This is a genomic window from Saccharopolyspora taberi, assembly GCF_039534165.1.
In the GTDB taxonomy this organism is placed as follows: domain Bacteria; phylum Actinomycetota; class Actinomycetes; order Mycobacteriales; family Pseudonocardiaceae; genus Saccharopolyspora_D; species Saccharopolyspora_D taberi.
In genome coordinates this window covers 73,930-130,852 of sequence record NZ_BAAAUX010000011.1, presented here as the reverse complement: position 1 = coordinate 130,852, position 56,923 = coordinate 73,930, and the positions used below count along the sequence as shown (strand labels likewise).

At 72.3% G+C, this 56,923-nt stretch carries 50 protein-coding genes (1 of these 50 cut by a window edge); 30 read left to right on the top strand and 20 right to left on the bottom strand.

Annotation, left to right across the window (positions count from 1 at the left end; all coding sequences use genetic code 11):
* The 3 genes from ABD691_RS09770 to ABD691_RS09760 form a co-directional block, all read right to left on the bottom strand.
* Positions 1-577, bottom strand: partial view of a DUF1015 family protein gene (locus tag ABD691_RS09770; RefSeq protein WP_344679209.1) — the 5' portion only. It extends 398 nt beyond the left edge of the window; the window shows 577 of its 975 coding nt (coding positions 1-577); the start codon lies at positions 575-577; the stop codon falls past the left edge of the window.
* A complete protein-coding gene (locus ABD691_RS09765) occupies positions 574-1,575 on the bottom strand; it encodes an NAD(P)-dependent oxidoreductase (RefSeq protein WP_344679208.1) in 1,002 nt (333 codons plus the stop codon). Before ABD691_RS09765 ends, ABD691_RS09770 begins: the two co-directional genes overlap by 4 nt.
* 502 nt (positions 1,576-2,077) lie before the next feature.
* The gene (locus ABD691_RS09760; protein WP_344679207.1) at positions 2,078-2,617 is read right to left on the bottom strand and encodes a DUF1707 SHOCT-like domain-containing protein; all 540 of its coding nucleotides are present in this window, start codon (positions 2,615-2,617) and stop codon (positions 2,078-2,080) included.
* 150 nt (positions 2,618-2,767) lie between these two features.
* Here ABD691_RS09760 and ABD691_RS09755 point away from each other — a divergent pair, with 150 nt between their 5' ends.
* A complete protein-coding gene (locus ABD691_RS09755; protein WP_344679206.1) occupies positions 2,768-3,073 on the top strand; it encodes a hypothetical protein in 306 nt (101 codons plus the stop codon).
* Between the two features lie 6 nt (positions 3,074-3,079).
* Here ABD691_RS09755 and ABD691_RS09750 read toward each other — a convergent pair whose 3' ends face one another.
* Positions 3,080-3,781 (bottom strand): TetR/AcrR family transcriptional regulator, encoded by a 702-nt coding sequence (locus ABD691_RS09750; protein WP_344679205.1) that lies wholly within the window; start codon positions 3,779-3,781, stop codon positions 3,080-3,082.
* Positions 3,782-3,885: 104 nt separating this feature from the next.
* On the opposite strand from ABD691_RS09750, the gene ABD691_RS09745 reads away from it, so the two are divergent.
* Positions 3,886-4,782 (top strand): AurF N-oxygenase family protein, encoded by an 897-nt coding sequence (locus ABD691_RS09745; RefSeq protein WP_344679204.1) that lies wholly within the window; start codon positions 3,886-3,888, stop codon positions 4,780-4,782.
* An 11-nt stretch (positions 4,783-4,793) separates the two neighbouring features.
* Positions 4,794-6,389 carry a 4Fe-4S binding protein gene (locus ABD691_RS09740; RefSeq protein WP_344679203.1) on the top strand — a complete coding sequence of 532 codons (1,596 nt, stop codon included), beginning with the start codon at positions 4,794-4,796 and terminating at the stop codon, positions 6,387-6,389.
* A gap of 302 nt (positions 6,390-6,691) precedes the next feature.
* Here the strand turns inward: ABD691_RS09740 and ABD691_RS33700 are convergent, their stop codons facing one another.
* Complete coding sequence (locus ABD691_RS33700; RefSeq protein ID WP_425565032.1) at positions 6,692-6,817, bottom strand: hypothetical protein; 126 nt, start codon at positions 6,815-6,817, stop codon at positions 6,692-6,694.
* Between ABD691_RS33700 and ABD691_RS09735 the strand changes: the two genes are divergently transcribed.
* Complete coding sequence (locus ABD691_RS09735; protein WP_425565052.1) at positions 6,756-6,947, top strand: mycothiol transferase; 192 nt, start codon at positions 6,756-6,758, stop codon at positions 6,945-6,947. The genes ABD691_RS33700 and ABD691_RS09735 overlap by 62 nt on opposite strands.
* 31 nt (positions 6,948-6,978) lie before the next feature.
* Positions 6,979-7,896: a ribonuclease Z gene (locus ABD691_RS09730; RefSeq protein WP_344679201.1), complete on the top strand. Its 918-nt coding sequence runs from the start codon at positions 6,979-6,981 to the stop codon at positions 7,894-7,896.
* A 367-nt stretch (positions 7,897-8,263) separates the two neighbouring features.
* Here the strand turns inward: ABD691_RS09730 and ABD691_RS09725 are convergent, their stop codons facing one another.
* Positions 8,264-8,962 (bottom strand): gamma-glutamylcyclotransferase, encoded by a 699-nt coding sequence (locus ABD691_RS09725; protein ID WP_344679200.1) that lies wholly within the window; start codon positions 8,960-8,962, stop codon positions 8,264-8,266.
* Between the two features lie 122 nt (positions 8,963-9,084).
* On the opposite strand from ABD691_RS09725, the gene ABD691_RS09720 reads away from it, so the two are divergent.
* The 5 genes from ABD691_RS09720 (at position 9,085) to ABD691_RS09700 (ending at position 13,552) form a co-directional block, all read left to right on the top strand.
* Positions 9,085-9,891, top strand: a complete 807-nt coding sequence (locus ABD691_RS09720; RefSeq protein ID WP_344679199.1) for a thioesterase family protein — start codon at positions 9,085-9,087, stop codon at positions 9,889-9,891.
* Positions 9,892-9,934: 43 nt separating this feature from the next.
* Complete coding sequence (locus ABD691_RS09715; RefSeq protein ID WP_344679770.1) at positions 9,935-10,810, top strand: DUF72 domain-containing protein; 876 nt, start codon at positions 9,935-9,937, stop codon at positions 10,808-10,810.
* A 57-nt stretch (positions 10,811-10,867) separates the two neighbouring features.
* Positions 10,868-11,362: a toxin-antitoxin system HicB family antitoxin gene (locus ABD691_RS09710; RefSeq protein WP_344679198.1), complete on the top strand. Its 495-nt coding sequence runs from the start codon at positions 10,868-10,870 to the stop codon at positions 11,360-11,362.
* Positions 11,363-11,432: 70 nt separating this feature from the next.
* Entirely contained in the window at positions 11,433-12,278 is an 846-nt protein-coding gene (locus tag ABD691_RS09705; RefSeq protein WP_344679197.1) for a DUF4097 family beta strand repeat-containing protein, read from the top strand.
* Positions 12,279-12,304: 26 nt separating this feature from the next.
* On the top strand, positions 12,305-13,552 hold the full coding sequence (locus ABD691_RS09700) for a cytochrome P450 (RefSeq protein ID WP_344679196.1): 1,248 nt from the start codon (positions 12,305-12,307) through the stop codon (positions 13,550-13,552).
* A gap of 80 nt (positions 13,553-13,632) precedes the next feature.
* Here ABD691_RS09700 and asnB read toward each other — a convergent pair whose 3' ends face one another.
* The gene (gene asnB / locus ABD691_RS09695) at positions 13,633-15,567 is read right to left on the bottom strand and encodes an asparagine synthase (glutamine-hydrolyzing) (protein ID WP_344679195.1); all 1,935 of its coding nucleotides are present in this window, start codon (positions 15,565-15,567) and stop codon (positions 13,633-13,635) included.
* Positions 15,568-15,733: 166 nt separating this feature from the next.
* Here asnB and ABD691_RS09690 point away from each other — a divergent pair, with 166 nt between their 5' ends.
* The 3 genes from ABD691_RS09690 to ABD691_RS09680 are packed head-to-tail and all read left to right on the top strand — an operon-like array spanning position 15,734 to position 19,274.
* A complete protein-coding gene (locus ABD691_RS09690) occupies positions 15,734-16,216 on the top strand; it encodes a (2Fe-2S)-binding protein (protein WP_344679194.1) in 483 nt (160 codons plus the stop codon).
* Entirely contained in the window at positions 16,213-17,196 is a 984-nt protein-coding gene (locus ABD691_RS09685) for an FAD binding domain-containing protein (RefSeq protein WP_344679193.1), read from the top strand. Before ABD691_RS09690 ends, ABD691_RS09685 begins: the two co-directional genes overlap by 4 nt.
* Positions 17,193-19,274, top strand: a complete 2,082-nt coding sequence (locus ABD691_RS09680) for a xanthine dehydrogenase family protein molybdopterin-binding subunit (protein ID WP_344679192.1) — start codon at positions 17,193-17,195, stop codon at positions 19,272-19,274. Before ABD691_RS09685 ends, ABD691_RS09680 begins: the two co-directional genes overlap by 4 nt.
* A 114-nt stretch (positions 19,275-19,388) precedes the next feature.
* On the opposite strand, the gene ABD691_RS09675 is transcribed toward ABD691_RS09680, so the two are convergent.
* Positions 19,389-19,694, bottom strand: a complete 306-nt coding sequence (locus ABD691_RS09675; protein ID WP_344679191.1) for a hypothetical protein — start codon at positions 19,692-19,694, stop codon at positions 19,389-19,391.
* A gap of 235 nt (positions 19,695-19,929) precedes the next feature.
* On the opposite strand from ABD691_RS09675, the gene ABD691_RS09670 reads away from it, so the two are divergent.
* The 5 genes from ABD691_RS09670 to ABD691_RS09650 all read left to right on the top strand — a co-directional run bounded on the left by ABD691_RS09670 (position 19,930) and on the right by ABD691_RS09650 (position 25,303).
* Positions 19,930-21,102 carry a helix-turn-helix domain-containing protein gene (locus ABD691_RS09670; protein WP_344679190.1) on the top strand — a complete coding sequence of 391 codons (1,173 nt, stop codon included), beginning with the start codon at positions 19,930-19,932 and terminating at the stop codon, positions 21,100-21,102.
* 122 nt (positions 21,103-21,224) lie between these two features.
* The gene (locus tag ABD691_RS09665) at positions 21,225-21,866 is read left to right on the top strand and encodes a response regulator (protein WP_344679768.1); all 642 of its coding nucleotides are present in this window, start codon (positions 21,225-21,227) and stop codon (positions 21,864-21,866) included.
* Between the two features lie 93 nt (positions 21,867-21,959).
* On the top strand, positions 21,960-23,645 hold the full coding sequence (locus tag ABD691_RS09660; RefSeq protein WP_344679189.1) for a sensor histidine kinase: 1,686 nt from the start codon (positions 21,960-21,962) through the stop codon (positions 23,643-23,645).
* A 281-nt stretch (positions 23,646-23,926) separates the two neighbouring features.
* The gene (locus ABD691_RS09655) at positions 23,927-24,367 is read left to right on the top strand and encodes an FHA domain-containing protein (RefSeq protein WP_344679188.1); all 441 of its coding nucleotides are present in this window, start codon (positions 23,927-23,929) and stop codon (positions 24,365-24,367) included.
* Positions 24,368-24,457: 90 nt separating this feature from the next.
* Complete coding sequence (locus tag ABD691_RS09650) at positions 24,458-25,303, top strand: hypothetical protein (RefSeq protein ID WP_344679187.1); 846 nt, start codon at positions 24,458-24,460, stop codon at positions 25,301-25,303.
* A gap of 236 nt (positions 25,304-25,539) precedes the next feature.
* On the opposite strand, the gene ABD691_RS09645 is transcribed toward ABD691_RS09650, so the two are convergent.
* Complete coding sequence (locus tag ABD691_RS09645) at positions 25,540-25,959, bottom strand: universal stress protein (protein ID WP_344679186.1); 420 nt, start codon at positions 25,957-25,959, stop codon at positions 25,540-25,542.
* Positions 25,956-27,494, bottom strand: a complete 1,539-nt coding sequence (gene otsB, locus ABD691_RS09640; RefSeq protein WP_344679184.1) for a trehalose-phosphatase — start codon at positions 27,492-27,494, stop codon at positions 25,956-25,958. Before otsB ends, ABD691_RS09645 begins: the two co-directional genes overlap by 4 nt.
* A 118-nt stretch (positions 27,495-27,612) precedes the next feature.
* Here otsB and ABD691_RS09635 point away from each other — a divergent pair, with 118 nt between their 5' ends.
* Both ABD691_RS09635 and phoU read left to right on the top strand, forming a co-directional pair.
* A complete protein-coding gene (locus tag ABD691_RS09635; RefSeq protein WP_344679183.1) occupies positions 27,613-28,491 on the top strand; it encodes a nitroreductase family protein in 879 nt (292 codons plus the stop codon).
* Between the two features lie 71 nt (positions 28,492-28,562).
* Complete coding sequence (gene phoU, locus ABD691_RS09630) at positions 28,563-29,210, top strand: phosphate signaling complex protein PhoU (protein ID WP_344679182.1); 648 nt, start codon at positions 28,563-28,565, stop codon at positions 29,208-29,210.
* A gap of 6 nt (positions 29,211-29,216) precedes the next feature.
* Here phoU and ABD691_RS09625 read toward each other — a convergent pair whose 3' ends face one another.
* Together ABD691_RS09625 and ABD691_RS09620 are read right to left on the bottom strand one after the other, a co-directional pair.
* Complete coding sequence (locus ABD691_RS09625; RefSeq protein WP_344679181.1) at positions 29,217-29,948, bottom strand: DUF427 domain-containing protein; 732 nt, start codon at positions 29,946-29,948, stop codon at positions 29,217-29,219.
* A 33-nt stretch (positions 29,949-29,981) separates the two neighbouring features.
* On the bottom strand, positions 29,982-31,583 hold the full coding sequence (locus ABD691_RS09620; RefSeq protein ID WP_344679180.1) for an MFS transporter: 1,602 nt from the start codon (positions 31,581-31,583) through the stop codon (positions 29,982-29,984).
* A 111-nt stretch (positions 31,584-31,694) separates the two neighbouring features.
* Here ABD691_RS09620 and ABD691_RS09615 point away from each other — a divergent pair, with 111 nt between their 5' ends.
* The gene (locus ABD691_RS09615) at positions 31,695-32,333 is read left to right on the top strand and encodes a TetR family transcriptional regulator (protein ID WP_344679179.1); all 639 of its coding nucleotides are present in this window, start codon (positions 31,695-31,697) and stop codon (positions 32,331-32,333) included.
* 216 nt (positions 32,334-32,549) lie between these two features.
* Here the strand turns inward: ABD691_RS09615 and ABD691_RS09610 are convergent, their stop codons facing one another.
* The gene (locus ABD691_RS09610; protein ID WP_344679178.1) at positions 32,550-32,912 is read right to left on the bottom strand and encodes a hypothetical protein; all 363 of its coding nucleotides are present in this window, start codon (positions 32,910-32,912) and stop codon (positions 32,550-32,552) included.
* Between the two features lie 347 nt (positions 32,913-33,259).
* On the opposite strand from ABD691_RS09610, the gene ABD691_RS09605 reads away from it, so the two are divergent.
* A complete protein-coding gene (locus ABD691_RS09605; RefSeq protein ID WP_344679177.1) occupies positions 33,260-34,072 on the top strand; it encodes a mechanosensitive ion channel in 813 nt (270 codons plus the stop codon).
* Between the two features lie 108 nt (positions 34,073-34,180).
* Here the strand turns inward: ABD691_RS09605 and ligD are convergent, their stop codons facing one another.
* On the bottom strand, positions 34,181-35,773 hold the full coding sequence (gene ligD / locus ABD691_RS09600) for a non-homologous end-joining DNA ligase (protein ID WP_344679176.1): 1,593 nt from the start codon (positions 35,771-35,773) through the stop codon (positions 34,181-34,183).
* A 103-nt stretch (positions 35,774-35,876) separates the two neighbouring features.
* Here ligD and ABD691_RS09595 point away from each other — a divergent pair, with 103 nt between their 5' ends.
* Together ABD691_RS09595 and ABD691_RS09590 are read left to right on the top strand one after the other, a co-directional pair.
* Complete coding sequence (locus ABD691_RS09595; RefSeq protein ID WP_344679175.1) at positions 35,877-36,287, top strand: DUF6292 family protein; 411 nt, start codon at positions 35,877-35,879, stop codon at positions 36,285-36,287.
* Between the two features lie 74 nt (positions 36,288-36,361).
* Positions 36,362-36,697 carry a plasmid stabilization protein gene (locus tag ABD691_RS09590; RefSeq protein WP_344679174.1) on the top strand — a complete coding sequence of 112 codons (336 nt, stop codon included), beginning with the start codon at positions 36,362-36,364 and terminating at the stop codon, positions 36,695-36,697.
* Here ABD691_RS09590 and ABD691_RS09585 read toward each other — a convergent pair.
* Positions 36,684-37,850, bottom strand: a complete 1,167-nt coding sequence (locus ABD691_RS09585) for a lytic transglycosylase domain-containing protein (RefSeq protein ID WP_344679173.1) — start codon at positions 37,848-37,850, stop codon at positions 36,684-36,686. The two genes, ABD691_RS09590 and ABD691_RS09585, sit on opposite strands and share 14 nt — an antisense overlap.
* A gap of 185 nt (positions 37,851-38,035) precedes the next feature.
* Here ABD691_RS09585 and ABD691_RS09580 point away from each other — a divergent pair, with 185 nt between their 5' ends.
* Positions 38,036-39,007 carry an alpha/beta hydrolase gene (locus ABD691_RS09580; RefSeq protein ID WP_344679172.1) on the top strand — a complete coding sequence of 324 codons (972 nt, stop codon included), beginning with the start codon at positions 38,036-38,038 and terminating at the stop codon, positions 39,005-39,007.
* Here ABD691_RS09580 and ABD691_RS09575 read toward each other — a convergent pair whose 3' ends face one another.
* The 3 genes from ABD691_RS09575 to ABD691_RS09565 are packed head-to-tail and all read right to left on the bottom strand — an operon-like array spanning position 39,008 to position 41,158.
* Entirely contained in the window at positions 39,008-39,346 is a 339-nt protein-coding gene (locus ABD691_RS09575) for a hypothetical protein (protein WP_344679171.1), read from the bottom strand. It lies immediately after the preceding gene.
* Positions 39,347-39,366: 20 nt separating this feature from the next.
* Complete coding sequence (locus ABD691_RS09570; RefSeq protein ID WP_344679170.1) at positions 39,367-40,350, bottom strand: aldo/keto reductase; 984 nt, start codon at positions 40,348-40,350, stop codon at positions 39,367-39,369.
* A 1-nt stretch (position 40,351) separates the two neighbouring features.
* The gene (locus ABD691_RS09565; protein WP_344679169.1) at positions 40,352-41,158 is read right to left on the bottom strand and encodes an SDR family oxidoreductase; all 807 of its coding nucleotides are present in this window, start codon (positions 41,156-41,158) and stop codon (positions 40,352-40,354) included.
* Positions 41,159-41,435: 277 nt separating this feature from the next.
* On the opposite strand from ABD691_RS09565, the gene ABD691_RS09560 reads away from it, so the two are divergent.
* From ABD691_RS09560 to ABD691_RS09540, 5 genes are read left to right on the top strand one after another with little or no spacing between them, the layout of a single operon-like run.
* Complete coding sequence (locus ABD691_RS09560) at positions 41,436-47,918, top strand: SDR family NAD(P)-dependent oxidoreductase (RefSeq protein ID WP_344679168.1); 6,483 nt, start codon at positions 41,436-41,438, stop codon at positions 47,916-47,918.
* Complete coding sequence (locus ABD691_RS09555) at positions 47,915-52,153, top strand: beta-ketoacyl synthase N-terminal-like domain-containing protein (protein ID WP_344679167.1); 4,239 nt, start codon at positions 47,915-47,917, stop codon at positions 52,151-52,153. Before ABD691_RS09560 ends, ABD691_RS09555 begins: the two co-directional genes overlap by 4 nt.
* The gene (locus ABD691_RS09550) at positions 52,150-52,434 is read left to right on the top strand and encodes an acyl carrier protein (protein ID WP_344679166.1); all 285 of its coding nucleotides are present in this window, start codon (positions 52,150-52,152) and stop codon (positions 52,432-52,434) included. Before ABD691_RS09555 ends, ABD691_RS09550 begins: the two co-directional genes overlap by 4 nt.
* A gap of 4 nt (positions 52,435-52,438) precedes the next feature.
* Positions 52,439-53,230 (top strand): alpha/beta fold hydrolase, encoded by a 792-nt coding sequence (locus ABD691_RS09545; RefSeq protein ID WP_344679165.1) that lies wholly within the window; start codon positions 52,439-52,441, stop codon positions 53,228-53,230.
* Entirely contained in the window at positions 53,227-54,387 is a 1,161-nt protein-coding gene (locus tag ABD691_RS09540; RefSeq protein WP_344679164.1) for a glycosyltransferase, read from the top strand. The genes ABD691_RS09545 and ABD691_RS09540 overlap by 4 nt, the downstream gene beginning before the upstream one ends.
* On the opposite strand, the gene ABD691_RS09535 is transcribed toward ABD691_RS09540, so the two are convergent.
* Together ABD691_RS09535 and ABD691_RS09530 are read right to left on the bottom strand one after the other, a co-directional pair.
* Positions 54,371-56,089 carry an AfsR/SARP family transcriptional regulator gene (locus ABD691_RS09535; RefSeq protein WP_344679163.1) on the bottom strand — a complete coding sequence of 573 codons (1,719 nt, stop codon included), beginning with the start codon at positions 56,087-56,089 and terminating at the stop codon, positions 54,371-54,373. The two genes, ABD691_RS09540 and ABD691_RS09535, sit on opposite strands and share 17 nt — an antisense overlap.
* An 85-nt stretch (positions 56,090-56,174) precedes the next feature.
* Positions 56,175-56,789: a hypothetical protein gene (locus ABD691_RS09530; RefSeq protein ID WP_344679162.1), complete on the bottom strand. Its 615-nt coding sequence runs from the start codon at positions 56,787-56,789 to the stop codon at positions 56,175-56,177.
* Positions 56,790-56,923 lie beyond the last annotated feature (134 nt).

The following is a 56,923-nucleotide window of genomic DNA, read 5'->3' as shown; positions in this document are numbered from 1 at the left end:
GCATCTCATCGCTCGGGAACAGCGCGGCGAGCGTGAACGCGCTGGGGTGGCCGGGACCGAGGTGCCGCCACCGGTCGGCGTGGCGCACGGCGGCCGACATCCGGTGGTGGCCGTCGGCGATGTAGCAGGTGCCGATGCCGGAGAGCTCGTGCGGCTCGCCGGAACCGGCCCGGATCCAGACGCTGTGCACGACGCCGTTGCCGGTCACCCGCAGGTCGGGTGGCGCCGCGGTGATCGCCGCCAGCCGGTCGCGCAGCCCGTCGTGTCCTCTGTGGACAAGCATCACCGGCAGCTGCTCGGTGCCGGTGGCCTCGGTCAGCTCGGTGAGCCGGTGGACGTGGTCGGGCCGGGTGGCCTCGTGGCGGAGGATGCGCCCGTGCCGGTAGTCGTCCACCGCGACCTCGACCACCAGCCCGGTCTGCCGGTGCTGCCCGGTTTCGAGCCGGTAGACCACGGTCGCGTTCCCGGGCAGCGGGACGTGGCCGTCCGGGCCGGTCCGGACCAGCGCGCGCGGCGCGCGGGCGGTGACTCCGTGGGATTCCGGCGGTGCGCCCCGCCGGAGGGGCAGGGCGCTCACGGGAACTCACCCGAGTTCGCGGTGGGCCGCACGTCGTCGAGGTTCACGCAGTGGCGCACCGAACCCGACTGGAACGCCGCGACCATGGCCACCACCTCGTCGGCCACCGCCTGCTGGGCCTGCTCGGTGGAGGCGCCGATGTGGTGGGTGCCGTAGACGTTGGGGTGCCGGGCCAGCCGGGACTCGATGCGCCCGGTGCCGCCCGCGGGCTCGTCGGCGTAGACGTCCAGGCCGGCGCGGACGTCCTTGTCCTCCATCGCCTCGATCAGCGCGTCCTCGTCGATGAGGTCGCCGCGCGCGGTGTTGAGGATGAGCGTGCCCGGCCGGACGTGCGCCAGCAGGTCGGCGTCGACCAGGTGCCGCGTCCCGTCGGTGGCGGGCAGGTGCAGCGACAGCACGTCGCAGGTGCGCGCGAGCGTGGGCAGGTCGTCGACGAAGCGGACGCCGATGGCGCGGGCGCGTTCCAGCACCTGGGCGGAGCGGTCGGGTTTGGCCACGGCGTACACGGTGGTCCCGAAGGCGGCCGCCCGCTCGGCGAAGGCGAGGCCGATCCGGCCGAGCCCGATCACGCCGACCCGGCGGCCGTGGATCCCGCGCGCCCGGGAGTGGCGCTTCTTGTCCCAGCGGCCGGCCCGCAGGTCGGCGACGTTGTCGTAGAGGCCGCGGTCCAGCGCCAGCATCAGCGCGCAGGCCAGCTCGGCGACCGCGATCGCGTTGCGTCCGGGCACGTTGCAGACGTAGATGCCGCGCGCCGAGGCCGCGTCGCGGTCGATGGTGTTGGTGCCCGATCCGGCCCGGATGACCAGGCGCAGCGCGTCCGCGCCCTCCAGCGCCTCGGCGGTGACCCGGGTGCTGCGCACCACCAGGGCGGTGCGTCCGGCGAGCAGGCCGGGCAGTTGTCCTGAGGTCGTGTCGGGCCGGTAGTCGCAGTCGTGACCGAGCTCGCCCAGCCGGTCCAGGTGCCCGGAGGGGAACGTGTCGGCGACCAGGATTCTCATGGGCAACCCCCGCACCGTTGTTGCTCAATGCGCACCACACTGCGCATGGCGCAATGGTGAAGGGGAATTCCGAGCGGCGTCAACACCTCGGACGGGCAAGGGGAAAACGTCCCGGATCTGATTCAGACGCGACGGGCGGGGTCAATCGCCCGGACGGGGATGGGGGCTGTTCTATCGGGGGTGGGGGGCGGGACTCGCGCGGGCCGGGGTCCGGGTCGGGTGGGAACCGTGGAGGCCGAGTGGGAACGCCGCTGCCGGGGTGCGGGTCGGGTTGGGAACCGCGCGGGCCGAGCAAGAACCGCCAGCGCGGGTGTGAGTCGGGCTGGGAACGGCCTGGTCCGGGACGCGGGCGGTCGGGAACAGCCGATCTGAGTGCGGCTCGGGACAACCCGATCTGAGTACAGCCCGATCTGAGTGCGGCTCAAGAACCGTCCGCCCGGCACGCGGGCCGGACGAGAACCGTCCGGCCCGGCGCGCATCCCGCGCGCGGTCGCCGGAAGCGTCAGCGGAAGCGCTGCCGCGCGAACCCGCGGCGGACCCGCACACCGCCCCAGAAGGCGAACCCGCTGACCACCACCCGCGGGCTCCCCGGGTTCCCGGAACCGCGCGCGCTCCGCCGGAAACCGCCCATGAACCCGGTGCCCCGGACCTCCAGCCCGACCTCGGGCGGCACCACGACCCGCATGCCGCCCATGATCGCGTAGCAGCGGATCAGCACCTCCTGGTGCTCGATGCGCGCCTCGCGCAGGTCGATCCGGCCGCCGCCCCAGAACGCGACCGCCGACAGCCGCCGCGGCACCTCCCACGCGCCGCGGCGGCTGAAACCGCCGAGGACGCCGAACAGCCGCGCGGTCGTCGTCCCGTCCCCGGTCGGCAGGTCCTGGGTGATCCGGTCCAGCTCGGCACCGGTGCGGGCGGTGTACACCGCCGCGATGCGCTCGTCGAACTCGTGCATGGTGAGGCGCCCCGCGTCGAACGCTTCCCGGAGTGCGGCGGCGTACCGCTCGCGATCGGCGTCGGAGGCCCGGAATTCGGTCACCATGGCGGGCAGCGTAAGGCGCCCCGGTCGCGCCGGGAAGGAAAACCCTTTGCTGGAGCGGGAATTGTGACGGCTGGACGCAGAACGGGGTGCGCCGCTGGTCACGATGTGAGCACTGTCGTCCATAGCGGACGGATGCGCGACAATTCCCCGGTGCGCACTGAAGACCTGATCGCCTCGGCCGACGCGCTCGAACGGCTCGCCGCGACGTCCACCGGTGGCGAGTGGCAGCTGCGCGGGCTGCTGGCGACCCGCCCGGAGGTAGTCGCCCACCACGGCGACGGCACGACCGAGCACGTCGCCGAGGCCCGGGCGGGCAGCGCGCGCTGGATCGCCGCCCTGTCGCCGGAACTGGCGCCGCTGCTGGCCGAATGGCTGCGCTCGGCGGCCCGGCGGGACGAGATCGACCCGGCCGCGCACGCGTTCGCGCGGGCGCTGCTGCGCCGCCTCCCGGACTGACGCCGCTCAGCCGCCGCGCGCGCTGAGCTCCTGCGCGGCGAGCGGTTCGTGCGGGTCGAGCTCGACCCCGCCGCTGCGCAGCACGTCGTCGATCAGCCGCCACACCCAGCCGGTCAGCAGGTCGGCCAGTTCCTCGCGGTCCATCCCGCCCGGGTGCTCCACCCACCGGCTGGTGCTCGACTCGACGAGCCCGACGACCCCGAACGCGCTCATCTCGGCCACCCGGGTGTCCATGCCGAACGCGCCGAGGTAGTGCTCGAACATCAGCGTGAGGTGCCCGGCGATCGCGGACTTGGTGTCGGTGAACGCGTCGCGCCCGCCCGAGCGCGAGGACACCGCGTACCGGGTCAGGTAGCGGAACAGGTTGTCGTGCTCGACCAGCCAGCCGATGTGCGCGCTGATCACGCCGCGGACCATCTGCACCGGCGTGCGCTGCGGGTCCAGCGCGGGCAGCAGTTCCGCGGTGATCAGCTCCACGGTCCGCTCGGAGATGGCGGCCTGCAGGTCGGGTGTGTCGGTGAAGTGCTTGTAGAGCCTGGTCCGCGCGACGCCGGCCTGTTCGGCGATCTGCTCGGTGGACACCTCCGGGCCGTGTTCGGCGATCGCGCGCAGCGCGGCGTCTACGAACTCCCGCCTGCGCCGCTCGTGCTGGCCCGCCCAGCGCGCGGCGCGGCCGTCGACCCGGTGGGGCGTGGATGAGGCCGTCATGCGGCCAGTCTAGCGCGCTAGGGGGTACAGCCTGTACCGTTCACCGTCAGGTAACGGGTACAAGACGTACCTGCTATACCGAAAGGCACAGGGAGGTGCGGACGATGACCGCTGCGGACGTGCACGACGCCGGGCCGGAGGTTTCCCGGCGGCTGCTGGAATCCTCGGCCACGCTGTCCTACGACCCGGCGAGCGAGATCGACTGGAACGCGCCGCTGCCCGACGGCGCCTACGGGCTGAACCCGGAGTGGAGCACCCTCTACGGAACTCCGCTGTGGGACGAGATGAGCGAGCGGCAGCGGGTCGCGCTGACCCGGCACGAGGTGTGCTCGATCATGAGCACCGGCATCTGGTTCGAGATGATCCTGCAGCAGATGATCCTGCGCGACCAGTACGTCAAGGACCCGGCGAACCCGGAGTTCCAGTTCGCGCTCACCGAGATCGCCGACGAGTGCAGGCACTCGATCATGTTCGCCCGCACCTGCGAGAAGCTCGGGGTGCCCGCCTACTTCCCGCGCCGCCACGTCGTCGAGCTCGCGCGCCTGTTCAAGTCCACCGCCTCGGCCGAGGTCGCCTACGGCGGCACGCTGGTCGCCGAGGAGGTGCTGGACGTGATGCAGCGCGACTGGATGCGCGGCGAGAACGTCCTCGACATCGTGCGCACCAGCTCGAAGATCCACGTGGTCGAGGAGTCGCGGCACATGAAGTTCGCCCGGCACGAGATCCGCGAGCACATGGCCGGGGTGAGCCCGACCCGCCGCTACACCAGCGGTGCGCTGATCGCCGTCGTCGCGTACTTCATCGTCAACAGCCTGGTCAACGAGGGCGTGTACCACGCGGTCGGGCTCGACACCCGCCGGGCGGTGGCGGAGGTGGCGGCCAACGAGCACCGCAAGTCGATGATGCGCAACGCCTGCGCGGGCCTGATGGAGTTCCTGGGCGAAAGCGGCCTGCTGCCCCGTCCGGCCGTCGCGCTCTACCAGCGCGTGCACATGATCTGAGCGGGACCGAGATGGCCTTCGCGATCACCCAGACCTGCTGCAACGACGCGTCCTGCGTGTCGGTGTGCCCGGTCAACTGCATCCACCCGACGCCGGACGAGCCGGAGTTCGGGTCCACCGACATGCTCTACATCGACCCGAGGACGTGCATCGACTGCGGTGCCTGCGCGGACGCCTGCCCGGTGGACGCGGTGCGGCCGGTGGACCGGCTGCGCGGCAGCGACTTGGGCTATGCCGAGATGAACCGGCAGTACTTCGACGGGGAGCCCGCCGACAACAGCTGGGGACCGCCGAGGTTCCCGCGTTCGCTGCCCTCGGGGCTGACCGCGCCGCGGGTGGCTGTCGTGGGCACCGGGCCTGCCGCCGGGTACACCGTGCAGACCCTGCTCCGGTCGACCGACGCGGAGATCACGCTGATCGACCGGGTTCCGGTGCCGGGCGGTCTGGTCCGGTTCGGGGTCGCGCCGGACCACCCGTCGACCAAGCGGATCGGCGAGACCTTCGCCGCCGGTTACCGGCATCCGAGGGTGCGCATGCACCTCAACGTCGAGGTGGGCCGCGACGTCAGCCACGACGAGGTGGCAGCGCACCACCACGCCGTGGTCTACGCCGTCGGCGCGAGCGGCAGCCGGGCGCTGGGCGTTCCGGGGGAGGAGCTGCCGGGCAGCATCCCGGCGACGGAGTTCGTCGGGTGGTGCAACGCGTTGCCCGGTGTGGCGCCCGGCGCGGTGGACCTGTCGTCGGAACGCGCGGTGGTCGTGGGCAACGGCAACGTCGCCCTCGACGTGGCCCGCATCCTGCTGTCCGATCCGGACGCGCTGTCGCGGACCGACATCGCCGACCACGCGCTCGCGGCCTTGCGCACGAGCTCGGTCCGGGAGGTCGTGCTGCTGGGCCGCCGGGGTGCGGGGAACGTGGCCTGCACCCGGTCGGAACTGCATGCGCTGCAACAGGTTCCGGGTATCGAGGTGGTCGTCGACGACGTCCCAGGGGCGGCCGGCGACATCGCGAACGCCGACCCGAACTCGGCCGCCGCTCTGCTGCGCGGACTGCCGGTCGAATCCGTGGACTGGGCCGCGCCGCCCGCGGTGGGGAAGCGGCTCGTGCTGCGGTTTTGCTCCGCGCCGGTCGAAGTGCTCGGCGACGAGCGGATGCGGGCCGTCCGGGTCGGCGACGGCGCTGGCGTGCGGGACATCCGCGCGGGGCTGCTGGTGCGGTCCATCGGGTGCTGGGGCACTCCGGTCGAGGGGCTGCCGTTCGACCCGGAGACCGGGGTGATCACCAATCGCGGTGGCCGGGTGGGCCCCGGCACCTACGTCGTCGGCTGGGCCAAGCGCGGCGCGCGGGGCGGGATCGGCGCCAACCGCGCCTGCGCGGCCGAAACCGTCGGGGCATTGCTCGACGACGTCGCGGAGCTGCCCGTTCCGCGCGGTGGGGCCAAGGAGTTCGCGCGGCTGGTCCGCAGGCGCCGTCCGGACGCCATCGGGCGGCAGGAGGCCGAGGCGATCGACCGGGCCGAGCGGCTGCTCGGAGAGCGGGCGGGCAGGCCGAGGGTGAAGTTCGCGACGGTGCCGGACCTGCTGCGGGCGGCCCGTTCCCGCCGATGACGTCTCGTGCCGGTGGCGCGTCCGGCACGAGTTCGGTGTCTGCGCCCGAGTTCCCATGTCCCGCTCGGGTGCAGACACTTCTACCTGGCAGAGGCTGTCTCCGGACTCGTTTTGCGTAGCGGTGCGGTGGCGGAACCTCAGGCGCCCGCTGGCTGCGGTAACTTTTTCCGACGTATGCCAATACGACGGAAAAAGCTGTCCTCGCCAGCGAACGCCTGAGAACCCGCGGCGGTGCCGGTTGCCTGGGTGGGCTAAGCGGCTGCGCCGCTTGAAGACGATGGGGCCTTCGTGTCTTTGACTGGCTAGTCCACCGGCGGGTTCACCGAGTTCGACGTCGACGACGCCGACCCCGACGAGGCGTTCTCGATCTGGCACCGCGCGTGCGCGCGGTCGCGGGAGATCGTCGACGCAGCCGAATCCCTCGACATCACCGGGAGTTATCGCGACCAGGTGTTCTCGCTGCGATACATCCTCGGGCACATGATCGAGGAGTACGCCCGCCACAACGGACACGCCGACCTGCTGCGGGAGCGCATCGACGGGAGCACGGGGGAGTGATCAGCGGACCCGCCCGCCTATCGTGCTCGGTGTGACGCAACGCGAGCTCGTCGTGCTGGGCACCTCCAGCCAGACGCCGACCCGGCGCCGCAACCACAACGGGTACCTGCTGCGCTGGGACGGGACCGGGCTGCTGTTCGACCCAGGCGAGGGGACCCAGCGCCAGATGCTGCTCGCGGGGGTCAGCGCCCACGACATCGACCGGATCTGCCTCACCCACTTCCACGGCGACCACTGCCTGGGTGTCCCGGGGGTCGTGCAGCGGCTGTCCAACGACCGCGTGCCGCACCCGGTGCGCGCACACTTCCCGGCCTCCGGCGGGGAGTTCTTCGCCCGCCTGCGGCACGCCACGGCGTTCGACGAGACCGCGCAGCTGGTCGAGGAACCGGTGGAAGGCCCTGGCGTGATCGCCACCGGCCCGTTCGGCGTGCTGGAGACCAGACGGCTCGACCACCGGATCGACGCCTTCGGCTACCGCCTGGTCGAACCGGACGGGCGGCGGATGCTGCCGGACCGCCTGGCCGAGTTCGGCATCGCGGGACCGGACGTGGGCTGCCTGCAACGCGAAGGGTCGGTGCGACGGGGAGACCGCACGACCACGCTGGAGGAAGTCAGCGAACCCCGCCGAGGCCAGCGCTTCGCCTTCATAATGGACACCCGCCTGTGCGACGGAGTCTGGGAACTCGCGGAAGGCGCGGACATGCTGGTGATCGAGTCGACCTTCCTGGACCGCGACGCGGACCTGGCCGAGCGCTACGGACACCTCACGGCGGCACAGGCGGGTGCGGTGGCCGCCGGGAGCGGAGTGCGCAGGCTGGTGCTGACGCACTTCTCGCAGCGGTACGCAGACCCCGCGCTGTTCCGGGAAGAAGCCGAGCGCAACTTCGGCGGAGACGTCGTGGTGGCCGAGGACCTGGAGCGGATCCCGGTTCCCAGAAGGGATTCCTGACCAACCACTGTGGACAAGACGGGACCCCAAAGGCGAAACGCGCCCAGCAGGGAACCCACCACCTACAAGGGCGGGGTTTGGTTCTCATCCCGTCGACCTGGCGCCAGCCCGATCAGGCCGTGTCAAGGGGGCACATAAAGCAAAACCGCAGCGCCCGAGCATGACGGCCCCCTTGACGCGGTCTGATAGCCCTCCGTGGAGGTCGACGGGATGAGAACCACCCCAACCGAACCGCAGCGCACAGCGGAGACTCATCCCGGAGACCTGCCGGGGGTCTGGGGGCGGCGAGCGCCCCAGAACCACGAGCCCAAAAGAACCCGAACCAACAAAGCCGCTCCCCGACAAAAATCCCCCGAACCCCGCAAACTCACGGCTCCCCAGAAACCTCGCTCACGACCAACCCATCCTCGCCCCCGGCAACCCCGACGAGCAGAACGGCATCGGCCTGCCCGACCTCGGAACACCGCACGAAGTGCCCGTCGACCACCAGCGGCGACCGGTTGAGGTGCACCGGCACGTCCGCCCCGACGGCCTCCGGCCGCGCGGTGTAGGCGAGCACCGACGAGAGCGCGCCGTGCCCTTCGAGCCGCACCGGCGCGTGCACCCAGCTCAGCCGGTACCGCTCGCCCCTGCCCTCGCACTCGTCCAGCACCGCCCGCTGGTCCGGTGTGGTCAGCCACACCGCGTGGTGCTCGACCACGCCGGGCAGTCCCGCCAGGACCGCCGGACGCTGTCCGTCCCGGGCGCGCACCCCGGCCGACCACACTGCGCTCACGCCGTGGCACTCCGCGCCGATGACGACCACCGGGCCGCGCAGCCCGAGCCGGTCGCGCAGCCAGGAGATCTTCGACGGGTTCGCGTTGGAGCCGTAGGCCAGCACCGGAAGCCGTCCGGCCAGCGGCGCGGCGCCGTGCGCCGAAAGGAACTCGTCGAGCCCGGTGCCGTCGGGCAGCGTCCGCCCGTTCACGAGGTGGTGACCTGATTTCCCGATGTGCACGAACGAACCGTCGGGACGGGAGCCGGGATACGGATCGGCGGGGAAGTCCTCGTCGCTGAAGTCGACCATCGGGCCTTCCTACCGGACGCGCGCACCGGCGCGGGTGTCGGGATCGTCACCTCCGGCACCCCACCGGCGCCTGCGCCGGGTAGAACTGCTGAAGCGCCGATGCACCACCGGGAGGACCAGAGTTGACCGACACCCCCGAGGCCGTCTCCAGCTACTTCGAGCGGATCGGCGTGAACCGCTTCCGCCCGACCGCGCACACCGGCGGGGCTTGGCGCGACGACGAGCAGCACGTCAGCCCGCTGGGCGGCCTGCTCGTCCACGAGATCGAGCGGGTGCGGGCGAGCCAGGGACGCCCCGACCTGCTGATCAGCCGGATCAGCTTCGACATCCTGGGCCGCATCGCGCTCGAGGAGTTCGAGATCCACGTGGAGACGCCCCGGCCGGGCCGCACCATCGAACTGGTGGAGGCCACCGCGGTCATCGGCGGGCGCCCGGTGGTCCGGGCCCGGGTGTGGCTCCTCTCGGTGCAGGACACCAGCTCCGTCGCCGGCGGTGAGGCCGATCCGCTGGTGTTCCCCGAGGAGGAGCTGGCGACCGGGTCGATGACCTCTCGGTGGGGCGGCGGCTACATCGCGTCGCTGGAGTTCCGGCCGGTCGGTGAGCCGCTGCCCGGGCGGGCCACGGCGTGGGTGTCGACCCGGCTGCCGCTGGTGGCCGGTGAGGAGATCAGCCCGCTGGCCGCCTACGTCGGGCTCGTCGACACCGCCAACGGCATCGCCGTGCGGCAGGAGCCCGACAAGTGGATGTTCCCCAACGTCGACCTGTCGATCCACCTCCACCGCCAGCCGCGCGGCGGGTGGACCGGGCTCGACACCAGCGTCGTGTTCGGCGCGTCCGGCCAGGGCGTCACCAGCACCGTGCTCCACGACCTGGACGGGCCGGTCGGGCACGCGCAGCAGATCCTCACGGTTCGTCAGCTGGAGCAGTAGCCGCCGACGTTTCCGCGGTGCGGCGCGGGTGAAACCCGTAGTCATGGGTTCGAGGGCGCACGAGGTCCGGATCGGCACGTCCGGGTGGGTCTACGGGCCGTGGCACGGCGCGTTCTACCCGCGGGACCTGCGCCGGGGCGCGGAACTGGAGTACCTGGCCGGGAAACTGCGCACCGCCGAGGTCAACGCGTCCTTCTACTCGCTCCAGCGCCCCGGCACCTACCGGGACTGGGCGAGCCAGACGCCGGAGGGCTTCCTGTTCGCGGTCAAGGGAAGCCGGTTCATCACGCACATGAAGAAGCTGCGCGGCGCCGAGACCGCGCTGGCCAACTTCTTCGCCTCCGGAGTGCTCGCGCTGGGCGCCAAGCTCGGCCCGTTCCTGTGGCAGCTCCCGCCCTCGCTGGGGTTCGACGCCGACCGGCTCGCGGACTTCTTCCGCCTCCTGCCGCGCAGCACCGCGGCCGCGGCCGAACTGGCCCGCCGGCACGACGAGCGGCTGGACGGCCGCGCGCTGGTCGAGACCGACCAGGATCGCCCGCTGCGGCACGCGCTGGAGGTCCGGCATCCCGGCTTCGCGACCGCCGAAGCGGTGGAACTGCTGCGGGACAACGACATCGGGCTCGTGGTGGCGGACACGGCCGGGACCTGGCCGTACCTGGAGGATGTCACCAGCGACTTCGTCTACATCAGACTGCACGGCGCGGAAGAGCTCTACGCCAGCGGCTACACCGCCGAGGCGCTGGACAGGTGGGCGGAGCTGATCCGCGCGTGGCGCTCCGGGAAGAGCCCCGTCACCGAGCACACCGTGGCGACCCCGATGCGCTCGCGCGGCGGGCGGGATGTCTACGCCTACTTCGACAACGACATCAAGGCGCACGCGCCGCACGACGCGATGGCACTCGCTGCGCGCCTGTCTTGATGCCATCGTGTGCCATTGATGCTTGCGATGGTGCCATCACGGTGCCATGATGGTGCCATGGACCTCACGACGTACGTCGAGAACCTCCGGCACGAGCTCGCGGTCGCCGCGGAGGCGGGCGGGGAGGAGGCGCGGGCGCTGGCCGAGCGGCTCACCGCTCCGCTGGACTCGGCCACCAGGCTGACCCTGCTGGACGCGCTGACGGCCGCCGCCGACGAGATCACCCGCGACCTCGCGCCCGGCTCGGTCGAGCTGCGGCTCCGCGGCCGGGAACCCGAGTTCGTCGTGACCCCGCCGCAGTCCGAGGAACCCGAGCCCGAGCCCGAACCGCAGGCCGCCCAGGCGCAGCCGGAGGCCGAGGACGGCGCGATGTCGCGGATCAACGTCCGCCTGCCCGAGAACCTCAAGGCCCGCATCGAGGAGGCCGCGGGCCGGGACCGGCTGTCGGTCAACGCCTGGCTCGTCCGCGCCGCCGCCGCCGCGCTCGAACCCGAGCCCCGCGCGGCCCGGCCAGGCAGGCGCGGGCAGCGCTTCACCGGCTGGGTGCGCTGACCGCACCAGTTCGCACCACACGTCCCTGACCAGCAGGGACGCTCACCACACACATCACGAGGGGACCGCTATGCCCATTTTCGACACACCAGAACCGATCTCGGCCACGATCGACGTCGTCGCCGGTCAGGTCCGGATCATCGCCGGCGACCGCGCCGACACCGCCGTGGACGTCCGCCCGAGCGATCCCGGCTCCGCCGCCGACGTGCGGGCGGCCGAGCGGATCCGCGTCGAGTACACCGACCGGCTGGTGGTCAAGGCGACCAGGCAGTGGCGCGACCACACCTTCCGCTCCGACGTCGCCTCGGTCGAGGTCACGATCGAGCTCCCCGCCGGTTCGCGGGTGCAGGGCGATCTGGCGCTGGGCGAGTTCCGCTGCGAGGGAAGGCTCGGCGACTGCCGGTTCAAGACCGCCGTCGGCGACATCCGGGTGGAGGACGCGGGGGAGCTGCGCCTGAAGACCTCCAGCGGGAAGATCACCGTCGACCGCGCCGAGGGCCACGCCGAGATCGTCACGGGCTCCGGCGACGTCCGGATCCACGAGCTGGGCTCCACCGCGGTGGTCAAGAACTCCAACGGCGACACCAGGCTCGGCGAGGTCGCCGGTGACCTGCGGATGAGGACGGCGAACGGGAACATCTCGGTCGACCGCGCGCACGCCTCCGTGGGAGCCAGGACGGCCAACGGCGACATCCGGATCGGCGAGGTGGCCCGCGGCTCGGTCGAGCTCGACGCCACCACCGGGGAGCTGGAGATCGGGATCCGCCAGGGCACCGCGGCCTGGCTCGACGTCAACTCCGGGACCGGCAGGGTGGAAACCCACCTCGACGAGGCCGAAGGACCGGAGGGCGCGGCCGACACCGTTCGGGTGCGGGCCCGCTCGGTCACCGGCGACATCATCGTCCACCGCTCCTGAAACCGACCTGAAGAGGGGGAACCACCATGACCGTCGCCGACCGCTGGCAGATCAACCCGCAGCACTTCTGGATGCGGGGTGAACAGCCGGAACACCCGGTGAGCTTCGACCGGGAGAAGGGGTTCTGGAACGTCTACGGCTATCCCGAGGCGCTTGAGATCCTGAGCAACCCCAAGGTGTTCTCGTCCGACACCTCGCGGCTGTCCGAGGTGCGGGTCGATCCGGAGCTGACCGAGGGCAACCTGGTGCAGATGGACGATCCCGGCCACGGCAGGCTGCGCAGGCTGGTCAGCCACGCCTTCACCCCGAAGATCGTCAACGACCTGGCGCCGCGGATCGCGGAGCTGACCCACGAGCTGCTGGACGAGCACGCCGGCCGCGATCGGATCGAACTGGTGTCCGATCTGGCCTACCCGCTGCCGGTGATCGTGATCGCCGAGCTGCTGGGCGTGCCCAGCAGCGACCGCCACCTGTTCAAGGAGTGGGCGGAGGTGCTGTTCGACCCGGACAACGAGATCACGATGAACATGCCCGCCGAGGAGCAGCGGCGCAGGATGCAGGAGTTCGTGGCCAAGCGCCAGAGCATCCGCGACTACTTCCTCGGGCACGCGGCCGAGCGCCGGACCCGGCCGCGCGAGGACCTGCTGACCCAGCTCGTGCGGGCCGAGGTCGATGGGGAGCGGCTGACCGACGACCAGGTGGTGAACTTCGCGAACCTGCTGCTTCTCGCCGGGCACATCACCACCACGCTGCTGCTGGGCAACACGGTGCTGTGCCTGGACGCGCACCCGGACCAGGCGGAGCGGGTGCGGGCGGACCGCTCGCTGGTGCCGACCGCGATCGAGGAGTCCGTGCGGTTCCTCAGCCCGTTCGCACTCGTGGCCAGGGCCACCAACACCGACGTCGAGATCGCCGGGACGCCGGTGCCCCGCGACCAGCTGCTGCTGGTGTGGGTCGCCGCGGCCAACCGGGACCCGCGCCAGTTCGCCGACCCGCACGCCTTCGACATCGGGCGCGCCCCCGGCTCGCACCTGGGCTTCGGCCGCGGCGTGCACTTCTGCCTCGGCGCGCCGCTGGCGCGGCTGGAGGGCCGGATCGTGCTGGACATCCTGCTCGACCGCTTCCCGAAGCTGCGCACCGACCCGGACAACCCGCCGGTGTTCCGGACCAATTTCGAGATGAACGGCGTGCGCGAGCTGCCGTTGGTGGCCCGAAGCGGTCCTGCCGCTTCGGCGTCCCATGAAAGCGAAACGGGACCTGCCTCACCCAACTGAGCACAGCGCCGGTGCGAGGTCGGTTCCTGGGGGGATCGACCTCGCACCGGCGGCTGTTCGAACTCGCCCCGGCAGAACCCTCAGAGCCGGACCGGGTAGGCCGGTTCCGGGATGCGCGGGCGGATGCGGCCCTCGATGAAGATGCCGTGCCAGATCATGAACACCAGCAGCGCCCAGAGCTGGCGGCTGCGGTCGTGCTGGCCCCCGCGGTGCTCCTCCAGCAGCGCGAACACCGCGTTGCGGTCGAGCAGGCCGTCGGTGCGGGAGTCGGCGATGATGCCGCGCGCCCAGTCGTACATCTCGTTGCGCAGCCAGTGCCGGATCGGCACCGGGAAGCCGAGCTTGCGCCGTTCGAGCACGTGCTCCGGGATGATCTTGGCCAGGGCCCGGCGCAGCGCGTACTTGGTGGTCCCGCCCGCGAGCTTCTGGTCCAGCGGGATGCTCGAGGCGATCCGGAAGACCTCCGGGTCCAGGAACGGCACCCGCAGCTCCAGCGAGTTGGCCATGGTCACCTTGTCGGCCTTGGTGAGGATGTCGCCGCGCAGCCAGGTGTGCAGGTCGATGTGCTGCATGCGGGCGACCGGGTCCCAGCCGCGGGAGATCTCGTACCAGGGCGCGGTGACGTCCTTGAAGCCGATGTTCTCGTCGTAGTTGCACAGCACCGCGCGCAGCTGCTCGTCGCGGAAGTTGCGGGCGTTGCCGTAGTAGCGGTCCTCCAGCGACAGCGAACCGCGGCGCAGCAGGTCCTTGCCCTTGGTGCCCTCGGGGATCTTCGCCGACACGTTGCCGAGGAACTTGCGCATCCCGCCGGGCATCTTCTCGAACGGCGCCAGCGAGATCGGCTCGTTGTAGATCGTGTAACCGCCGAACAGCTCGTCGGCGCCCTCGCCGGACAGCACCGCCTTGACGTGGCGGCGGGCCTCGCGGGCGATGAACCACAGCGGCACCAGCGCCGGGTCGGCCACCGGGTCGTCCAGGTACCAGACGATCAGCGGCAGCGCCTCCATCATCTCCTGCGGGGACACGGTGCGGACCACGTGCCGCACGCCGATCGCGGCGGCCGACTCGGCGGCGACGTCCACCTCGGAGTAGCCCTCGCGCTCGAACCCGGTGGTGAACGCGATCAGGTTCGGGTTGTGCTGCTTGGCCAGCGTCGCGGTCGCGGTGGAGTCGATGCCGCCGGACAGGAACGCGCCGACCGTCACGTTCGGGTCGGAGATCATGTGCTTGGCCACCGAGTCGCGCATGACGTCGGCGATGCGGTCGTAGAGAGCTTCCTCGTCGGCCTTGGTCTTGGTCGGCACGGAGTTGAACCGCGGGTGGAAGTAGCGGTGGAACTCCACCCGGCCGCCCGGCATCATCCGGAACGAGGTGCCGGACTCGACCCGGCGGATGCCGCGGTGCAGCGTCTCCGGCTCCGGCGCGTACTGGAGCACCAGGTAGTGCTGGAGCGCCCGGCGGTCCAGCTCCTGCCGGACCCCGAGGACGCGCGAGAGCTCCAGCAGGCTCTTCTTCTCGCTGGAGAACGCCACCCCGCCCGGCCCGGCCGAGTAGTACAGCGGCTTGATGCCGAACGGGTCGCGCGCGCCGAAGACGACCTTCTGCTGGGAGTCCCAGATCATGAAGGCGAACATCCCGCGCAGCCGGGTCACCGCGCTCGGGCCGAGGTAGTGGAAGGCGGCGACGATCGCCTCCCCGTCACCGTCGGTGCGGAACCGGGCGCCGAACCGCTGCGAGAGCTCGTGGCGCAGCTCGCGGTAGTTGTAGATCTCGCCGTTGAAGTTCAGCGTGTACCGGGTCGGCGCCTCCGGCGGCCCCCACACCAGCGGCTGGTGCGAGTGCTCCACGTCGATCAGCGCCAGCCGGTTGAAGCCGTAGACGACCTCGCCGTCCGCCCAGGTCCCGGTCTCGTCCGGGCCGCGGTGGCGCTGGCAGCGCAGCGCCGCGGCGACGGCACCCCGCGCGGCGACCGCGTGGTTCTCGGTGGCGCAGATCAGTCCAAGCAGGCCGCACACGTGTTCTCACACACCTCGGTTCTCGCGGGAGGTCGATGATCGCTCCAATGGATGATCGCCCCAGTATGCCGGGCGCGCTTTCGGCTGATTCCGCCCGGCCGCCGGTTAGCGCGGCGGTGCGCCGGGTAGCCCGCGACGGGCAGCTCGCTCGCAGGAAGGACGCGCGATGGAAGCCGACATCACCCTCGACGTCGATGGCCGCAGCTACGAACTGACTGTCGACACCCGCACGACGGTCCTCGACGCGCTCCGCGACCACCTGGGCATCACCTCCCCGAAGAAGGGTTGTGACCACGGGCAATGCGGTGCGTGCACGGTGCTCGCCGACGGGCGGAGGGTGACCACCTGCCTGTCGTTGGCGGTGGCGTGCCAGGACGTCCGGTTCACCACGGCGGAAGGGCTGTCCGAGGACGGCCCGCACCCGGTGCAGCGGGCGTTCCTCGAACACGACGCGTTCCAGTGCGGTTACTGCACGCCGGGCCAGATCTGCTCGGCTGTGGGAATGCTCACCGAACTCGAGCAGGAGTGGCCGAGCGCGGTGTCGCCGGCCCTGCCGGATGACGAGATCCGCGAGCGCATGAGCGGGAACCTGTGCCGCTGCGGCGCTTACGCCAACATCGTCGCGGCGCTGCGGGAGGTGGCGCCGTGATCCCGTTCACCTACCAGCGCGCGGAGGACCCCGGCAGCGCGGTGGCGGCGGTGGCCGGCACCCCGGCCGCGGCCTTCCTCGCGGGCGGCACGAACCTGGTCGACCACATGAAACTCGGCGTGACGAGCCCGGAACTCCTCGTCGACGTGACCGGCCTGGCGCTGGACCGGGTCGAACCGCTCGACGACGGCGGCGTGCGGATCGGAGCGGGCGTGCGCAACAGCGATCTGGCCGCGCACCCGCTGATCAGGGAGCGCTTTCCCGTCCTGTCGCAGGCATTGCTCTCCGGCGCCTCCGGTCAGCTGCGCAATCTCGCCACCACGGGTGGAAATCTGATGCAGCGAACCCGCTGTCCGTACTTCCAGGACACGACGACTCCTTGCAACAAGCGGGAACCCGGGACCGGTTGTTCCGCGATCGGCGGGTGGAACCGCTACCACGCGATCCTCGGCGCCTCCGACCAGTGCGTTGCCGTGAACCCGTCGGACATGGCGGTCGCGCTCTGCGCGCTGGACGCGGTCGTGCAGGTGCGGGGGCCGGACGGGCAGCGCAGCGTTCCGGTCGTCGAGTTCCACCGGCTGCCGGACGGGGAGCCGCAGCGGGACACGGTGCTCGGGCACGGGGAGCTGATCACCTCGGTCGACGTGCCGGAACTCCCGATGGCCTCCCGGTACCGGAAGGTGCGCGACCGCGCGTCGTTCGCGTTCGCGCTGGTTTCGGTCGCCGCCGCGCTCGACGTCGACGACGGACGGGTGCGCGATGTCCGCATCGCCTTCGGCGGACTGGCGCACAAGCCGTGGCGGGCCACCCGCGCGGAGCGGTCGCTGCTCGGCGGTCCCGCGACCCGGGACGGCTTCGGGCGGGCGGCCGACGCCGAGCTCGAAGCGGCAGAACCGTTGTCCGGCAACGGTTTCAAGATTCCGATGGCGCGGGCGGCGCTGGTGTCGGTGCTCGCCGGACTGGCTGGGGAGGACGTGTGACGCACCTGCTGGAACCGCGTGTGATCGGTACCGACGTGGCCCGCCTGGACGGATGGGCGAAGGTCACCGGCACCGCCGCGTACGCTTTCGAACACCCGCTGTCGAACCCGGCCCACCTGCATCCGCTGGTGTCGGAGGTGGCCAGGGGCCGGATCACCGAAGTGGACGCCTCGCGGGCGCGGGAGCTGCCCGGGGTCCTGGCCGTGCTCACCCACGAGAACGCGCCCCGGCTCGCGTCCACAGAGGACGCCGAGCTGGCGATCCTGCAAGGCCCCGAGGTGCACTTCCGGGGTGAGCTGATCGGGGCGGTGGTCGCCGAAACCCCCGAGATCGCCCGGCACGCGGCCGAGCTGGTGCGGATCACCTGCGAAACCTGGCCGCACGACGCGGATTTCTTCCCCGGGCGCGACGACCTCTACAAGCCGGACCAGGTCAACCCGTTCTTCGCCACCGACACCGACCAAGGCGATTTCGACGGAGCGTACAGCGCTTCCGCGGTGCGGATCGACGCGACCTGCACCACACCGATGGAGCACAACAACCCGATGGAACCGCACACCACCGTCGCGATCCGCGACGGTGACGGGCTAACGCTGTACGACTCGACGCAGGGCGTGCACCCGGTGCGCAGGACCATCGCCGCCGTGTTCGGCCTGGACCCCGAGCGGGTCCACGTGGTCGCACCGCACGTCGGCGGGGGCTTCGGGTCGAAAGGACTCCCGCACGCGCACGTCGTGCTCGCGGCGATGGCCGCGGAATCGACCGGGGGACGACCGGTGAAGTTCGCGGTGACCAGGCAGCAGATGTTCGCGCTCACCGGGTACCGCACGCCGACGGTCCAGCGCGTCCGGCTGGGTGCGGACCGCGAGGGCAAGCTGAACGCGATCGCGCACGAGGTCGTCGAGCTGACCTCCCGGATCAAGGAGTTCGCCGAGCAGAGCGCCGAACCGTCCCGGCACATGTACGCGGCGGCCAACCGCCGCACCACGCACCGCCTCGCGGCGCTGGACGTGCCGGTGCCGTCCTGGATGCGCGCGCCGGGCGAGTGCCCGGGGATGTTCGCCGCCGAGGTCGCGATGGACGAACTGGCCGCGGCGTGCGGCATCGACCCGATCGAGCTGCGCGTCCGCAACGAGCCCGAGTCCGATCCGGAGAGCGGGCTGCCGTTCTCCAGCCGCAACCTCGTCGAGTGCCTGCGCGAGGGCGCGCGGCGGTTCGGCTGGCAGGACCGCGATCCCGCGCCCGCGGCCCGCCGGGAGGGCGGCTGGCTGGTCGGCACGGGCGTGGCGAGCTCGGTCTACCCGGCGGGCGTGATCCCCGGCTCCGCCGCGCTGGTGCGCCGCACCGGCGACGGCTACGAGGTGCGCATCGGCGCCGCCGACCTCGGCACCGGAACCTGGACCGCGCTGAGCCAGATCGCCGCCGACGCGCTGGGCGTGGGGCTCGACGATATCGTGCTGCGCATCGGCGACACCCGGTTCCCGAACGCGTCCGTCGCGGGCGGATCGACCGGGATCACCGGCTGGGGCTCGGCGATCGTGGACGCTGTGGAGCAGTTCCGGGCGAAGTTCGGCACCGATCCGGACGAGGGAGACGAAGCAGAGGGCACCACCCCGCACAACCCGGACCGCGGGCGGTTCGAGATGCGCGCGTTCGGCGCGCAGTTCGCCGAGGTGCGGATCCGGGAGGACACCGGGGAAATCCGGGTTCCACGGCTGCTCGGCGTGTTCGCCGCCGGGCGGATCATCAACCCGCGCACCGCCCGGTCGCAGTTCCTGGGCGGCATGACGATGGGGCTTTCCATGGCGCTGCACGAGGAAAGCGTGCTGGATCCGCGGTTCGGCCACGTGGTCAACCACGACTTCGCCGGGTACCACGTGGCCACCAACGCCGACGTCGGCGACATCGAGGTGCACTGGCTCGACGAGCACGACCCGCACGTGAATCCCATGGGCTCCAAGGGAATCGGCGAGATCGGGATCGTCGGCACCGCCGCGGCCATCGCCAACGCCGCGCACCACGCGACCGGACGCCGGGTGCGGGACCTGCCGATGACCCCAGACCGGTTCCTGCGCTGACCGGTTCCTGCGCGGACCGGTTTCCCGGCCGACCTCCGGGGTGATCGGCGATCCGGGGTGGAAACCGGCCGGGCGAGCGGAGTTCGGGGGGCCGCCACTCGCCCGACCGGCGTCTCAGGGCCGGCAGCACGCGGGGGAGCAGCGGTGCGCCAGGCCGAAGTCGCGCAGGTTCTCCTCCACGCACGTGCGGCACGCGCGCACGCACCGGACATGTTTTCGCGGACCGATGTGCAGACCGCACCTTGTCGTGTTTTCGCCACCCGGCCGCCGTTCGTGCACTGTTCCCGCGTGGTCGGTCCAGGTGTCGCTGATGATCGCGGCGCCGGGTTCCTCCTCGTCGGATTCGACGAAGAAGTCCGATCGAACCGCGGTCCGCTGCTCCTTCCGGCGCATTCCCGGCAGTTCTTCGGGTGCTCTCATCGCGGGAATCGATTTGCACCGGATCGGTGTTCGGCACATCACCGCGCTTCCTCTGCTCCATTTGAGTGAACATTTTCCGGATCGGGTCGGTCGGTGCTCGTCCGGCGCGTCCCCTGTTCAGTGAACAACATGGCGGATCACCGAGTTTGCACATTTCTTGCACAATGGGTTAGCAGATGACCGCAGCTTTGCGACGATGATTCGCCGGGACATCGCTACCGGAGGACCTAAGCTCATGAGCAGCTCGGTTGAGACACCTGGGCCGGGGAGGAACGTCGCGATCCTCCGCAAGGCGCGCGCCATCAGCCAGGTCGGGCTCGCGCGCGAGGCGGGCGTGTCCGTCTCCCTGCTGAGCAAGATCGAGGTGGGGGAGCGCACGCTCAGCCACGGGGTCGCCGCGGCGCTCGCCAGGGCCATGGGCATCACGCTCGACGAGGTGCTCGGGCGGGCCCGGGTGCGCCACGACGGCGAATCCCGGTTGCAGGAATTGCGCGCGGCGATCCGGCGGTTCGACCTGCCGGGAGAGCCGCCGGAAAATCCAGGAGAAGTTCTGGGGCAGGTCGGGGAACTGTTCCGGCTGCGCGCCGCGGCCGATCTGTCCGGAGTTCTGGAGAAATTACCCCGACTGCTCGGTGCGGCCACCAACCAGGCGCACCAGTCGGCTGCTCCGGATTCCTGGTCCGTGGTGTCCGACATATACAGTTCCGTCTATTGGATCGCCGCCCGGCACCGGTGGACGGATCTGGCCGAACTCGCGGTGGTGAAACAGCGGCTGGCCGCCGAACGCGCGAATCCGTTCACCGCTGCGGTGGCTTCCCGGGACGAAGCGGGAACATTTCTGAACTCGGGTGATTTCGAGGGCGGGCTGACCGTGGTGGACCGCGCGATCGTCCGGGCGGAATCGTCGATGGCGGGCAGGCAGCGGGCGCTCGGCCTCGGCGTGCTGCACCTGCGCGGCATGACCCTGGCCGGGCGAATGGGAGACCGCGCCGAAGCCGAACGGCACGCGGCGGCGGCCTGGAAAGCGGCCGAGGGGCTGCCCGAGGACGTCGACCTCGGCGGCATCACCTTCGGCCCGGAGAACACCGCGACGCACGTCGTGGCGACCTCTGTGGACTTGGAAAAGCACCGAGACGCGTTGCGAGTCGGTGAAGAACTCGCGCGGCGCCCGCACCACCTCCCGGCGACGAGAGTGGCCCCGCACCACCTGAACCTGGCGCGGGCGAAACTTGCTCTGCGCGACCGCGGCGGAGCGCTGGACTCGCTCGCCGCAGCCTGGGACGCGGCACCGCAGATGGCCAAAGTGCACCCGACGAGCCAGGAACTGATCCGGGTCCTCATCTCGCTCCACAAGCGAAGCAACCCGACGCTGACCAAAGTCGCCCAGCGCGCGGGCCTCACGCTCTGAACCAGGGGCGCGATTCCCCTTGGCAGCGCGGTGGGATCGAACGCGCGCGCCGGCCGAGGACCTAAGACATCTCGAAGGACACCGGCCCTGCTCGTACTCTGAAGCCCGTGCCCGGAACGGACGTGACCACGGTCTTCCTGGTCGACGACCACGAGGTCGTGCGGGTGGGCCTGGCCGAGCTGCTCGACTCCGAACCCGACCTGCAGGTGGTGGGGCAGGCGTCGACGGCCGGGGAGGCGCTGGCGCGGGTTCCCGCGCAGCGGCCGGACGTGGCGGTGCTGGACGTGCGGCTGCCGGACGGCAATGGCGTCGAGCTGTGCCGGGAACTGCGTTCGCGGCTGCCCGACCTGCACTGCCTGATGCTCACCTCGTTCGTGGACGAGCAGGCGATGCTGGACGCGATCCTGGCCGGGGCCAGCGGCTACGTGGTCAAGAACATCAAGGGGATGGAACTGGCCTCTGCGGTGCGCACGGTCGGGGCCGGGCAGTCCCTGCTCGGCGAGCGCGGCACCGCGGCGCTGGTGGACCAGCTGCGGGCCAAGCTCGGCAGCCCCGAGGTGCTGTCCGGGCTGACCGGTCAGGAGCGGGTGCTGCTCGACCTCATCCAGCAGGGCCTGTCCAACCGGCAGATCGCCGAACGCATGTTCCTGGCGGAGAAGACGGTGAAGAACTACGTCTCCCGGCTGCTGGCCAAGCTCGGCGTGGAGCGGCGCACCCAGGCCGCGGTGCTGGCCACCCGGCTGCGCTACCGCGACCGGCCGTGAGCACCTGCCCGGTGGCGGGCACCGTGCGACAGTGGACGGGTGGGCAGGGGGGACTCACCGGAACCCGGACGTGTCGCGAATCCGGGAAGGCCGATGGCGGGCGCCTGGTCGCGGGTGCGGCTCAAGGAGCTGCTCGCACAGGTCCAGGAACGCATCGAGGAGATCGCAGGCATCCGGGACCGGATGGACGGTCTGCTGGAGGCGGTGCTGGCCATCTCGTCCGGGCTGGAACTCGACGCGACGCTTCGACGGATCGTGCACGTCGCCATCGACCTCGTCGACGCGCGCTACGGCGCGGTCGGCGTGCTGGGCGAGGACGGCACGCTCACCCGGTTCATCTTCGAGGGCATCGACGAGCGGACCCGCAGGCGGATCGGGCCGCTGCCGACCGGCCGGGGCGTGCTGGGCGTGGTCATCGAGGAGGGCAAGCCGCTGCGGCTGGACGACATCTCCACGCATCCGGCGTCGGCGGGCTTCCCGCCGCACCACCCGCCGATGCACAGCTTCCTCGGGGTGCCGATCCGGGCCCGGCAGGAGACCTTCGGGCGGCTCTACCTGGCCGAGAAGCGCGGCGGGGGCGGCTTCACCGAGGACGACGAGGTGCTGTTGCTGGCGCTGGCCGGGGCGGCGGGCATCGCGGTCGAGAACGCCCGCCTGTTCGAGGAGGTGCGCCTGCGGGAGCGCTGGCTCGACGCGGGCGGCGAGATCACCGCCGCGCTGCTGGCCGGGACCGACACCGCCGACGCCCTGCAGCTGATCGCCGAGCGGGCGCTGGAGCTCATCGGCGCCGACTACACCATGCTCGCGGTCCCCGAGGACACCGAGGCCGGTCCCGAGGAGATCGACGAGCTGACCATCACGGTGTGCGCGGGCACCGACATCGCGAACCTGGCGGGCCGCAAGATCCCCCTCGCCGGGTCGACCGCCGGGCAGGTGCTGCGCGACCGGACCCCGCGCAACGCCCCGGCGCTGGCCCAGGACCTCTCCGCCGAGCCCGGGGTGACCTTCGGGCCCGCGCTGGTGGTCCCGATGCTGGCCGGGGAGACGACGTTCGGGGTGCTGCTGGCGGTGCGGGCCGAGGGCCGGACCCCGTTCGACCGGCACCAGCTGCAGGTCGTGTCGTCGTTCGCCGACCAGGCCGCGCTCGCGCTGGAGCGGGCCGAGGCGCAGCGCTACCGGCGGGAGCTGGACGTGCTGGCCGACCGGGACCGGATCGGCCGGGACCTGCACGACCACGTCATCCAGCGGCTGTTCGCGATCGGCATGGGGATGCAGGGCACCCAGCGCCGGGCGCGGTCGCCGATGGTGGCCGACCGGCTGGCCGAGCACGTCGACCAGCTGCAGGACGTCATCCAGGACATCCGGGCGGCGATCTTCGACCTGCAGACCGGCGGTGAGGGGTCGGCCCGGTTCCGGGCCCGGGTGCAGCAGGTGATCGCCGAGGTGGTCGGGGACGCGTCGATCCGGACGACGGTGCGGATGTCGGGGCCGCTGGACTCGCTGCCGCAGGCGCTGGCCGAGCACGCCGAGGCGGTCGTGCTGGAGGGGGTGAGCAACATCCTGCGGCACGCGCGGGCCTCCGAGCTGGCGGTGACGGTCGCGTTCGACCGGGACCTGCTGGTCGAGGTGGTCGACGACGGGGTCGGCCTGCCCGACGAGATCTCCCGCAGCGGTCTGCGCAACCTGGTGGAGCGGGCCGAGCAGGCCGGGGGCTGGTGCACGGTGCGGCGGCGGGAGGAGGGCGGGACCCGGTTGCTGTGGTCGGCCCCGCTGCGCTGATGCGGGGTGCGCGGACTCGGGGTGCGCCTGACTTGACCTGGGGGTGCGCGGACCTGACCCGGAGTGCGGGACTTGGAGTGCGACGGACCTGACTCGGAGTGCGTGGACTCGGGGTGCGCGGACCTGACCCGGGGTGCGCGGACTCGGGGTGCGCCGACCTGATCCGGAGTGCGCCGAAGCGGAGTCAGGACCAATGACCCGGTTGTGGTGCCCGCCGGGGCAGGCAACCTCGTTGTTGGCCGCACGACGCGGTCGAGCACCACCGGAGGAAAGAACCATTGATGAACGACACGCTGCCCGCCCTGCCCCCGCTCAGCCCCGACGCGGTGTCGGAGATCCCGCGGATGCGCCCGGAACCGGCCCCGCTCGCGTCGGCGGTCGGCGAGCCCGCCTGGCTGGTCGTCAGCCGGGGTCCGGACAAGGGGCTCGCGTTCATGATCTCGTCGGCCGTTACCACGATCGGCAGGCACCGGGACTGCGACATCGTGCTGGACGACATGACGGTGTCGCGGACGCACGCCGAGCTGCACCGGCAGGAGCGGGGCTTCGTCCTGGTGGACGGGGGCTCGCTGAACGGGACGTTCGTCAACCGGCGGCCGGAGGAGCGCGTGCGGCTGGCCGACGGTGACCAGATCTGGCTGGGCAAGGTGCGTTTCACCTTCCACACCAACAGCCCCGGCGTCGCTCGCACCGCGGGTCCCGAGCACGCGGTCCGGGAGTGACCGCCTCGGGGTGATCTTGGGCGGGAACGATCAGCGGGAGCGGTGCGTCCGAGGTGGGAAACCGGCACCGCCCCGAAAGGAAACCCCGCTGTGAACGACGCTTGGCCCGAAACCGTGCGGGGCTGGGAACTCGCCAGGGAAGGCCACATCGAGAACTACCGCAGGCGGCTCGCGAACCACGTCACGGTCACCGCGATCTGGGAGAACCGGACCGGGACCGGCACGGTGGACGCCCGGGTCGAGCCGCTGGGGTTCGGCCGGACGCTGACCCGCAGCCGCAAGGAGTTCCGGGACAAGGAAGCGTTCTGGACCGCGGCGCGGTGCGTGGTGGAGATGGCGGCGAACCTGCCCTCGCTGGGAGCGGGGAGCCAGAGCCCGGCGGACACGGCTGTGGTGGGTGAGGTCGCGGGCGAGGTGGAGGCGGAACCCGGCTCCAGCGGCACGCCGGAGGCGGAGCTGACGTTCACGCTGGTCGACGGCCGGACGGTGACGCTGATCCTCACCGACGACCAAGCCTTCGACATGATGTCGCGCATCGGCAAGCTCGACGACTACGTGTGGGCCGAGCAGCGCGGCGAGTTCGACGACGAAGAGGACGACGAGTTCGGCGACGAGCCGGACGGCGACGAGGTGTACGCCACCGACGACGTCGAAGCCCCGGATGTCAGCGAAATCCAGTCCGGACCGGACACCGGGTACGACGTGACGACCTTGCTGGAGACGAAGTTCGGAGTCACCGCGGACTACTTGATGGCGCACGTCGACTGGTCGGCGCTGATCGTCGTGGGCGAACCCGCGGTGAGTTCCCTGATCGACCGGGGCGAGGAGCTGTACGCGGCGTTGCAGCCGCGCTGGTACCCCGTCGTGGTCGACCGTCCCGGCGAGCAGTGGATTGTGTTGCGCCGCACCGGAATCCGCTACGCCGGGGAGGAGTAGGCAGCGGAACCGGACCGCCCGCGGCGGGCACCGACTCCTCCGGACCGATCGCGCCGACGAGCTGTTCCCGCTCCTCGGCGGTCATCAGCCCGGCCGCCTGCAACTGCGGTGCCATGGCGGCGAAATCGGTGAACACCCAGTGCGATCGGGAGCAGTTCGCCCAGGTGCAGCGTGGTGACCCCGACCGGATACGGGACCTGCCTTGGAATGCCCTCGGCCCCGCGACTGAAAGCGGATCAACCCCGCACGATCACGACGGGACACCGAGCGTGTTGCACGCAGTGCTGGCTGACCGACCCCAGCAGCGCCTCGGTGAAACCCCCGTGCCCCCGGTTCCCGAGCACCAGCAGATCGGCCCGCGTCTCCTCGGCGGCGTCGAGCAGCGCCCGTGCGGGATGCCCCTGCGCGACCTCCTTGCGGATCGGCACCTGCGTCTCGCCCGCGGTCTGGTGGATGACCTCGGCGAGCCGCTGGGCGGTGGTCGTGGCCATGTCCTCCAGGCCGGGCGCCTGCCAGTTGTAGATCAGCGGCATGTCCCAGGCCATCAGCGCGGTGATGCTGCCGCCGGTGAGCCCGGCGTGCCAGACCGCCCACCGCAGCGCCGCTTTGGAAGCCGGTGAACCGTCGATGCCCGTCACGATCGTGTAGTCGCTCAAGGGTGCCCTCCAACCGTTCGCAGCAAGGATGCGACGCGTCCGAGCAGTGCGCTCACCGAATGCGTGTCTTCCACGGCGTAGTGCGCCCACGTGGCCCGGTCGCCGTGCTCGGTGCTGCGCACCACGACCCCCACGCCGCTGTCGCGGACGGCGCGCAGCGCGGCCTCGTCGGTGAAGTCGTCGCCCGCGTAGAGCGGCAGCGGGTCCGGTACGGCGAGGTGGTCGAGCAGCCACCGCAGGGCGTGGCCCTTGTCCCAGTCGACATCGGGCAGGAGTTCGGCGACGAGCCTGCCGGGCGCGGTGCGCAGCGACGGCAGGCCGGAACCGATCTCGTGCACGACCGACACGACGTGGCTGACGGAGTCGGGGTGGACCAGCCGGTAGTGCACCGCGAGCGCGAACCGCTTGCGGTCGATCAGCACGCCGGGCACCGACTCCAGCTCCGCCGACAGCCGCTGCTGCGCCTCGTCGAGCCCGGGCAGCGCCGCCTCCCCGGCCGGGTGCGCGAAGTACTCGTCGTCCGGCCCGGCGATCTCGAACCCGTGGCTTCCGCCGTACCAGAGCCCGTGCACGCGGACCCGCTGCCGCACGTCGTCGAGGTCGCGCCCGCTGATCACCGCGACCGGGCACACCTCGCTGAGCTCCTGGAGCACCCGCCGGGTTCCCCACGGCAGCCGGACCCGGTCCGGGGTGTCCTGGATGGGCGCCAGCGTCCCGTCGAAGTCCAGCAGCAGGACGGGCCTGCCAGCGCGCAGCCGCGCAGCGAACTCGTTCCAGTGTTCCAACGCGTCGGGGATCTCCGGCAACGGGTGCGAACCCGGTTCGGCGCCCGCGACGGTGATCCTGCGCAACGCGTCCACGACGACCGGCGCCCGGCCGACCGCGACGCCGACGACCATCCCGAAACCGCCCCGCTCGGCGGCTTCCACTCCCGCCGCCGAACCTTCCACCGCGACCGCCTCGGCGGGCGCCACCCCCAGCCTGCGGGCGGCTTCGAGCCGGGTGGCGGGATCCGGGACGCCCGGCAGCCCGAGTTCGTCGGCCACGATCCCGTCGACGCGCGCGTCGAACCGGTCGGTGAGGTTGGCGTGGTCGAGCACCAGCGCGCAGTTTCGGCTCGCCGACAGCACGGCGGTGCGCACGTTCCGGCCGCGCAGCGCGTCGAGCAGCTCCACCGCGCCGTCGGTCACCCGGACACCGCCCGCCGCCAGCGCGTCCCGGAAGTAGTGCTCCTTGAGTTTTCCCAGGCCCAGCGCGGTGTCCTGGCCGGTGCGGTCGTCCGGGGTTCCGCGCGGCAGCTCGATCCCGCGCGAGCGCAGGAAGTCGATCACCCCCTCGGCCCGCGGCCGGTCGTCGACGTAGCGCGCGTAGTCGTCGGCGTCGAACGGCCGCTGGTCCTCCTCCCTGTTCGCGAGGTACTGGTCGAACAGCCGTTTCCACGCGGCCGAGTGCACCGCGGCGGTGTCGGCGAGCACGCCGTCGAGGGCGAGCAGGACCGCGCGGTGGCGGTCCGGGTCGATGTCGGCCGCGGCCATGATTCCTCCGTGGTGGGTACATCGCCTCTGACGTGACGTCCGCGGGTTCCCAAGACTTGGCCTGGGAGTACCCGCAGCTGCCGGGCCGACGCGGGATCGCGGAGGGAGAAGTCAGCAGATGAGCCGAGCGGGGGCGACGAGCATGCCGGTGGAGCACAGCTGGTCCCGGGAAGAGGCCGGCGTGCTGGAGCGCGCGACCGAGGCGGCGCCGTCCGCCGACGGCAGCCGGCCGTGCGAGCTGCAGCTGGTGGACCGGATGGCGATGCTGTGCGAACTCCGCGGAGCCGACCTCGTCCGCTGCGACGCCGAGGCCAGGGACCGGATCATCTTCTGCGGTGCGGTGCTGGCCAACCTCGTGCTCGCGATCCGCAGCCTCGGCTGGGCGACCGTGGTCCAGCGGGACAGCCGGCCGGACGTGGTGGCCGCGGTGATCGGCGCGCACCGGGTCGAACGGACGCCGGAGGAGATTGTCCGGCACGAGGCCATCGGCAGGCGCCGGTGCTGGCGGCAGCCGTTCCTGTCGGCACCGCTGTCGCCCGGGATCCGCGACGCGCTCCGCGACGCGGCCACGTCGTCGGCGGTGCACGCCCGCTGGGTGGCGGGAGAGCAGGAAGCGCTCGCCCTGGCGCGCCTGCTCCGCTGCACCGGACTGGACCACGGCGACGAGAACGGCTACCGGAACGAGCTGGCGATGTGGACGCCGGGACCGCGGCCGGGCGCGTCCGCCGAACCCGATCTGACCGGGTCGATCTGCGAGGAGTCCGTGCTCGTGCTGGGCACGCCGTCGGACGACCGCCGCAACCGCCTGCGAGCCGGGGAGTCGATGCAGACGGCGTGGCTGGAGGCGACCACCCGCGGGCTGGTGGCCTCGGTGATGACCCGCCCGCTGCACCGGACGGAGGTGCGCACCGCGCTGCGGCAGCGGCTCGACCTACCGTGCGAACCGCAGGTGGTCATGAGGTTCGGTCACCCGGTCCCTGATCCGCGAAGCGGCTGAGCCGGGTGTTTGGCCCGCCATCGCGCCGGTAAGCCAACCGGTGAAGCTCCGACGACGGTGAGGACGGAGTGGTGCGGGAGGCGTTCCACGGCCAGCTGGAACAACTGGGGCACGAGCTGACCGGCATGTGCGAACTGGCCGCGGAGTCGATCCACCTGGCCACCGGGGCGCTGCTGGAAGCGGACCTGGCGCTGGCCGAACAGGTGTTGACCGACGACGTCCGGCTGGACGAGGCCGGGCGCCGGTGCGAGGAGCACGCGAGCACGCTGCTGGCGCTGCAGTCGCCGGTCGCCACCGAACTGCGCACGATCCTGGCGACCATCTACTGCGCGGTGAAGCTGGAGCGGATGGGCGATCTCGCCGCGCACATCGCCGAAACCACGCGCCGGGTCCACCCGGAGCGGGTGCTCCCGCCGGAGCTGGAAGGCGACTTCCGGACCATGGGCGAGCTCGGCGAGCACATGGCCCGCAGGCTCTCCGGGTTCGTGTCCGGCGAGAGCGCCGAAGGCGGCTTCGCCGAGCTGCGCCACTCCGACGACGCCGTCGACGCGCTGAACGCGAGCATCCTCGGCGCCGTCACCGGCAAGGACTGGCCGCACGACGTCCGCACCGCGGTGAACCTCGCCCTGCTGGCCCGGTTCTACGAGCGGTTCGCGGACCAGGCCGTGTCGGTGTCCCGGCGCCTGGAGTTCGCGGTGACCGGAACCCTGCCGGAATGACCCGCGCTACGGGCTGAACGGTGTGGTGGGACGTTCCTGCGGTTGCCCGTCGACGGTGATGTCCACGCGTTCGTCGTAGAAGCAGGCCAGCCCGGCGATCTTCTGGCTCTCCGGCAGCGGAGTCGGGTAGTGCCAGACGACGTCGGTGTGCTCGGTGCCGTCGATGACCACGTGCCAGTAGCTCGCGGTTCCCTTGTACGGGCAGGCGGTCCGGTGCTCCGACGGGCGCAGCAGGTCCATCCGCACATCGGTCAGCGGCAGGTAGTAGCGCGGCGGGAGCCCGGTCTCGAACAGGATCTGCGGCCGGTGCGAGTCGGCCACCACCACGTCGTCGATCCGCACGACCACGTGCCGCGAGCTCGCGAGGACGTCGACCCGGGTGTGCGGGTCGCGCGGGTGGACGTGGACCGGTTCGTCCTCCTCGAACCACTGGTCCATCGCGTCCCACGCGAGCCGCACCAGGCCGCGCAGCTCGGGCACCGGCGACTGCTCGTAGCGCACCGCGGCGCCCCGCGCGGTGCGCACGTCGTAGATCGCGCCCTCGCCGAACCGGTCCGAGTGCCGGGTGCCGCCGGTCGGTTCGAGTTCGGCGAGGACGTCCTCCACCGGGATGTAGTAGGTCGGGTAGTACGGCTTCTCCCACACCAGCACCGGGTGCCGGGTGTCGGCGACCGGCCTGCCGCCGAGGTAGGCGCGCACCCGCTTGGCCGAGGGCTCGATCCGCACGTCACTGGTCATGGCAGTCATCCTCCCGCACCGGCGGGCGGTGCGTCAGCGGTTGGCCTTGCGGGGCAACCAGATCCAGGCGATCAGCGCCGCGACCAGGATCATGCCCGCTCCCGCCAGGTGCGCCACCTGCAGGCCGCCCATCCACGAGTTCATGACCGTCCCGGCCAGCTCCGGCGCGCCCGCCGCGACCTGGAGCCCGCCGGCGAGCGAGGACTTCGCCAGCTCCTGCGCCTCCGGCGGAAGTCCGGCGACCGAACCGGACAGCTGCGCGGCGTAACCGCCGCCGAGCACGCTGCCCAGCACCGCCACTCCAAGCGACGCGCCGACCTCGCGGGTGACGTCGTTGGTCGCCGAGCCCATCCCGGCCCGTTCGCGCGGGACGTTGGCCATCAGCTGGTCGGTCGCCGGGGCCATCGTGATCGTCATGCCCAGCGCCGTGACCCCCAGCGGCAGCAGCAGGTGCCAGTAGCCGGACTCGGCGGTCAGCGTGCTCAGCCCGGCCATCCCGGCGGCGGCCAGCACCAGGCCGGTGGCGATCGTGCCGCGCGGCCCGAACCGCTCGACGAGCTTGGGCACCTGCGGCGCGACCAGCACCATCACCACCGACATCGGCAGCAGCGCGGTCGAGGACCCCAGCGGCGAGTAGCCGAAGACCAGGATCAGCGTCTGGCTCAGCGAGAAGAACACGCCGATCAGCGCGAAGAACACCAGCGTCAGCGCGACCGCGGAGGCGGAGAACCCGCTGTTGGCGAACAGCGACACGTCCAGCATCGGGTCCTTGGCCCGCCGCTCCCAGAGCACGAACAGCGCGACCAGCGCGAGCCCGGCGGCGACCATCAGCAGCGTGCGCGGCGCGGTCCAGCCGACGTGCTGGGCCTCGATCAGCGCGTAGACCACGAGCGTGATCCCGGCCGTCGACAGCACCGCGCCGCCGAGGTCGACACCGCCGAGGGTGCTGTCGCGCCGCCCGCTGTGCGACGGCACGTAGCGGATGCCCGCGAGCACGCCGACGATCACGACCGGCACGTTGATCGCGAACACCCAGTGCCAGGTGGTCACCTCCAGCAGCAGACCGGCCACCACCGGTCCGACCGCCGAGCCCGCGCCCGAGACCGCCGCCCACAGGCTGACCGCCCTGGTGCGCTCGGCGCTGGGGAACACGCTGGTCAGGATCGACAGCGTCACCGGCATGATCATCGCCGCGCCGAGGCCGAGCAGCCCGCGGGCGGCGATCAGCTCGGCGCTGGAGCCGACGAACAGCCACACGTACAGCGACACCGCGCCGAACAGCACCATCCCGGCCTGCAGCATCGCCTTGCGGCCGTAGCGGTCGGCCAGCGCCGAGGTGGTGAACAGCAGCCCGGCGAACACCAGCGCGTAGGCGTTGCTGAACCACTGCTGCTCGGCCATCGACGAGCCGAGGTCGCGGGAGAGGAAGGGCAGGGCGACCGAGAGCGAGGTGTTGGCCAGCATGGTCGCCGACAGCGCCAGGCACAGCACCAGCAGCGTCGCCCACCGCCGCCGGTACACCTGGGGCGCGATGCCTTCGGCCGCCGCGGCGCGTTCCGCGTCGGTCAGCGCGGCGCGCTCGGTCGCGGTCAGGTCCTGGGGTTCGGCCACCGCTTCGGGTGGGTTGCCGGCCATCGATCCTCCCTCGCTCCGGGCTCGGCCACCAGGTTATGTCATGACTGCCATTTGCCAGTTGTGACATCCGCCGCCTTGACCCGGGGCCCGGCCGAGGTGAACCTGTCAGCCATGACAGCCCTGGACGCACCGGCCGATCGGCGGCACCGCCGCACCCAGCGCACCCGCGCCGCGATCGAGGCCGCCGCGTTGCGGCTGTTCTCCGAGCGGGGTTTCCAGGCGACGACCGTCGAGCAGATCGCCGAGGCAGCCGACATCGCTCCCCGCACGTTCTTCCGGCACTTCCCGAGCAAGGACGCGGTGCTGTTCGGCGACCACGAGCGGGAAACCCGGCGGATGCGCGAGGTCCTGGCGACCCGGCCCGCCAACGAGCACCCGATGCGGTCGCTGGCGGTGGCGATGCTCGACGCCGCCGAGCGGATCGAGGTGGACCGCGAACTGCACCTCCAGCGGGCCCGGCTCCTCGACGCGCTGGAGAGCCCCAGCGACTACGAGGCCCACATGATCCGCCAGCGCTGGGTCCGGGACGTCACCGCGGTGCTGGCCGACCGCATGGGAACGCCCGCCGGGGATCCCCGGGCGGGCGCTTGGTCGATGACGCTGATGTGCTGCTTCGGGGCGGCGATGCACGCCTGGCTGGTCCGCACCGACGGCGTTGCGCTGCGCGAAGTGCTGGCCGGCGTGCTGGCGGAAACCGCGGGCGGCCTGGAACAGGCGGCGAACGCGCTCGTAGAGCCGGATTCCGCCTAGGGCGTGTCTGGTGGCCAGCCGGTTGCGGACACGGTCGGCGGCTTGCTGGATCGTGGTGGTGACCTGCGGCGCGTCACCTGATTGCCCCGCGGTGAGCAGGATCGAGAGCTTTCTCGGGCACCGGCGGCGTGCTGGTGCGCCCGGATCAGGCGGCGATCCCGCCACGGCCGCCCCTGCGCGGACCGGTCGGCTAGGCGTCCCGGGCCCAAGCCGCGGTCAAGCCTTGGCCGGAGCGACGGCGTCCACCCCGGTCGCCCGCTGCTCGGGAATGGCCGGCCCCCGCATGTGCCCGCAGCGCTCCGGAGTCCCCGAGCCCTGCCACCACGGCAGCGCCTCCCAGAACTCGGGCGCCTGCTCGGACCTCCCGGTCCAGCGCAGCTGCGGCAGCCGCTCGACCAGCACCCGCAGCGCCCGGGCGGCGGTCCCGTCCGGCAGCCGCACCTCCTCGACGGTGGCCAGCTCGCACTGCTCGCACACCCGCAGACCGACCGCCCCGGCGGGCTCGCCGTCGAGGCGCACCTCGACCGTGCGCAGGTCCGGAGCGTGCGTCGACGGCACGCGCAGTTCGAGATATCCCATGCGTTCTCCCTCCACCGGCGACGACCGCCGCCTCCTTCGGATTCCCCCGCCGTCCAGCGTCGCCGCCGCACCGGTGGCCCACCCGGGCCGAAAGGCCCCGCGGGGCGGTGAGCCGCGCCACCGCGCGGCATGGTTCCACCAGCGCGTTGCCGCACCGCGGCGGCGTTTCGGAACCGGACCGCACAGGACCCGTTCGGGCGACCACGCCACCCCGCCTGACCACCGAACGGGTTGAGCATCGCGCCGACCGGGTAACTCCGGACGGACTGCTCGTCCTGTCTGCGGGCAGGCGCGGGCAGCGGCGGCGTCGGGGACCCCGCACGCCGACCCGACGAAAGGAGAACGCCATGGCACTCGCACAAGGAGGACTCGGCCAGTCGCTGCTCGCGGGCCTGCAGGCGGTGATCCAGTACATCCCGACGCTGATCGGCGCGTTGATCGTGCTGCTGGTCGGTTACCTCGTGGCCAAGGTGGTGCAGAAGCTCGTCGAGAAGGGCCTGCACAAGGTCGGAGTCGACCGCAGGATGCGGGACACCCCGGTCGGCCGCTGGATCGACCAGGCCGGGCCGGGCGCATCGCCGTCCCGTGCGATGGGCAAGGTGGCGTTCTGGCTGATCTTCCTGGTGGGCCTGGTCTCGGCGATCGGCGCGCTGGGCATCGCCGCGATCACCGCCTTCATGAACCAGGTGCTGGCCTACGTGCCCAACATCATCGCCGCGATCGCGATCTTCGTCATCGCCGGGATGGTCGCCGGTGCGGTCGGCAGGCTGGCGGGCCGGACCATGACCGGCACGACCGGCCGGATCGCGGCCACCGTCGGGCCGGTCCTGGTCATGGGCATCGCGGTGTTCATGATCCTGACCCAGCTGGGGATCGCGCCCGCCATCGTCCAGATCACCTACACCGCGCTGATGGGCGCGATCGCGCTGGGCCTGGCGCTGGCCTTCGGGCTCGGCGGGCGCGAGATCGCCGCCGAGATGCTGCGGGCCGGCTACAACCGGACGCAGGAGGAGCAGCCTGCCGGGGCCGGCCGCGAGGAGATGGCCTCGCGCGCAGCGGCCGAGGACAAGGGCTGGAGCACGACCTCGCCGGGGCAGGGGACCACGGAGGCGCAGTCGACCTCGGCGGGCGGCGGACCCGGTTCCCGGCCACCGGCGTGACGTCCGCGCGGCGGACCCGGGCCGTGCGCCCGGGTTCGCGTGGGAGAACTCGGCGTGGCTGCCGAGCCGCTTCGCGCCCGGCCGCGGTCCACGCCGACCGGATTCCGCCTACAGCGCGGGGAGTTCCTGCTCCACGCCCAGCAGCGCGGCGAACGGGTCACCGACCTCGGCGATCCGGTCCAGGACGGTGCGGATCGTCCAGCGGTCCGGCGCCAGCTCCGGATCGTCGAGCTCGTCCCACTCGATCGGCACCGACACCGGCGCGCCGGGCCGGGGACGCGCGCTGTAGGGGGCCACGAGGGTCTTGTTCAGCACGTTCTGGGTGTAGTCCAGCCGTGCGAGGCCGCGTCGGCGGTCCCGGCTCCACTCCCAGCTGACCAGGTCCGGGACGGTGCCGCCGATCGCCTTGGAGACGTCGCGGACCCAGTACCGGGTCTGCTCGTAGGTGTAGCGCGGCGCGATCGGCACCCAGATCTGCACCCCGCGCTGACCGGACACCTTCGGCCGCGCCTCGACGCCGAGGTGCTCCAGGGCGGTCCGGTGCAGGCGGGCGAGCACGAGCACGTCGTCGAACGACGTCCGCGATCCCGGATCGATGTCGAACAGCGCCCAGGTCGGGTGATCGAGGTCGTCGGTGCGCGAGGTCCACGGGTGCAGTTCGAGCGAGGCGAAGTTGGCCAGCCACACCAACGACGCGACGCTGTCGGGCACGAGGTAGTTCTGGGTGTCGCCGGGCTCGGCGCGGTCGTAGTGCCAGCGGCGAAGCCAGGACGGCGCGTGGTCGGGCACTTCCTTGTGCCAGAACCCGGGTTTGTCGATCCCGTCGGGGAAGCGCTGCGTGTTGAGGGGACGCCCGGCGAGGTAGGGCAGCATCACCGGCGCGATCAGCGCGTGGTAGCGGATCAGATCCCGCTTGGTGACCGGTTCTTCGCCTTCCCGCGCGGGGAACAGCACCTTGTCGAGGTTGGTCAGCGCGAGCCTGCGGCCGTCCACCTCCCAGCGGCCCTTGCGGTCGAGCGAGTCGAGCGCGGCCAGCTCGTCGTCGGTGGGCGGTGACCACCGGCCGCCCAGCCGGATCTCGGCCTGAGCCGGCGGGAGGTCGCTGCGCCACATCGCTTCCGGTGCGGCGGCGACCTCTTCGTTCGTGCGACCGCTCTTGACCGACTCGGGATGCTCTTCGGGATCCCAGCCCTCTTGCGCGTGCTCGTCCTTCTTGTGCAGCAGCAGCCACTGCTCCTTGCCCGAGCGGTCCTCGCCGCGCCGGACCAGCACGAACCGCCCGGCCAGCTTCTGGCCGCGCAGGTCGAAGTGCAGGTTGCCGTCCTCGATCGCGCTGGCAGGGTCGTCGGTGTCGACCGGCTCCCACGTGCCCCGGTCCCACACGATGACGTCCCCGCCGCCGTACTCGCCCTCCGGGATCACGCCTTCGAAGTCGGTGTACTCCACGGGGTGGTCCTCGACGTGGACGGCCAGGTGCCGGGCGGCGGGATCCAGCGTCGGTCCCTTGGGCACCGCCCAGCTCACCAGCACACCGTCCAGCTCCAGCCGCAGGTCGTAGTGCCGCCGCCGGGCGCGGTGGCGCTGGACGACGAAGCGGTTCCCGCCCGGGCCCGGCTCCTGGTCGCCGGGCGGTTCCGGCGTGCGGCCGAAGTCCCGCATCCGCCGGTAGCCGGCCAGCCGGTCGGCAGGGTTGTCGGTCACCGCCGCCGGGTACCCGGATCGGCAGTCCGGTCCACCTTGGACCCGCCGGTGGCGCCGGACCTGACGTGGGATTTCCGGTCACGCACTCGGACGGGGAGCTGCCATGGACGCCAGGAGTCACGCCGCGGAAGGTCTGCGCAACTACGTCCGGGAGGTCAGCGCCGGCCTCGGCGACGACGTGGACGTGGTCGACCTGGACCTCGCCCCGGGACCGGCCACCGCGATCATCCTGGTCCGCTCCGTTCTGCCCACGCTGCCCGCGCTGCCGGTCCTGCTGACCTGGGACGAGATCAACGGCTGGGCGCTGCGGGTGGAGATAGACGGCGACGGCGACACCACGGCGGTGGCCTACCTCGGCGGCGACATCCTGCCGGAGCCGGGTGAGGTGCACCGGTTCCTGCACGAGGCCGTGCGGGGCGCCCACCCCGGCGCGGTCAGCCCGCCGCTGTTCCGGCACGCCGACGCCGACGACGACCTTGAGCGGCGGCTGACCGGCTTCCACGCCCGCGGCTGACCTGCGACGTGTGCCGACCGCCCGTTCCGGGTACGACCCGGAGTGGAACGAACCGCGAGCGGAGGAGGTGCGCGATGCCGCAGCGGGCTTGGAACAAGAAGCAGGAAAGGCAGTACGAGCACATCCGGCAGCAGGCGGTGGAGCGGGGCTCCAGCGAGCGCCGCGCAGAGGAGATCGCCGCGCGGACGGTGAACAAGGACCGCGCCCAGCAGGGGCAGGCCAGGCAGCGGAGCAAGGTCTCCACGCAGGACATCCCGCCCCAGCGGCGGGGCGGAATCCGGTCCGGCACCGGCGCGGGACCAGGCGGCCGGACCAAGGAGCAGCTCTACGAGGACGCCAAGCGCGCGAACATCAGGGGACGTTCCAAGATGACCAAGCAGGAGCTGGAACGGGCCCTCAGCCGGCGGTGACCGTCGCGGAGCTGTCCGTTGTGGACGGTGACGTCGTGGACGGTGCTGTCGAGGGCGGCGCTGTCGTGGGCGGTGGTGTCGAGGTCGGTGCTGTCGTGGGCGTGGGGCGCTCCGGGATGCCGGGCGGCGTCGACGACGTGGGCGGCTCGGACGTCGGCGGAGTTTCCGACGTGGGCGGCTGCGAGGTCGGCGGCTGCGAGGTGGGCGGTTCCGACGTCGGCGGCTCGGATGTGGGCGGCTGGGACGTAGGAGGCTCGGACGTGGGCGGCTGGGTCGGAGGCACTGGCGTCGTTGGCACCGGTGCGGGCGGTTCCGACGGAGCCGGAGTCCCCGGGGGAGGCGGAACGGGCAGCGGCCCCGCAGCGGGAGGCTGGGCCGACACGACGACCGGAGTCGGCCGGACCCCGCGCGCGTACGCGTCCGCGTAGCTGAGCACCGAGCGGACGTACGCCTCGGAGTGGTTGTAGCGGAAGATCGCCGCCGCGAGCTGGTGGCGCTGCCCCAGATCCGCCGAGCCGGAGCACAGGTACCGGCCGGAGGCCAGCGCCGCGTCGAACGCGTTGTGCGGGCTCGACACGCCGTCGCCGTTGCCGTCCGCGGAGTGGCGGCGCCAGGTCGACGGGATGAACTGCATGGGGCCGACCGCCCGGTCCCAGATCCGGTCGCCGTCCAGCGCGCCACCGTCGGTGTCCGGGATGGCCGCGACGCCGGGAGCACCGTTGAGCGCGGGCCCGAGGATCGGGGAGGTGGTCGTGCCCTTCGCGTCGACCCGGCCGGAACGGGCGTGGCCGGACTCGATGTGCCCGATCCCGGCGAGCACCGACCAGTGCAGGCGGCAGCCGGGATCGGTGCGGGCCAGGCTCTGCTCCGCCCGCTGGTAGGCGGCCAGCACGAGGTCGGGAATTCCCGGCCTGGTCGGGCGGATCACCGGAACACCGCCGAGCACCCGGGTCTCCAGCCGGTCCACCGCGGCGAAGTCCAGCTTGTCGTTGGCGGGAAGCCGCCCGGTGATACCGATGTCGTCCCACCTCGGCACGGGATCGGCGTTGGCGACCGGTTCGACGATCGCGTCCCCGCGCAACGCGAGCACGGGGGTGAGCGCGAACAGCAGTCCGGTCACCACGGCGGTGAAACGCTCTCCTCGATTGGCCATGAGCAGGAACTCTGCGCAGCGGCGGGAGGAAAGTCCACTTCCTCGCGTCGGCGCGGGTTTTGTTGTCAGGGGTGTGACAACACCGCGGGCACCGCGTCGTTTCGGCCTGATACAACGGAGAAACCCGCATTGACGGTGTTCGCCGGGCTCATTACGTTCTCCCGGAACGGATCCGGGAGGTCGCCATGGCACGCCGCCGAAGCTGGTGGACAGCAGCCGCTACCGCGACGGCGGTGCTCCTCTCGTGCCTGGCGGTGCCTTCCTCGGCCTCCGGCGCGGAACCCGAGGTCGTGCGGCGCACGACGGTCGCCGAACGCATGGTGGACCTGGAAATCCGGTCCCCGGCCCTCGGCACCACCGCGCCGGTGCGGATCCTGCTGCCGGAGAAGTGGGACGAGCAGCCGAGCCGGACCTGGCCGGTCCTGTACCTCCTGCACGGCTGCTGCACTCCCGTGGACTACCGGTCGTGGACCGAGTGGACCGACGTCGAGCAGTTCACCGCGGACAAGGACGTGCTGGTCGTGATGCCCAGCGACGGGCCGGCCGGGATGTACTCGCAGTGGTGGAACCAGGGCCGGACGCCGCTGCCGGACTGGGAGTCCTTCCACCTCGACGAGGTGCGGGAGGTCCTGGAACGCGACTACCGGGCGGGGCAGCGGCGGGCGGTGGCCGGGTTGTCGATCGGCGGGTACGGCGCGATGGCCTACGCCTTCCGGCGCAGGGGGATGTTCGACGCGGCGGCGTCCTACAGCGGTGCGGTCGACATCCTCCAGGGCAGCACGCCGACGGGGATCCAGAGCATCCTGATCAGCCAGAACCTCGGCCCGTTCGACCTGTGGGGGCAGGAGCACGCCAACCGCCTGATGTGGATGGCGCACAACCCCGCGGACAACGCCGAGGACCTGCGGGGAGTCGAGCTCTACGTCTCGTGCGGCAACGGCGAACCGGGCCCGCTCGATCCGCCGGGCCAGGAGTACGAAGCGCACGAGAAGTCCTCATTGGACTCGTCCCGCAGCTTCACGGATCGCCTGCGGCAGCACGGAGTTCCGGTGACCACGAACTACTACGGCAACGGCACGCACGCGTGGGAGTACTGGGAGCGCGAGCTCCACGCCTCCTGGCCGCTGCTGGCCAGAGGCATGGGGCTCGTTCCGTGATCAGTCCGTTTCCCTGCGCCCCACGAGGTGGAAGACGCGGCTGAGCCGGCGGTAGGGGTCGCGCCTGCCGGCTTCGAGCTCGACCTCGGCCGCTCCCAGCACCCCGGTCTCGTGCCTGGCGTCGAACGACGCGAGGGCGTCCTCCCACCGCCGTTCCAGCGCCGGCCGCACCGCCATCGCGTTGGCGTTGCCCGTCATGATCGAGACGATCCCGCCGGGAGCCGCGCACCGGCACAGCTGGTCGACCAGCCGTTCCGGTCGCTCCAGGTACCCGAGCACGCCGTGGCAAAGCACGTCGGCGAACTGGTCGGCCAGACCTGCCCAGGTGTCATCGCCCACGGCGCGAAGATAACAACCCCTCACGCGTCCTCGTATCCGTTCTGCGGGATCGCCAGCCGGGGATCGGCGCGGACGGAACTCCCCAGCAGCTGGTCGACCTGGGTGAGCACGTCCAGATCGAGCGAGACGCCGGACGCCCCGGTGTTCTCGATCACCTGTTCCGGCCGGGAAGCGCCGACCACGGCGGAAGCGATGTCGGTGTGATGAAGCGCCCACGCGATCGCGAGCTGGGCCATGGTGAGGCCGACGGCGTCGGCGACACCTCGCAGCAGCCGCACCCGGTCCAGCAGCTCGGCGTCCAGCAGCGGGGTCACCGAACGCCGGCCGTCCTCGTCGCCGTCGGCGCGGGAACCCGGCGGGATCTCGTCCGGCCCGTACTTGCCGGTGAGGATTCCCTGCACCAGCGGGATGGAGCCGAAGTGGCCGATCCCCGCGCGGGTGGCGGCGGGCATGACCTGGGACTCGGGGACGCGCCACAGCATCGAGTAGTGCACCTGGTTGGACACCAGCGGCACGCGGAACTCGTCGGCCAGCGCGGACCCGCGCAACACCTGCTCGGCGTTCCACTCGGCGGTGCCGACGTAGCGGATCTTGCCCTCGCGGACGAGATCCGACAGGGCGAGGAAGGTTTCCTCCAGCGGAGTCCGGTGGTCGAAGCGGTACATCTGGTAGACGTCGATGTGATCGGTGCGCAGTCGCCGCAGGGAGCCGTGCAGCGAGGAGAACAGGTGCTTGCGGCCGAGCCCGCTGTGCGCGGCGTCGGGCCGCTCGCGCCAGAAAACGCCCGTGCACAGCACGACGTCGTCGCGCCGGGCGGCCTGGAGTCCCTCGGCCAGCGACTCCTCCGCCGCGCCGTGTCCCCACGCGGCGGCGGTGTGGAACGTGGTGATCCCGGACTCCAGCGCGGCGCGCACGCAGTCCGGCGACCAGCGGTGGGTGAGCCGGTTGCCGAGCGAGAGCTCGCTGACGACGAGCCCGCTGCGGCCGAGTCGGCGGTACTCCACGTCAGCCCCTCCGGGTAGCGGCGGCGGTTTCCCGGATGGTGCGGTCGATCCACTCGTCCGGGGCGAGCGCCTTGTGCGCGTAGGCCGGGCTCACCGACTGGTGCGGCAGGATCAGGAACCGCTCGGACTCGATGCCCTCCACCACCGACGCGGCGACCTCGTCGGGCTCGCGCAGCGGCGCCGCCGCCGCGATGGCCTTCGCCGCCGGGTGCCCGGCCTCGATGGCGGGCACCAGCAGATCGGTGCGCACCCCGAGCGGGCACACCGCGCTGACCCGGATCCCGCGCTCCCGGTAGGTGATCGCCAGCCACTCGGCCAGCCCGACCGCGGCGTGCTTGGTCACCGTGTACGGCGCGTCGCCGGGCGCGCTGAGCAGGCCCGCGCCGGAGGCGGTGATCACCAGGTAGCCGTGCCCGGCACGCAGCATCGCGGGCAGCGCGGCCTGCGCCGCGTGCACGTGCTGGAGGACGTTGACCTCCCACGACTTCGCCCACTGCACGTCCGGTGCGTGCACGCCGGTGCCGAAGGCGACCCCGGCGTTGGAGCACAGCACGTCCAGCGCGCCGTACTCGGTGCGGGCCAGTGCGACCAGGTCGCGCAGGTCGTCGCGGGAAGCGGCGTCGGCCGGGCGGGACAGCGCGGTCCCACCGGTCTGCACGATCGAGTCGGCTACCTCGTCGGCGGCGTCCGCGTCCAGATCGGACACGACCACCGCGCGGGCGCCCTCGCGGGCGAAGCGGCGGGCCATCGCGGCGCCGATCCCGTGCCCGGCCCCGGTGATGACGAAGACCCGGTCTGCAATTTCCACGCCAGCGGCTCCCGTTCTTTGTGAATGCGGTGACAACGATGCGGGTGCGAATCCGTCCGCGGTTGCCAAAAGTCTTTGTGCGCAGCGGATTCGTGGATTCGCGGGAATCGACGCTAGCACCGCGCGGAGACCTCGGGAAGCGCTGGCGAAACGCTCAAGGCGGGCTCAACCCGCGCAGCGGCGAAAGCGATTTCCGTTCGCCTGATTGCGTTTCGCGGTGACCGGCTCCTATTCATCTGGGGTCACACCTTGCCCCACGACGCGGAGGAGGCCCGCGATGTCTGTGGCCGGTTTCGGCGGTCCGCTGTGGCCGCGGACGCGGGTGCTGGGGCTGAGCCCCGTCGGAGCCGCCGACGCCCAGCTGGTGTCGGCGGTCTCGCGCGGCGGCGGTCTCGGCGTGCTCGACCTCGGCGCCGACCGCGCGCGGGCCACCGAGGCGGTGTTGCGCGTCGGCGCCGCCACGGCGGCGCCCTTCGGGGTGCGCAGCGGCCCCGGCTGCGCGCTGGAACCCGGTGAGGTGCTGGGCGGTCCCGGCGTCGCGGCCGTGGTGCTGGGCCAGGGATCGCCGTGGACGATCGGCGCGCTCGCCGCCGAACTCCCGGTCCGCGGCCGGATCGTGTTCGCCGAGGTCACCAGCCTGGACGAGGCGTTGAGAGCGGTGTCCGACGGCGCCGACGGGCTGATCGCGCGCGGCAGCGAAGCCGCGGGCCGGGTCGGCGACCTGACGTCCTTCGTGCTGTTGCAGCAGTTGCTCGGCGATCCGCGGGTGGATCTGCCGGTGTGGGTGTGCGGCGGGATCGGCCCGCACACCGCGGCCGGGGCGGTGGCCGGTGGTGCGGCCGGGGTGGTCCTGGACAGCCAGCTCGGGCTGTTCCCGGAGAGCAGCGCCCCGCGCCGGTTCCGGTCGGTGCTGGAACGGGCTGACGGGTCGGGCACAGTCGTGGTCGACGGCCACCGCGTGCTCGCCGATTCCGATCTCCCGCTGGGACAGGACGCCCACCTCGCATCGCGCTTCGCGCGTCGGTACGACACCGCAGAGCGAGCCGTGCGCGATATCTCGGAAATCCTTGCGGGACAACCGGATTCCATCGATCCGATGGACCAGGGCGATCCGCTGTGCCGGTCGCTGGGGGCGGAGCTGCCGATCGCGCAGGGACCGATGACCCGGGTCAGCGATCAGCCGGGCTTCGCCCGCGCGGTCGCCGAGGCGGGTGCGGTCCCGTTCATCGCGGTCTCGCTGGCCGACGGCACCCGGACCGCCGACCTGCTGCGCCGCACCGCCGAGGAGGTCGGCGATCGGCCGTGGGGCGCGGGAATCCTCGGTTTCGTCCCGGACGAGCTCCGCGCCGAGCAGCTGGCGGCGATCCGCGCGGTCAAGCCCCGATGCGTGCTCATCGCAGGCGGCCGGGCGTCCCAGGCCGTGGAGCTGGAGGCCGAAGGCATCGCGACCTACCTGCACGTCCCGTCGCCGATCCTGCTGCGGCAGTTCCTCGACACCGGTGCGCGGCGCTTCGTCTTCGAGGGCTTGGAATGCGGCGGTCACATCGGACCGATGTCGAGCTTTTCCCTGTGGGAAGCGCAACTCGACGTGCTGGGCGAGTACCTGGACGAGCATCCCGACGCCGAGGTGGAGGTGTTGTTCGCCGGCGGTGTCCACGACGCGCGCTCGGCGGCGGTCGTGGCGGCCATGGCCGCTCCGGTCGCCCGCCGGGGCGCCGGTGTCGGCGTGCTGATGGGCACGGCGTACCTGTTCACCGAGGAAGCGGTGCGCCACGGCGCCATCACCGAGCTGTTCCAGCGGCAGGCCCTCGAATCCGAGGCGACCGACACGCTCGAAACCGCTCCCGGTCACCAGACGCGGTGCCTGCGAAGCCCGTTCGTGTCGGAATTCCACGCGGCGGAGGCGGAACTGCGGAACCTGGGCGTGCCCGCGCAGGAGCGCTGGCAGCGGCTGGAGGAGTTCAACACCGGGCGGTTGCGGGTCGCCAGCAAGGGAATCCGCCGCGACGGCGCGGACCTGGTGGCCGTAGACGAGCAGGAGCAGCTGGCCTCGGGCATGTACATGGCGGGCCAGATCGCGGTGCTGCGCGAGGAGATCACCGACATCGCGGCGCTGCACCGCTCGGTGACCACCGAGGCCGCCCGGCTGCTGCGGAGCCGGGGCGGGCGGGCCGTCGTCCGGCAGCCGGAACCGCGGCCCAAACCGCTCGACGTCGCCATCATCGGCATGGCGTGCGCGTTCCCCGGCGCACCCGACCTGCCCGCGTTCTGGTCGAACGTGCTGCGCGGGGTGGACTCGGTCACCGAGGTGCCCGCCGAGCGCTGGGACACCGGCGTCTACTACCGGCCCGGCGGCGAGCCGGGGACGTCGTCGTCGAAGTGGGGCGGGTTCCTGCCCGGGATCCCGTTCGACCCGACCTCGTTCGGCATCCCGCCTGCGTCGATGGGCAGCATCGACCCGGCGCAGCTGGTCAGCCTGGAGATCGCCCGGCGGGCGCTGCACGACGCCGGGTACTCCCGGCGCCCGTTCGACCGCGACCGCACCAGCGTGATCTTCGGCGCGGAGTCGGGCGGCGACTTCGCCGACGCGGGGGTGCTGCGGGCGCTGCTGCCCGCCTACCTCGAGTCGGTCCCGCCGGAGCTGCTGGACCAGCTGCCGAGCCTGACCGAGGACTCGTTCCCGGGCACCCTGGCCAACGTCATCGCCGGCCGCATCGCCAACCGCCTGGACCTGGGCGGCGCGAACTGCACCGTGGACGCGGCCTGCGGCTCCTCGCTCGCCGCACTTGACCTGGCGTGCAAGGAACTCGCGCAGGGCACCGGGGACATGGTGCTGTGCGGCGCGGTCGACCTGCACAACGGCATCAACGACTACCTGATGTTCACCTCGGCGGGAGCGCTCTCGCCGACCGGCAGGTGCCGCCCGTTCGACTCCGCCGCCGACGGGATCGCCCTCGGCGAGGGCGTGGCGTGCCTGGTGCTCAAGCGGCTCGCCGACGCCGAGCGGGACGGGGACCGGGTGTACGCGGTGATCCGGGGCGTCGGCGCGGCCAGCGACGGCCGGTCGCTGGGCCTGACCGCGCCCCGGCCGGAGGGCCAGTACCGGGCGCTGGAGCGCGCCTACCGGTCCGCCGGGATCGCGCCGTCGGAGGTGGGGATGGTCGAGGCGCACGGGACCGGCACCGTCGTCGGCGACGGCACCGAGCTGTCGACGCTGACCCGGTTCTTCGCCGAGGCCGGTGCGGAGCCGGGCGGCTGCACCCTCGGGTCGGTCAAGAGCCAGATCGGGCATACCAAGTGCGCGGCCGGGATGGCGGGCGTGATCAAGGCCGCGCTGTCGCTGTCGTTCGGCGTGCTGCCGCCGACGCTGCACCTGCGGGAGCCGAATCCCGCCTGGGACCGGGAATCCAGCCCGTTCCGGTTCACCTCGTCGGCCCGGCCGTGGACCGCGCCCCGCCGGAAGCGCGTGGCCGGGGTCAGTGCCTTCGGCTTCGGCGGGACGAACTTCCACGCCGTCCTGACCGCGGGTTCCGACGCGCCCGCTGCCCGGCACGGGCTGCGGGACTGGGACAGCGAGCTGTTCCTGTTCTGCGGCGAAGATGCCGAGCAGGCGATGCGGGACGTGCTCTCGACCCTCGAAGCGGGCGATCCGCAGCTGCGCGATGTGGCTGCCGCGGCGGCGGAACGGGGCTCCGGGCCGGTCCGGTTCGCCCTGGTGGTCTCCGACCTGGACGAGCTCGCGTCGGCGCTGCGCGCCGCGCTCGCCGGGGAACGGCACCCAAGCGTCCTGGTGGCAGAGGCCAGCGCGGAGCCGGGCAAGGTCGCGTTCCTGTTCCCCGGGCAGGGGAGCCAGCAGCCGGGCATGCTCGCCGAACTGTTCGTGGCCTTCCCCGAACTGCGCCACTTCCTCGACGCCGATCCCGATGTGGCAGCGGCGATCTACCCACCGCACGCCTTCGACGCGGACACGGCCGCCGAGCAGTCCGCACGGCTGCGCGACACGCGCCGCGCGCAGCCGGCGCTCGGGATCGTCGAGTCGGCGCTGTGCGCGATGTTCGGCCTGCTGGACGTGCGGCCGGACATGCTGGCCGGTCACAGCTACGGCGAACTGGTCGCGCTGTCGGCGGCCGGGTCCTTCGACCTCCCCGCGCTGCTGCGGCTGAGCCACCGGCGGGCGGAGGCCATCCTTTCGGCCGCGGGCGAGGACCCGGGTGCGATGGCGGCTGTCCGCGCGTCCGCGGGCGAGGTCGCCGAAGCCCTCCGCGACGTCGATGTCGTCGTGGCCAACCACAACTCGCCGGAGCAGGTCGTGATCTCCGGTGCCACCGAGGCGATCGGGACGGCCGTCGAAGTCCTCAGGTCGCGGTCGTTCGCGGTCAAGGAGCTGCCGGTCGCGTGCGCTTTCCACAGCCCGCTGGTGGCCGGGGCGGAGGCCGAGTTCGCCGCCGCGCTCGCGCGGGAACGCGTGCGGGCACCGCGCAAGCCGGTCTGGTCCAACCGGACCGCCCGGCCGCACGGCGACGATCCGCGCGCGGCGCTCGCCGGGCAGATCGCCGCGCCGGTCCGGTTCGCCGACCAGATCGAGGACATGTACGCCGCGGGCGCGCGGACGTTCGTCGAAGTCGGGCCGGGGACCGCGCTCACCGGTTTCGTCCGGTCGGTGCTGGGGGAGCGGGCGCACACCGCGATCTCCTGCGGCACCGGCCCGGGGCTGCGCGGTCCGCTGACGGCGGTCGCGCGGCTGGCGGTGGCCGGTGTGGAGGTGGACCCGGAGTGGCTGTTCCGGGGACGGACCGGAGCCGGCGTCGAACCGGCGGACTGGGTGGTCGACGGCCACCGCGTGCACCGGGCGGACGGAGCAGCGGTCCCGAACGGGCTGACCCCCGCACGCAGAATCACCCTCGCAACGGAGTCCACTGTGCACGATCGGGAACAACTCGTCAGCGAATTCCTCCGCAGCAGCCGGGAAGCGGTGGCCGCGCAGCGCGATGTGCTGCTCGGCTACTTCGGCGTCGCCGAGGCGCCGCCCGCTCCGGAGGTGCCCGCGGAGGAGGCCGAGCCGCTGCCGGTGCCGGAACCGCGCCCCGCCGAGGAGGACGGGGAGGTCGACGCCCGGCGGACGGTCGTCGAGGTGATCGCCGGGCGCACCGGTTACCCGGCCGAGATGATCAGCGGCGAGCTGGACCTGGAGGCCGACCTGTCGATCGACTCGATCAAGCGCACCGAGATCGCGGGCCTGCTGCTGGCCGAGCTCGGCCTGCGGGACGCGGTGAGCGCGGCCGGTCAGGACGAGCTCAGCCGCGCCCGGACGGTGAACGCGATCGTCAGCTGGATCGAGGAGCACCTGGACCCCGGCGTGCAACGGCTGGTGATGCGCCCGGTCCCGGCCGCGGAGCTCTCCAACCACGACGCCTACGACCTCCAGGACAAGGTCGTCGTGCTCGTGCACGACCCGTCCCAGGAAGCGCTTTGCGACGCCTTGCGGGCGGAACTCGCGCGCTACGGCGCCTCGGTGGTAGGTGTGCCCGCGGGCGAGGCGCCGCCGAGCGGGGTGGACGCGGTCCTGTGCCTGACCCCGCTGGCCGGAGCTGACGAGCCGGTGGCGCCGCAGGTCTTCTCCCTGCTGCGCGACTCCGGCGACGGGACCGCGGTGCTCGTGGCCTCGCCGCTCGCGACACCGCCACCGGAGCACGCCGCCGGGTTGCGGGGACTCCTGCGCGCGGCGGCCAGGGAGCGGGAGGACCTGGCGGTCAAGCTCGTCGAGTCCGACCCGGACGAACCGGCTCCGGCCCTGGCCAAGGAGCTGGTCGCCGAACTGCGCACCGACGACCGGATCGCGGTCGTGCAGCGCCACCAGGACCGGCGCATGGCGTACCGGCTGGAACCGGCTCCGCTGCGGGGAAACCCCGGCGCGCAGGACCTCGGCCTGGACCAGGAATCCGTGGTGCTGCTGATCGGCGGGGCGCGCGGGATCACCGCCCGGACCGCCGTGGAGCTGGCGAGGACCACCGGTTGCCGCATCGAGCTGGCGGGCCGCACGCCGTGCGAGCCGGAGGACGCCGCCACGCGCGACCTCGCCGACCCGCAGGACCTGCGGCGGGTCCTCGCGGGCGAGGGCCGCCCGCTCGCGGAGGTCGAGCGGCAGGTGCGGGCCGTCCTCGCGCGCCGGGAGGTCGCGCGCACGCTCGACGAGGTCCGGGCCGCCGGGGGCGAGGCGACCTACCACTGCGTGGACGTCCGCGACAGCGCCGCGCTGATCCAGCTGGTCAAGGACCTGCACACGCGGCACGGCAGGCTCGACGGCGTCGTGCACGCCGCCGGTGTCATCGACGACGGGCTGATGGCCGACAAGGACGACGCCTCGTTCCGCGCGGTCTTCGGCACCAAGGTCGACGGCGCCAGGGTGCTGCTGGACGCGCTGACCCAGCTCGGCGTGCGCCCCGGGTTCGTCGTGTTCTTCGGCAGCATCGCCGCCGTCCTCGGCAACCGGGGCCAGACCGACTACGCCGCCGCCAACGACGCGCTGGACTCGCTCGGCGCCGCGTGGTCGGCCCGCACCGGCAACCGGGTGCTGACCGTCCACTGGGGACCGTGGGCGCCGTCCGGGGAGCACGGCGGGATGGTGTCGGCCGAACTCGCCCGCGAGTACGAACGCCGGGGCGTGCGGCTGATCGATCCGGGTCAGGGGCCGGGATGCCTGCTGCGCGAGCTGGCCTTCGGCGACGCCGGATCCGTCGTCTACGCGGCGTCGACGTGGTGACCCGGCAGGAACCGGTCGCCATCGTCGGCATGGCCGCGATGCTGCCGGGAGCACCGGACCTCGCCACCTACTGGCACAACCTCGTCGCCGGGGTCGACGCGGTGACCGACGTCCCCGGGCACCGCTGGGATCCGGCGTTCCACGGCGGTCCGCGGCCCGCCTCGCCGGACCGCACCTACTGCCACCGCGGCGGGTTCCTGCCCGAGGCGGTCGAGGTGGACGTCGTCTCGCACGGCATAGCGCCGAACTCGGTGGACGGGATGGAGCCCGACCAGCTGATCGCGCTGAAGGTCGCGGCCGACGCCGTCGAGGACGCCGGTGGCCGCTCGCGGCTGGGCGATCGCTCGCGCGTCGGCGTCGTCCTCGGCCGGGGCGGCTACCTCGCCCCCGGTCTGGTGCGGTTCGACCAGCGGGTGCGGACCGTGCGGCAGGTGCTGCACACCCTGGGCGAGCTCATGCCCTCGATCGACCCGGACGTGCTGGGCCAGGTGCGGGAAGCGCTGCTGGAGCCGATCGGCCCGGTGCAACCGGAGTCGACCATCGGGCTGGTGCCGAACCTGGTGGCCTCCCGGGTGGCCAACCGGCTGGACTTCGGCGGCGGCGCCTACGCGATCGACGCCGCGTGCGCGTCTTCGCTGATCGCCGTGGACCAGGCGGTGCGGGAGCTGACCAGCGGGCGCTGCGACGCGGTGCTCGCGGGCGGTGTGCACCACTGCCACGACGACACGCTCTGGTCGATGTTCAGCCAGCTCGGCGCGCTCTCGCCGTCGCAGGCGATCCGCCCGCTGTCGCGCGACGCGGACGGGCTGCTGCTCGGCGAGGGAACCGGCGTGGTGGTGCTCAAGCGGCTCGCCGACGCGCGCCGCGCGGGTGACCGCGTGTACGCGGTGATCAGGGGGACCGGCACCTCCAGCGACGGCCGCGGGAGCAGCCTGCTCAACCCGGACTCCGGAGGTCAGCGGCTGGCGCTGCGGCGCGCCTGGGAAGCGGCCGGGCTGGATCCGGCCGAGCCGGGCTCGGTCGGCCTGCTGGAAGCGCACGGCACCGCGACGAAGGCGGGCGACGAAGCCGAGATCGGCACCCTGGCCGAGGTCTTCGGCGCCGACGGCCCGCCTGCGGTGATCGGCTCGGTGAAGTCGATGATCGGCCACACGCTGCCCGCCGCCGGAATCGCCGGGCTGATCAAGGCGGCGCTGGCGGTCCACCACGCGACCCTGCTGCCGACGCTGCACTGCGCGGAACCGAATCCGATGCTGGAGACGACGAGATTCCGCACCATCGGAACCGCTCGGCCGTGGGAGGACCGGCTCCGGAGAGCGGCGGTAAACGCCTTCGGGTTCGGCGGGATCAACGCGCACGTCGTCATCGAAGCCGAAGGCGACCCCGCGCCCGTCCGCGCGTCGGTGTCCGAACCCGAGCGCGTACTCCGGCTTTCCGCCGGGGACGCCGAGCAGCTGCGCGGGCTGCTGGACCGGCCGGACCGCGAGGTCCTGGCGGCGGAACCGGGCACCGGACCGTGCCGCGTCGGGCTGGTCGATCCGACCGAGCGGCGGCTGTCGGTGGCCAGGAAGGTCGTCGCCCGCGGGCAGAGCTGGCGCGGGCGCAACGACGTCTGGTTCAGCACCGACCCGCTCCTCGCGCAGCCGGGGAGCCGGACGGCGTTCGTCTTCCCCGGCCTGGAGGCGGAGTTCCGCCCGCGCTGCGACGACATCGCCGCGCACTTCGGGCTGGCCGCGCCGGAGGTCTCGGCCGGTGACCTGGCAGCGCACGCGGACGGAGTGACCGGCGTCGGCAGGTTCCTGGCCGACGTGCTGCGCCGCGCCGGGGTCCGGCCGGACGCGCTGGCCGGGCACAGCGTGGGGGAGTGGACGGCGATGGCCGTCGGCGGGATGCACGTCGACGACGGCACCGCGCTGGAACGCTTCTGGCCCGACGGTTTCCGGGTGCCCGAAGTGGACTTTGTCGCCCTCGGGTGCTCCGCGCGGGAGGCGTCCCGCCGGATCGCCGAAGAGCCGGAGCTGGTCGTCTCGCACGACAACGCGCCGAGGCAGTCGATCGTGTGCGGAGCGCCGGACGCCGCCGAGCGGCTGGCCCGCTCCTGCCGGGCCGACGGGGTGTTCGCGACGCGGCTGCCGTTCCGGTCGGGGTTCCACACCGTGATGTTCCGGCCCTACCTGGCGCCGTTCGCGCGCCTGCTGGCCGAAACCGAGCTGCGCCCGTCGGAGGTGCCGATCTGGTCGGCCACCACGGCCGCGCCCTACCCGGACGACCCGGGCGAGGTGCGCGCGCTCTACCTCGACCACCTGGTCCGCCCGGTGCGGTTCCGGGAGCTGGTGGAAGCCATGCACGAAGCGGGTTTCCGCGCGTTCGTGCAGATGGGCCCGGGCCAGCTCGGCTCGTTCATCGGCGACACCCTCGGCGACCGGCCGCACCTGGCGGTCAGCGCGAACTCCGGTCTGCGGTCCGGCATGGCGCAGTTGCGCCGGGTGCTGACCGCGCTGTGGGTGGAGGGCGCGGAACCGGACTTCGCCGCGCTCGGACCCCGGACGCGGCCGACGGTGTCGCTGAACACGGCCACGGCGTTGCTGTCGGTCGCGCCCCGTGCGCGCGGCCTGCTCGACCACGCCGCCGAACGGCGGCCCACCTCGCAGGGGCTCGCCGCCGAACTCTCACCTGCCGAACACCGGCCCGCCGCGAACGGGCTCGCCGCCGAGTTCGACGAGCTGCTGGCGCAGACCAGGCAGGCCGCCGCCGAGGTGCTTGCCGCGTCGCGCCGGCGGCCGCGGTCCCGCACGGCGACGCTGCCGGTCTCGCTGGAGTCGATGCCGTACCTGCGGGACCACCGCTTCTTCCGGCAGCGGGAGGACTGGCCGGACGAGACCGACCGCAGGCCGGTGGTGCCCGCGACCACGCTGGTGGAGCTGGTGCTCGCCGAGGTCGAGCGGGCCTGGCCGGACGGCGTCGCGGTCGCCGTGCACGACGCGCGGTTCCACCGCTGGCTGGTCGCCGCGCCCGCCCGGCAGGTGCCGGTGCGGATGGAACGCGACGGCTCGCGGGTGTCGGTGACGGTCGGCGAGTACGCCACGATGACCGTCGAACTCGGCGCGGGCTACCCGCTGCGCCCCGCGGCGTGGAACCCGGAGCCCACCGGTCCGGTGCCGCTGACCGCGGAACGGGTCTACCGGGACCGGGAGATGTTCCACGGTCCGCGGTTCCAGGGGATCACCGCCATCACGTCGATGGGCGAGCGGCACATCACCGGCGAGATCACCGCTCCCGCCGCGCCCGGCGCGCTGCTGGACAACGCGGGACAGCTGCTCGGCTGCTGGATGCTGGCCCGCGAGTCCGAACGGCTGCTCGCCTTTCCCCGCAGGATCGGCAGGATCACGTTCTCCGGCCCGCACCCGCCACCGGGAGCGGTGCTGGAATGCCACGTCCGGGCGGCGACCCCGGACCCCTCGACGCTGGAGATGGACGCCCAGCTCGTCTACAAGGGACGGACGTGGGCCGAGGTCCGGCAGTGGCAGGACGTCCGGCTCGACTGCGACCGGCGAGCCCACCGCGCGTACGCCTTCCCCCAGCGGAACATGCTTTCCGAACAGCGCCCCGGAGGCTGGACGGCGGTGGTGGACCGCTGGCCCGGCCCGGCCTCGCGGGACATCTACGCCGGCGTCTACCTCAGCGCTGCGGAACGCGCGGTCTACGAGGAACTCGCGCCGGATCGGCAGCGGGAATGGCTGCTCGGGCGCATCGCGGTCAAGGACGCCGTGCGGTCGTGGCTTTGGGCGCGAGGGGAGAAGTCGGTCTACCCGGCCGAAATCCGGGTCGACGACGACCTGCGGGTGACCGGATGGCACCGGGAGCTGCCCGCGCTGGCGGTGTCCGCGGCCTGCGACCGCGATTTCGCGGTCGCGCTGGCGCGCGTTCCCGGTGCCGCGGCACCCGGCATCGACGTGCGGGAAATCCGTGCGCACTCCTTGACCGAAGCGGAACGACGGCTGCTGACCACGCAGGACGCACTGTGGTCGACCCGGCTCCGCGCGGCCAGGGAAGCCGCTGCGAAAGCCGTCGCGCGGCCCCCGCAGGACCTTGTCGTGACCGAGATCGACGAGACCCGCGCGAAGGTCGCGGCGGGGGAACGCGTTCTCGTCGTCGAGCACGACACCGCCCGCGACGCGGTGGTCGCCTGGACCGCAGAAGAACAACGAGAGATCACCCTGGAGAACCGGTCATGACGCTGAACCCGACCTTCCCGGTCGTCGCAGGCCTGCTGAGCTCGCTGGTCGGCGACGCCGAGGTGCTCGGCACCGAGATCACCCCCAAGACCACCTTCCACGACGACCTCGGCCTGGAAAGCGTCGACCTGGTGACCTTCGCGGGCATCCTCGCCGAGCACTTCGGCGAGCAGGTCAACCTCGCCGAGTACCTGGCCGACAAGGCGCTCGACGAGGTGATCGCGCTGACCGTCGGCGACATCGCCGACTACGTGGCCGCCCGCACCGCGTCTGGGAGCTGACACCATGCCGGAACTGGTGGTCAACGGACTGCGGACGAACTACCAGCTGATCGGCGGGGCGGGCGAGCCCACCGAGTCGGTGGTGTTCCTGCACGGCATGGGGACCGACAGCCTCGCCAGCTTCCACCTCACGCTGGCCGCGCCGGTCTCGGCCGCGGGCGTGGACGTGATCAGCTACGACCTGCGCGGGCACGGCCGGACCGACCGGCCCGCCAGCGGCTACACCATCGGCGACTTCGTGACCGACCTCGAACAGCTGCTGGCCGCGCTGGACGTCCGCCGCCCGGTGCACCTGGTCGGCAACAGCTTCGGCGGCACCATCGCCTACAGCTTCGCCGCCGCGCACCCGGAGCGGGTCCGCAGCCTGGTGTGCATCGAGGCGGAGCCGCCGACCGAGTCGTGGGCGGACAAGATGCGCCGCACGCTGGCCAACACCGTCGAGTTCCTCAGCAGCGAAGCCAACTTCGACTGGATCGAGAACAACTACAGCGCGCACCACCGGCGGCTGGCCCGGATGGCGGCCGAGCGCATCACCTCGACGACGATGGCCGAGGAAGTGCCGCGCGGACCGCTGATGAGCATGGAGGAGGTCCGCGCCATCGACTGCCCGGTGCTGTCCATCCTGGGCAGGCAGGGCTACCAGTCCGACGGGCTCGACGCGCTGACCTCGCTGCTGCCGCGGGGAGAGCTGTTCGTCTTCGACGACGAGGGCCATTCGGTCCTGGTCGAACGGCACCGCCAGGTGCGGTCGATCCTGCTGGACTGGATCGGCAGGCACGCGCCGGGGCCGGCATGAGCAGGTTCCTGTTCGTCGTGCCACCGCTGACCGGGCACGTCAACCCGCTGCTGGGCGTGGCGGCCGAACTGCGCGGCCGCGGCCACTGCGTCGCCTGGGCCTGCCCGCACCCGCCTCCGGAGGAGCTGCGCGGCGAGCCGGACGTCTACCCGGCGGGCGGGGCCGACGCGTTCGAGGTCGCCAAACGCCCCACCGGACTGCGCGGGTTCGCCGCGCTGCGCTTCCTGTGGGAGCAGTACCTGATCCCGCTCGCGGACGCGATGGTTCCCGGTGTCGACGCGGCAGTCCGGGACTTCGCCCCGGACGCGGTCGTGGCCGACCAGCAGGCGTTCGCGGGCGCGCTCGTGGCCACGCGGGCCGGACTGCCGTGGGCGACCTCGGCCAGCACCTCGTCCGAGCTGACCGATCCGCTCGGGTCGATGTCGAAGGTGGCGGGCTGGATCGAGCACCTGCAGGACGGCCTGCGCATCCGGCACGGCCTGCCGGCCGGGACGGGGGAGGACTTCCGCTTCTCGCCGCGGCTGGTCGTCACCTTCAGCACCGAAGCGCTGGCCGGGCCGCCCGCGGTCGAACTCGACGGCGAGCTGCGCTACGTCGGGCCTTCGCTGACCGGACGGTCCGATGTGGACCTGGAAGCGCCGGATTCCGGGAAACCGCTGGCGCTGGTCACCCTCGGGACCGCCAACGCCGACGTGTCCGGGAGGTTCCTCGCCGAATGCGTCCGCGCGCTGGGCGGGCTCACCGCCGACGTCCACGGCGTGGTGGCCGACCCGGCCGGACTGCTGACCGACGTTCCGCCGGGAGTGCTGGTCGCGCGGCGGATTCCGCAGCTCCGGCTGATCGAGCGCTCCGCGCTGGTGGTCTGCCACGGCGGGCACAACACGGTCTGCGAGAGCCTGTGGCACGGTGTTCCGCTTGTGGTGGCGCCGATTCGGGACGACCAGCCGGTGCTCGCGCAGCAGGTCGTGGACGCCGGCGTCGGGCGCAGGCTGCGGTTCGACCGCGCGACCGCGCGCGACATCGGAGACGCGGTTCTGGACGTGCTGGGCGAACCGGCCTACGCCGAGCGAGCGCGGGAGATCGGTGCCTCGTTCCGGCGGGCGGGCGGTGCACCGGCCGCGGCGAGGCACCTGGAAGCGCTCACCACGCACGGATAGTGCGCACGGCCTCGCCGGTCGCCGGCTCGGCGATCTCGCGCACCGCGGACCGGTAGAGCGGGTCGATCCGGTACCGGCTGGCCGCCGAGACGGAGTCGGTGACGACCGGATCGGTCAGCCGGTGCTCCACCAGGCGCTCCAGGATCTGCTCGGCCTCGCCCACCGGGACCTCCAGCACACCCGCGGCCCACCGGACCGACATCGACTCCTGCTCCGGAGCGCGCCGGACCAGCTCGAACAGGGCCTCCCGCTCGGTGCGGCCGAGCGCGGTCAGCACCCGGCGCACGCTGCGCGCGAGCTCGTCGTCACCGAAGGCGAGGCGGTTCTCCCGGACCCGGCGCAGCACCCGCGCGATCGACCAGTGCGGACGCCGCCGCAGCAGCGAAGCCAGCGACGCCACCGCGATCGGCAGCCCGGAGCAGCGGGTCAGCAGCGCCCGCGCCTCCTCGGGTTCGCGTTCGATCCTGGTGTCGCCGACCCGGAAGGCGAACATCTCCAGCAGCTCCCGGGTGCCGAGCCGGGGCAGCTCGACGATCGTGGTGGCCAGGTCGACCGGGATCCGGGACGGGCAGGCCAGCAGCACCGCCCCGACCGGGGAGTTCGGGCGCAGCAGGGCGGCTTCGGCGCGGTCGCCGACGTTGTCGGCGAAGACCAGGATCCGCGCGCCGGTCGTGCAGTCCTGGAACCGCCGGACGCGTTCGTGCAGGTTGTCCGGAACGCGGTCGTCGGGCCGCAACGCCTTGAGGAAACCGGCCAGCGCCTCGGAGGCGTTCTGGACCGACAGGTCGGCGTGCAGCTGGCCGTCGGGGAACAGGTGGCTCACCCGGTTCGCCAGCCGGGCGCAGAACGCGGACTTGCCCGACCCGGGGGAACCGACGATCGCCACCGCGCCCGGCTCGCCGGTCAGCGCGGCCTCGGCGATGCGCAGTTCGCGGGTGAATCCGGCGAAGCCGGCCGGGTCCGGCGGGAGCTGGGCCGGTGCCTCGCACAGGCGCGCGGTGTCGGCCGGGGACTCGGCGAGGACCTCGCGGTAGGCCGCCTGCACCGACGGTCCCGGTTCGCCGACGCCGTCGTCGAGCCGCTTGCGGCGCAACCGGTGGAAGACGTCGATGCCCTCCGAACGCCGTCCCACGGCGGCGAAGGCCAGCAGCAGGCTGGTGTAGAGCCCCTCGTGCCTGCCGTCCTCGCGGGTGATCCGGTCGGCCTGGTCCAGCACCGCCTGCGGTCGCTCCTGGCGCAGGCACGACCGCAGGTACCGGTCGAGCACGTCGATGCGGATCGCGTCGATGCGGGCCTTGTGCTGCTCCAGGACCGGGCCGAGCGAGACGTCGGCCAGCGCCTCACCGCGGCACAGCGCCAGCGCGGAGGTGTCCGGCTCCTCGGCGTCGCGGTGCGCGAGAAGATCGCCGAGGTCGAGCCGTGCGCCGTCGAGGCGGTAGCCGACCCGGGAGACGTGGGTGAGCGCCCCGGCCGGGCAGATCACCTTGCGCAGCTGGGAAACGTAGGTCTGGATGGTCCGGCAGTGCTTGTCGGTCGGGGCCGTCCCCCACAGCTCCCGGGTGATCGTCTCGATCCGCACCACCGAACCGGGTTCGGCCGCGAGCAGGACGAGAAGCCTGCGCAGCTTCGGCTGGGACGGGGTGACGATCTCGTCGCCGCGCAGCACTTCCAGCGGCCCGAGGACGTTGATTCGCAGACTCATGCGGCTCTCCTGCTCGGTGACAGGTGCGAAACCAACTCGTCCCGGCGGGCGAGCGCAGCCGGGACGAGTGGTGGTGCGGGGTGGGTCACTTGATGTTGGTGAGCTTGACCTGGGCGGTGTTGTCCGGTCCGGTCGAGTTCATGTTGATCAGGCCGGTGAACTGGCCGCAGCCGTCGCTCCACTCCGACAGCGCGTACGGGGCGCTGGCCAGCTCGCCGCCCTCGGCGGGCACGAACGGGGTGGTGGAGTTCAGCACCAGCGACGGCGGCTGCTTCTGCACGCAGTCCGGGCCACCGCCGAAGGGCATGCCGATGGCGGTGATGTTCTGCAGCCGGATCTGCAGCGGCAGGTCGAAGGCCACCTTGCCGTTCTGGATCTTGCCGTGGGACGGGGCCGACTCGAAGAACTCGACGTCGACCTCGCTGTCGAAGGTGCCGAACGCCTTGAACTTCACCCGCGGCACGCTGGTCTGCCGGAACTGGCTGGTGAACTCGCCGGTGGCGCCGTTGAGCTGGACGTCGACCACACCCTCGATCGGGATGTCGGCGTTCATCTTGACCACGTGCGCGGTGCCGGAGACCTTGTAGTGCAGGTCGATGGCGGCCTCGGCGGTGCCGGGGGTCACCACGGCACCCACCAGCGCGGCGGCGGTGCCCAGCGCGGCGACCCCGCCGACGGCCTTGCGTTGGATTCGCGTCATGTGCGGATCTCCTGGATATGAGTGGGAACACCGGCGTCCGGCCGGTGGGAATGGACTGTGCACCGTCGGGAAAGGACCGTGCGTGCCCTGGGAAAGGACTGTGCACAGTGGAGGGATGGCGGTGGCCCGCGGCG

Excerpts from the sequence above, each read along its gene's own strand:
- ABD691_RS09765 (WP_344679208.1), bottom strand. The coding sequence starts at position 1,575 with ATGAGAATCCTGGTCGCCGACACGTTCCCCTCCGGGCACCTGGACCGG.
- ABD691_RS09760 (WP_344679207.1), bottom strand. The coding sequence starts at position 2,617 with ATGGTGACCGAATTCCGGGCCTCCGACGCCGATCGCGAGCGGTACGCC.
- ABD691_RS09750 (WP_344679205.1), bottom strand. The coding sequence starts at position 3,781 with ATGACGGCCTCATCCACGCCCCACCGGGTCGACGGCCGCGCCGCGCGC.
- ABD691_RS09745 (WP_344679204.1), top strand. The coding sequence starts at position 3,886 with ATGACCGCTGCGGACGTGCACGACGCCGGGCCGGAGGTTTCCCGGCGG.
- ABD691_RS09740 (WP_344679203.1), top strand. The coding sequence starts at position 4,794 with ATGGCCTTCGCGATCACCCAGACCTGCTGCAACGACGCGTCCTGCGTG.
- ABD691_RS33700 (WP_425565032.1), bottom strand. The coding sequence starts at position 6,817 with ATGTCGAGGGATTCGGCTGCGTCGACGATCTCCCGCGACCGCGCGCAC.
- ABD691_RS09725 (WP_344679200.1), bottom strand. The coding sequence starts at position 8,962 with ATGGTCGACTTCAGCGACGAGGACTTCCCCGCCGATCCGTATCCCGGC.
- ABD691_RS09715 (WP_344679770.1), top strand. The coding sequence starts at position 9,935 with ATGGGTTCGAGGGCGCACGAGGTCCGGATCGGCACGTCCGGGTGGGTC.
- ABD691_RS09710 (WP_344679198.1), top strand. The coding sequence starts at position 10,868 with ATGGACCTCACGACGTACGTCGAGAACCTCCGGCACGAGCTCGCGGTC.
- ABD691_RS09705 (WP_344679197.1), top strand. The coding sequence starts at position 11,433 with ATGCCCATTTTCGACACACCAGAACCGATCTCGGCCACGATCGACGTC.
- ABD691_RS09700 (WP_344679196.1), top strand. The coding sequence starts at position 12,305 with ATGACCGTCGCCGACCGCTGGCAGATCAACCCGCAGCACTTCTGGATG.
- ABD691_RS09690 (WP_344679194.1), top strand. The coding sequence starts at position 15,734 with ATGGAAGCCGACATCACCCTCGACGTCGATGGCCGCAGCTACGAACTG.
- ABD691_RS09675 (WP_344679191.1), bottom strand. The coding sequence starts at position 19,694 with ATGAGAGCACCCGAAGAACTGCCGGGAATGCGCCGGAAGGAGCAGCGG.
- ABD691_RS09670 (WP_344679190.1), top strand. The coding sequence starts at position 19,930 with ATGAGCAGCTCGGTTGAGACACCTGGGCCGGGGAGGAACGTCGCGATC.
- ABD691_RS09660 (WP_344679189.1), top strand. The coding sequence starts at position 21,960 with ATGGCGGGCGCCTGGTCGCGGGTGCGGCTCAAGGAGCTGCTCGCACAG.
- ABD691_RS09655 (WP_344679188.1), top strand. The coding sequence starts at position 23,927 with ATGAACGACACGCTGCCCGCCCTGCCCCCGCTCAGCCCCGACGCGGTG.
- otsB (WP_344679184.1), bottom strand. The coding sequence starts at position 27,494 with ATGGCCGCGGCCGACATCGACCCGGACCGCCACCGCGCGGTCCTGCTC.
- ABD691_RS09635 (WP_344679183.1), top strand. The coding sequence starts at position 27,613 with ATGAGCCGAGCGGGGGCGACGAGCATGCCGGTGGAGCACAGCTGGTCC.
- ABD691_RS09625 (WP_344679181.1), bottom strand. The coding sequence starts at position 29,948 with ATGACCAGTGACGTGCGGATCGAGCCCTCGGCCAAGCGGGTGCGCGCC.
- ABD691_RS09620 (WP_344679180.1), bottom strand. The coding sequence starts at position 31,583 with ATGGCCGGCAACCCACCCGAAGCGGTGGCCGAACCCCAGGACCTGACC.
- ABD691_RS09615 (WP_344679179.1), top strand. The coding sequence starts at position 31,695 with ATGACAGCCCTGGACGCACCGGCCGATCGGCGGCACCGCCGCACCCAG.
- ABD691_RS09610 (WP_344679178.1), bottom strand. The coding sequence starts at position 32,912 with ATGGGATATCTCGAACTGCGCGTGCCGTCGACGCACGCTCCGGACCTG.
- ABD691_RS09605 (WP_344679177.1), top strand. The coding sequence starts at position 33,260 with ATGGCACTCGCACAAGGAGGACTCGGCCAGTCGCTGCTCGCGGGCCTG.
- ABD691_RS09595 (WP_344679175.1), top strand. The coding sequence starts at position 35,877 with ATGGACGCCAGGAGTCACGCCGCGGAAGGTCTGCGCAACTACGTCCGG.
- ABD691_RS09590 (WP_344679174.1), top strand. The coding sequence starts at position 36,362 with ATGCCGCAGCGGGCTTGGAACAAGAAGCAGGAAAGGCAGTACGAGCAC.
- ABD691_RS09585 (WP_344679173.1), bottom strand. The coding sequence starts at position 37,850 with ATGGCCAATCGAGGAGAGCGTTTCACCGCCGTGGTGACCGGACTGCTG.
- ABD691_RS09580 (WP_344679172.1), top strand. The coding sequence starts at position 38,036 with ATGGCACGCCGCCGAAGCTGGTGGACAGCAGCCGCTACCGCGACGGCG.
- ABD691_RS09560 (WP_344679168.1), top strand. The coding sequence starts at position 41,436 with ATGTCTGTGGCCGGTTTCGGCGGTCCGCTGTGGCCGCGGACGCGGGTG.
- ABD691_RS09550 (WP_344679166.1), top strand. The coding sequence starts at position 52,150 with ATGACGCTGAACCCGACCTTCCCGGTCGTCGCAGGCCTGCTGAGCTCG.
- ABD691_RS09545 (WP_344679165.1), top strand. The coding sequence starts at position 52,439 with ATGCCGGAACTGGTGGTCAACGGACTGCGGACGAACTACCAGCTGATC.
- ABD691_RS09540 (WP_344679164.1), top strand. The coding sequence starts at position 53,227 with ATGAGCAGGTTCCTGTTCGTCGTGCCACCGCTGACCGGGCACGTCAAC.
- ABD691_RS09535 (WP_344679163.1), bottom strand. The coding sequence starts at position 56,089 with ATGAGTCTGCGAATCAACGTCCTCGGGCCGCTGGAAGTGCTGCGCGGC.
- ABD691_RS09530 (WP_344679162.1), bottom strand. The coding sequence starts at position 56,789 with ATGACGCGAATCCAACGCAAGGCCGTCGGCGGGGTCGCCGCGCTGGGC.